Annotated in this window: 49 protein-coding genes (2 of these 49 cut by a window edge); 21 read left to right on the top strand and 28 right to left on the bottom strand. The window is 64.0% G+C overall.

Going from position 1 to position 57,671, the window contains the following annotated elements; genetic code table 11:
• Window positions 1-673, top strand: partial view of a polysaccharide deacetylase family protein gene (locus ACQY4S_RS09060; protein WP_428484876.1) — the 3' portion only. The gene continues 215 nt to the left of window position 1, outside the view; 673 of the gene's 888 nt are visible here — the last part of the coding sequence; its start codon lies off the left edge, out of view; its stop codon occupies window positions 671-673.
• Between the two features lie 78 nt (window positions 674-751).
• Here ACQY4S_RS09060 and ACQY4S_RS09055 read toward each other — a convergent pair whose 3' ends face one another.
• From ACQY4S_RS09055 to ACQY4S_RS09045, 3 genes are read right to left on the bottom strand one after another with little or no spacing between them, the layout of a single operon-like run.
• Window positions 752-2,332: a SpoVR family protein gene (locus ACQY4S_RS09055; RefSeq protein WP_428484875.1), complete on the bottom strand. Its 1,581-nt coding sequence runs from the start codon at window positions 2,330-2,332 to the stop codon at window positions 752-754.
• Window positions 2,329-3,633 (bottom strand): YeaH/YhbH family protein, encoded by a 1,305-nt coding sequence (locus ACQY4S_RS09050; RefSeq protein WP_428484874.1) that lies wholly within the window; start codon window positions 3,631-3,633, stop codon window positions 2,329-2,331. The genes ACQY4S_RS09055 and ACQY4S_RS09050 overlap by 4 nt, the downstream gene beginning before the upstream one ends.
• Before the next feature lie 39 nt (window positions 3,634-3,672).
• Window positions 3,673-5,619: a PrkA family serine protein kinase gene (locus tag ACQY4S_RS09045; RefSeq protein ID WP_428484873.1), complete on the bottom strand. Its 1,947-nt coding sequence runs from the start codon at window positions 5,617-5,619 to the stop codon at window positions 3,673-3,675.
• Between the two features lie 1,041 nt (window positions 5,620-6,660).
• Between ACQY4S_RS09045 and ACQY4S_RS09040 the strand changes: the two genes are divergently transcribed.
• The 5 genes from ACQY4S_RS09040 (at window position 6,661) to thiD (ending at window position 10,463) form a co-directional block, all read left to right on the top strand.
• Entirely contained in the window at window positions 6,661-7,194 is a 534-nt protein-coding gene (locus ACQY4S_RS09040) for an RNA polymerase sigma factor (RefSeq protein ID WP_428484872.1), read from the top strand.
• Window positions 7,188-7,340: a hypothetical protein gene (locus tag ACQY4S_RS09035; protein WP_428484871.1), complete on the top strand. Its 153-nt coding sequence runs from the start codon at window positions 7,188-7,190 to the stop codon at window positions 7,338-7,340. The genes ACQY4S_RS09040 and ACQY4S_RS09035 overlap by 7 nt, the downstream gene beginning before the upstream one ends.
• On the top strand, window positions 7,340-8,173 hold the full coding sequence (folP, locus tag ACQY4S_RS09030) for a dihydropteroate synthase (protein ID WP_428484870.1): 834 nt from the start codon (window positions 7,340-7,342) through the stop codon (window positions 8,171-8,173). The genes ACQY4S_RS09035 and folP overlap by 1 nt, the downstream gene beginning before the upstream one ends.
• A gap of 80 nt (window positions 8,174-8,253) precedes the next feature.
• Window positions 8,254-9,654, top strand: coding sequence for a phosphoglucosamine mutase (gene glmM / locus ACQY4S_RS09025; RefSeq protein ID WP_428484869.1), 1,401 nt, complete (start codon window positions 8,254-8,256; stop codon window positions 9,652-9,654).
• Entirely contained in the window at window positions 9,654-10,463 is an 810-nt protein-coding gene (gene thiD, locus ACQY4S_RS09020) for a bifunctional hydroxymethylpyrimidine kinase/phosphomethylpyrimidine kinase (protein WP_428486247.1), read from the top strand. The genes glmM and thiD overlap by 1 nt, the downstream gene beginning before the upstream one ends.
• Before the next feature lie 147 nt (window positions 10,464-10,610).
• Here thiD and ACQY4S_RS09015 read toward each other — a convergent pair whose 3' ends face one another.
• The 10 genes from ACQY4S_RS09015 to ACQY4S_RS08970 form a co-directional block, all read right to left on the bottom strand.
• Window positions 10,611-11,186, bottom strand: coding sequence for a PqiC family protein (locus tag ACQY4S_RS09015; protein ID WP_428484868.1), 576 nt, complete (start codon window positions 11,184-11,186; stop codon window positions 10,611-10,613).
• On the bottom strand, window positions 11,186-12,925 hold the full coding sequence (locus ACQY4S_RS09010) for an intermembrane transport protein PqiB (protein ID WP_428484867.1): 1,740 nt from the start codon (window positions 12,923-12,925) through the stop codon (window positions 11,186-11,188). Before ACQY4S_RS09010 ends, ACQY4S_RS09015 begins: the two co-directional genes overlap by 1 nt.
• Window positions 12,922-14,226, bottom strand: coding sequence for a paraquat-inducible protein A (locus ACQY4S_RS09005; protein WP_428484866.1), 1,305 nt, complete (start codon window positions 14,224-14,226; stop codon window positions 12,922-12,924). Before ACQY4S_RS09005 ends, ACQY4S_RS09010 begins: the two co-directional genes overlap by 4 nt.
• Before the next feature lie 150 nt (window positions 14,227-14,376).
• Complete coding sequence (gene glnT / locus ACQY4S_RS09000) at window positions 14,377-15,672, bottom strand: type III glutamate--ammonia ligase (protein ID WP_428484865.1); 1,296 nt, start codon at window positions 15,670-15,672, stop codon at window positions 14,377-14,379.
• A 117-nt stretch (window positions 15,673-15,789) separates the two neighbouring features.
• The gene (locus ACQY4S_RS08995; protein ID WP_428484864.1) at window positions 15,790-16,311 is read right to left on the bottom strand and encodes a 2'-5' RNA ligase family protein; all 522 of its coding nucleotides are present in this window, start codon (window positions 16,309-16,311) and stop codon (window positions 15,790-15,792) included.
• A 4-nt stretch (window positions 16,312-16,315) separates the two neighbouring features.
• Window positions 16,316-17,248: a branched-chain amino acid ABC transporter permease gene (locus tag ACQY4S_RS08990; protein ID WP_428484863.1), complete on the bottom strand. Its 933-nt coding sequence runs from the start codon at window positions 17,246-17,248 to the stop codon at window positions 16,316-16,318.
• A 1-nt stretch (window position 17,249) separates the two neighbouring features.
• The gene (locus ACQY4S_RS08985) at window positions 17,250-18,164 is read right to left on the bottom strand and encodes a branched-chain amino acid ABC transporter permease (RefSeq protein ID WP_428484862.1); all 915 of its coding nucleotides are present in this window, start codon (window positions 18,162-18,164) and stop codon (window positions 17,250-17,252) included.
• Window positions 18,165-18,324: 160 nt separating this feature from the next.
• Window positions 18,325-19,554, bottom strand: coding sequence for an ABC transporter substrate-binding protein (locus ACQY4S_RS08980; RefSeq protein WP_428484861.1), 1,230 nt, complete (start codon window positions 19,552-19,554; stop codon window positions 18,325-18,327).
• A 211-nt stretch (window positions 19,555-19,765) separates the two neighbouring features.
• Complete coding sequence (locus ACQY4S_RS08975; protein WP_428484860.1) at window positions 19,766-20,461, bottom strand: ABC transporter ATP-binding protein; 696 nt, start codon at window positions 20,459-20,461, stop codon at window positions 19,766-19,768.
• On the bottom strand, window positions 20,454-21,206 hold the full coding sequence (locus tag ACQY4S_RS08970; protein WP_428484859.1) for an ABC transporter ATP-binding protein: 753 nt from the start codon (window positions 21,204-21,206) through the stop codon (window positions 20,454-20,456). Before ACQY4S_RS08970 ends, ACQY4S_RS08975 begins: the two co-directional genes overlap by 8 nt.
• Window positions 21,207-21,748: 542 nt before the next feature.
• Here ACQY4S_RS08970 and ACQY4S_RS08965 point away from each other — a divergent pair.
• Window positions 21,749-22,051 (top strand): hypothetical protein, encoded by a 303-nt coding sequence (locus ACQY4S_RS08965; RefSeq protein WP_428484858.1) that lies wholly within the window; start codon window positions 21,749-21,751, stop codon window positions 22,049-22,051.
• A 42-nt stretch (window positions 22,052-22,093) separates the two neighbouring features.
• On the opposite strand, the gene ACQY4S_RS08960 is transcribed toward ACQY4S_RS08965, so the two are convergent.
• On the bottom strand, window positions 22,094-24,010 hold the full coding sequence (locus tag ACQY4S_RS08960) for a glycoside hydrolase family 15 protein (protein ID WP_428484857.1): 1,917 nt from the start codon (window positions 24,008-24,010) through the stop codon (window positions 22,094-22,096).
• Window positions 24,010-24,390: a hypothetical protein gene (locus ACQY4S_RS08955; RefSeq protein WP_428484856.1), complete on the bottom strand. Its 381-nt coding sequence runs from the start codon at window positions 24,388-24,390 to the stop codon at window positions 24,010-24,012. Before ACQY4S_RS08955 ends, ACQY4S_RS08960 begins: the two co-directional genes overlap by 1 nt.
• A gap of 453 nt (window positions 24,391-24,843) precedes the next feature.
• On the opposite strand from ACQY4S_RS08955, the gene recQ reads away from it, so the two are divergent.
• The 4 genes from recQ to ACQY4S_RS08935 all read left to right on the top strand — a co-directional run bounded on the left by recQ (window position 24,844) and on the right by ACQY4S_RS08935 (window position 28,343).
• Window positions 24,844-26,700: a DNA helicase RecQ gene (recQ, locus tag ACQY4S_RS08950; protein WP_428484855.1), complete on the top strand. Its 1,857-nt coding sequence runs from the start codon at window positions 24,844-24,846 to the stop codon at window positions 26,698-26,700.
• Window positions 26,701-26,850: 150 nt separating this feature from the next.
• A complete protein-coding gene (locus tag ACQY4S_RS08945; RefSeq protein WP_428484854.1) occupies window positions 26,851-27,168 on the top strand; it encodes a BolA family protein in 318 nt (105 codons plus the stop codon).
• Between the two features lie 132 nt (window positions 27,169-27,300).
• Window positions 27,301-27,765 (top strand): Lrp/AsnC family transcriptional regulator, encoded by a 465-nt coding sequence (locus ACQY4S_RS08940; protein ID WP_428484853.1) that lies wholly within the window; start codon window positions 27,301-27,303, stop codon window positions 27,763-27,765.
• A gap of 278 nt (window positions 27,766-28,043) precedes the next feature.
• A complete protein-coding gene (locus tag ACQY4S_RS08935; RefSeq protein ID WP_428484852.1) occupies window positions 28,044-28,343 on the top strand; it encodes a ribbon-helix-helix domain-containing protein in 300 nt (99 codons plus the stop codon).
• A 97-nt stretch (window positions 28,344-28,440) separates the two neighbouring features.
• Here ACQY4S_RS08935 and ccmI read toward each other — a convergent pair whose 3' ends face one another.
• From ccmI to ACQY4S_RS08890, 9 genes are all read right to left on the bottom strand, one after another.
• Entirely contained in the window at window positions 28,441-29,841 is a 1,401-nt protein-coding gene (gene ccmI, locus ACQY4S_RS08930; protein ID WP_428484851.1) for a c-type cytochrome biogenesis protein CcmI, read from the bottom strand.
• Window positions 29,838-30,302: a cytochrome c-type biogenesis protein gene (locus ACQY4S_RS08925; protein ID WP_428484850.1), complete on the bottom strand. Its 465-nt coding sequence runs from the start codon at window positions 30,300-30,302 to the stop codon at window positions 29,838-29,840. Before ACQY4S_RS08925 ends, ccmI begins: the two co-directional genes overlap by 4 nt.
• Window positions 30,299-30,835, bottom strand: coding sequence for a DsbE family thiol:disulfide interchange protein (locus tag ACQY4S_RS08920; RefSeq protein ID WP_428484849.1), 537 nt, complete (start codon window positions 30,833-30,835; stop codon window positions 30,299-30,301). Before ACQY4S_RS08920 ends, ACQY4S_RS08925 begins: the two co-directional genes overlap by 4 nt.
• An 18-nt stretch (window positions 30,836-30,853) precedes the next feature.
• Complete coding sequence (locus tag ACQY4S_RS08915; RefSeq protein WP_428484848.1) at window positions 30,854-32,848, bottom strand: heme lyase CcmF/NrfE family subunit; 1,995 nt, start codon at window positions 32,846-32,848, stop codon at window positions 30,854-30,856.
• 141 nt (window positions 32,849-32,989) lie between these two features.
• The gene (hemA, locus tag ACQY4S_RS08910; protein WP_428484847.1) at window positions 32,990-34,207 is read right to left on the bottom strand and encodes a 5-aminolevulinate synthase; all 1,218 of its coding nucleotides are present in this window, start codon (window positions 34,205-34,207) and stop codon (window positions 32,990-32,992) included.
• A gap of 598 nt (window positions 34,208-34,805) precedes the next feature.
• Window positions 34,806-35,879 carry an IS4 family transposase gene (locus tag ACQY4S_RS08905; protein ID WP_428483734.1) on the bottom strand — a complete coding sequence of 358 codons (1,074 nt, stop codon included), beginning with the start codon at window positions 35,877-35,879 and terminating at the stop codon, window positions 34,806-34,808.
• Window positions 35,880-35,957: 78 nt separating this feature from the next.
• Complete coding sequence (dnaE, locus tag ACQY4S_RS08900; RefSeq protein ID WP_428484846.1) at window positions 35,958-39,380, bottom strand: DNA polymerase III subunit alpha; 3,423 nt, start codon at window positions 39,378-39,380, stop codon at window positions 35,958-35,960.
• 83 nt (window positions 39,381-39,463) lie between these two features.
• Window positions 39,464-40,450 (bottom strand): 4-hydroxy-tetrahydrodipicolinate synthase, encoded by a 987-nt coding sequence (gene dapA, locus ACQY4S_RS08895; protein WP_428484845.1) that lies wholly within the window; start codon window positions 40,448-40,450, stop codon window positions 39,464-39,466.
• Between the two features lie 5 nt (window positions 40,451-40,455).
• Complete coding sequence (locus ACQY4S_RS08890; protein WP_428484844.1) at window positions 40,456-40,980, bottom strand: hypothetical protein; 525 nt, start codon at window positions 40,978-40,980, stop codon at window positions 40,456-40,458.
• Between the two features lie 285 nt (window positions 40,981-41,265).
• On the opposite strand from ACQY4S_RS08890, the gene ACQY4S_RS08885 reads away from it, so the two are divergent.
• The 6 genes from ACQY4S_RS08885 to ACQY4S_RS08860 all read left to right on the top strand — a co-directional run bounded on the left by ACQY4S_RS08885 (window position 41,266) and on the right by ACQY4S_RS08860 (window position 48,065).
• Entirely contained in the window at window positions 41,266-42,909 is a 1,644-nt protein-coding gene (locus tag ACQY4S_RS08885; protein WP_428484843.1) for a thiamine pyrophosphate-dependent enzyme, read from the top strand.
• A 29-nt stretch (window positions 42,910-42,938) separates the two neighbouring features.
• Window positions 42,939-43,919 (top strand): alpha/beta fold hydrolase, encoded by a 981-nt coding sequence (locus ACQY4S_RS08880; protein ID WP_428484842.1) that lies wholly within the window; start codon window positions 42,939-42,941, stop codon window positions 43,917-43,919.
• Window positions 43,920-43,998: 79 nt separating this feature from the next.
• Entirely contained in the window at window positions 43,999-45,033 is a 1,035-nt protein-coding gene (dctP, locus tag ACQY4S_RS08875; RefSeq protein ID WP_428484841.1) for a TRAP transporter substrate-binding protein DctP, read from the top strand.
• Window positions 45,034-45,035: 2 nt separating this feature from the next.
• Entirely contained in the window at window positions 45,036-45,590 is a 555-nt protein-coding gene (locus ACQY4S_RS08870; RefSeq protein WP_428484840.1) for a TRAP transporter small permease, read from the top strand.
• Between the two features lie 3 nt (window positions 45,591-45,593).
• A complete protein-coding gene (locus ACQY4S_RS08865; RefSeq protein WP_428484839.1) occupies window positions 45,594-46,874 on the top strand; it encodes a TRAP transporter large permease in 1,281 nt (426 codons plus the stop codon).
• A 747-nt stretch (window positions 46,875-47,621) separates the two neighbouring features.
• A complete protein-coding gene (locus ACQY4S_RS08860) occupies window positions 47,622-48,065 on the top strand; it encodes a GFA family protein (protein WP_428484838.1) in 444 nt (147 codons plus the stop codon).
• A gap of 443 nt (window positions 48,066-48,508) precedes the next feature.
• Here the strand turns inward: ACQY4S_RS08860 and hrpB are convergent, their stop codons facing one another.
• Together hrpB and ACQY4S_RS08850 are read right to left on the bottom strand one after the other, a co-directional pair.
• Window positions 48,509-50,941 carry an ATP-dependent helicase HrpB gene (gene hrpB / locus ACQY4S_RS08855; RefSeq protein ID WP_428484837.1) on the bottom strand — a complete coding sequence of 811 codons (2,433 nt, stop codon included), beginning with the start codon at window positions 50,939-50,941 and terminating at the stop codon, window positions 48,509-48,511.
• A gap of 52 nt (window positions 50,942-50,993) precedes the next feature.
• On the bottom strand, window positions 50,994-51,320 hold the full coding sequence (locus ACQY4S_RS08850; protein WP_428484836.1) for a hypothetical protein: 327 nt from the start codon (window positions 51,318-51,320) through the stop codon (window positions 50,994-50,996).
• A 14-nt stretch (window positions 51,321-51,334) separates the two neighbouring features.
• Between ACQY4S_RS08850 and ACQY4S_RS08845 the strand changes: the two genes are divergently transcribed.
• Together ACQY4S_RS08845 and ACQY4S_RS08840 are read left to right on the top strand one after the other, a co-directional pair.
• Window positions 51,335-53,371, top strand: coding sequence for an NAD(+) synthase (locus tag ACQY4S_RS08845; RefSeq protein WP_428484835.1), 2,037 nt, complete (start codon window positions 51,335-51,337; stop codon window positions 53,369-53,371).
• A 7-nt stretch (window positions 53,372-53,378) separates the two neighbouring features.
• Complete coding sequence (locus ACQY4S_RS08840; RefSeq protein ID WP_428484834.1) at window positions 53,379-54,125, top strand: sulfite exporter TauE/SafE family protein; 747 nt, start codon at window positions 53,379-53,381, stop codon at window positions 54,123-54,125.
• A gap of 86 nt (window positions 54,126-54,211) precedes the next feature.
• On the opposite strand, the gene ACQY4S_RS08835 is transcribed toward ACQY4S_RS08840, so the two are convergent.
• A complete protein-coding gene (locus tag ACQY4S_RS08835; RefSeq protein WP_428484833.1) occupies window positions 54,212-55,300 on the bottom strand; it encodes a hypothetical protein in 1,089 nt (362 codons plus the stop codon).
• Between the two features lie 30 nt (window positions 55,301-55,330).
• Window positions 55,331-55,813: a peroxiredoxin gene (locus ACQY4S_RS08830; protein ID WP_428484832.1), complete on the bottom strand. Its 483-nt coding sequence runs from the start codon at window positions 55,811-55,813 to the stop codon at window positions 55,331-55,333.
• Window positions 55,814-56,212: 399 nt separating this feature from the next.
• On the opposite strand from ACQY4S_RS08830, the gene ACQY4S_RS08825 reads away from it, so the two are divergent.
• The gene (locus ACQY4S_RS08825; protein ID WP_428484831.1) at window positions 56,213-56,998 is read left to right on the top strand and encodes a 3-hydroxybutyrate dehydrogenase; all 786 of its coding nucleotides are present in this window, start codon (window positions 56,213-56,215) and stop codon (window positions 56,996-56,998) included.
• Window positions 56,999-57,083: 85 nt separating this feature from the next.
• Window positions 57,084-57,671, top strand: partial view of a D-sedoheptulose-7-phosphate isomerase gene (locus ACQY4S_RS08820; RefSeq protein WP_428484830.1) — the 5' portion only. It continues 6 nt past the right edge of the window; 588 of the gene's 594 nt are visible here — the first part of the coding sequence; its start codon is at window positions 57,084-57,086; its stop codon lies off the right edge, out of view.

The raw sequence follows: 57,671 nt of genomic DNA, 5'->3' as shown, positions 1-57,671 counted from the left end.
TCGCCAGGCGATGCCGCGGATCCGCCGGCTGCTGGAGCGTGAGTCGGTGCCGGCGTCGTTCTTCTATCCCGCGGTTTCAGCCCTGCTGCATCCCGAGGAGGTTCGCGCGGTCGCCGCCGATGGCCATGAGATCGGCATTCACTCGTGGATTCACGAGGTGAACACCGCCCTGCCGCGCGAGGCGGAACGCGAGCTGACGCTGCGGTCCCGCGATACGCTGGCGAAGATCAGCGGCAAGGAGCCGGTGGGGATGCGCACGGCAAGCTGGGACTTCTCCGTCAACACGCTGGATATCATCCGCGAGATGAAGTTGCTGTACGACAGCAGCCTGATGGCGGATGACGATCCCTATGAGCTGGAAGACCAGGGTGAGCCGACGGGCATTGTCGAGCTTCCGCCGGAATGGATCCGCGACGACGCCGTCTACTTCAACATGCTGCGGTTTTCCGGGCTTCGGCCTTACACGCCACCCTCGGCCGTCGAGGAGATCTTCACCGCGGAATTTGATGGCGCGTGGGAGGAGCGTGGCCTGTTCCTGCTGACGATGCACCCGCACATCACCGGCCATCGGTCCCGGTTGCCGCTGCTGGAGCGCCTGATACACCACATGAAGGCGAAGGGCGGCTGCTGGTTCGCCACCCACGCCCAGGTGGCGGCGTGGTGCCGAGGGTAGCATCGCAGCCTCGGTATCGCGAGCTGAACGTCGGTCTCGGGACGATGTCCGAGACCGACAACCGATGGTCCCGCCAGCCTACGAGGTTTCGATCGGCACGATGCCCGGCCGCGGTGAAGCGGCATGTTCCTTCATGACCGTCTCATTCGACGGGTCGACTTCCTTCATCAACACATCGTAGCCCCACAAGTCGGCCAGGTGCTGCAACACCATGCGGGTATCCTTCTCATCCAGCAGGACCCGGTTCAGCGCCCGGTGATGCAGGATGAGTCGCCGGTCGCCGGCCAGGTTGACATCCACCACCTGGATGTCGGCGGCAGTCCACGATATATCGTAATGCTTCGCCAGCGCCTGCTTGATCTTGCGATAGCCTCGCTCGTCGTGGATCGCCTCGACACGGAGGTTGGGTTCGCTGGCGTCGTCCATCACGTGGAACAGCCCGAAGTGCCGTGTCAGCCGTGGGCTGAGGAATTGCAGGATGAAGCTTTCGTCGCGATAGTTTGCCCAGACATCGCGCAGCACCGCCATATGGTCGCCGTTGCCGGCGATATGCGGGAACCATTGCCGGTCCTCATCCGTCGGCGTCGTGCAGATGCGCTCGATGTCCTGCATCATGGCAAAGCCAAGCGCATAGGGATTGATACCGGAATATCGGGGATCATCGAATTCTGGCTGGAACACCACGTTGGTGTGGGATTTCAGGAACTCGACCATCGCGCCGTCGGTCAGCAGGCCCTTTTCATGCAGCCGGTTCATGATCGTGTAGTGCACGTAAGTCGCGCAGCCCTCGTTCATCACCTTGGTCTGCGACTGAGGGTAGAAATACTGCGCGATGATGCGAACAATGCGGAGGATTTCGCGCTGCCAGGGCGCCAGCCGCGGCGCGGTCTTTTCCAGGAAATACAGGACATTTTCCTGTGGAAGCTGCAACAGCGCCTTGCGGCGTTCCTCGGCGGTGGGATCTTGGCGAACATTTTCCTTGCCGGGAACCGTGCGCCACAGGTCGTTGAAGACCTTCTCGTCATGCTCCCGCCGTTCGCGCTCCCGCTTTTCTTCCGAGCGGAGATCGGTGGTGCGCGGGCGAGGATATTTATGGACGCCGTGGCTCATCAGGGCGTGCGCGGCATCCAGCAAGCGCTCGACGGCCACTTCGCCGTAGCGTTGCTCGCAGGACATGATGTAATCGCGGGCAAATTCCAGGTAATCCAGGATGCCATTGGCATCGGTCCACTGCTGGAACAGGTAGTTGTTCTTGAAAAAATGGTTGTGCCCGAACGCCGCGTGCGCGATCACCAGCGTCTGCATCGTGGCGGTATTTTCCTCCATGATGTAGCTGATGCACGGGTTGGAATTGATAACGATCTCGTAAGCCAGCCCTTGCATACCGGCCTGATAAAGCGCCTGGTTCCGGGCAAAATGCTTGCCAAACGACCAGTGCTTGTAGAACAGCGGCATGCCGATCGACGAGTATGCATCCAGCATCTGCTCGGTGCCGATCACCTCGATCTGGTTCGGATAGACATCCAGCCCCATTTCCTCGCGGGCGATCTTGGCAATTTCGTCGTGGCAGCGCTGAATGATTTCAAAGCCCCAGTCGGCGCTTTCAAACAGCGGACGCTCCGCCCGCAGTCCAGGCTTTGTATCAAGTGTCGTGCTCATTCGGCCGCGGCCTCCGCCCCGTGCTTTTTGGCGAACAACTCCCGGAATACCGGATAGATGTCTCGCCGGTGCCCAACCTTGCGCATGGCCATTGGCGCGCCGTTGCGAATGATCGAGGAGTAGGTCTGCCACAGATCACTGTCGCGCCGGATGAAGCCAGGCGGAAAATGCTCCGAGTCGCGGCCCACTTCCAGGTAGGCATAGTACTGGCACGCCGGCAGGATCGTCCGGGTCAGCAGGGCCGCCGTCTTGTCGTTGTCGCTGGCGGTGTTATCGCCATCCGATGCCTGAGCCGCGTAGATATTCCAGTTGTCCGGGCTGTAGCGTTCGTCGATGACCTTCTGCATTTCCTCCAACGCCGTTGACACCACGGTGCCGCCGGTTTCCGGGCTGTTGAAGAAGGTTTCCTCATCGACTTCCGATGCCTGATGGGTGTGGCGGATAAACACCACCTCGACGTTCTTGTAGCGGCGCTTCAGAAAGATATACAGCAGCACGTAGAAGCGCTTGGCCAGATCCTTCATGTGTTCGGTCATCGAGCCGGACACGTCCATCAGGCAGAACATCACGGCCTGCGCAACCGGCTTGGGCATCGGGTCGAACCGCTTGTAGCGGACATCCAGCGGATCGATGAAAGGGATCAGGCCGGTCCGACGCTGCTTGCGTTGCAGTTCCTCCTCAAGTGCCAGGCGCCGGGGCTCGTCCTGGCCTTCATCGAGCGCCTCGATCTCGTCACGCAGCGCCTGCAGTTCCTCCGGCTTCGGCCGGCGCAGCGCGATGCGTCGCGACAGACTGTTCCGCACGGTTCGGTTCAGCGCAAGATTGGCCGGCGAGCCGGTCACGGAATAGCCGGCCCGGTGGAACACGACGGCCTCGGCGTTCACCACGCGACGCTTGGCAAGATCGGGAAGCTCCAGATCCTCGAGAAACAGATCGACAAACTCCTCGCGCGACAGCGCAAAGCGAAAATCGTCCTCACCCTCGCCATCCGGGCTGCCTTCGGAGCCGCCACCGCCGCCGCCATTCGGCGGCCGCTGAATGGTATCGCCGGCGATGTATTCCTTGTTTCCCGGCAGCAGGTGGTCGCGGATGCCGCCGGAGGAGCCGCGGCGGAAGGACGGTTCGTGCACGCCTTGCGCCGGCAGGACAACCTCTCCCCCTTCGTCGGCATCCTTGATGCTGCGACTGCCCGAACTCTCGTGCACAGCCTTGCGGATCTGCGATTTGGCCCGTCGCATGAAACGCTGACGGTTGGCGAGATTTTTCCCGCTCGGGTTCAGGCGACGGTCAACGATATGCATTGGGTGCCTGTACGACCTTGGTTGGTTGGGCTGAGCGCATCAGCCAGCCTGCTTGACCCGCATATACCACTCCACGAGGCGACGCACCTGCCGTTCCGTGTAACCGCGGGCTGTCATCCGTTCAACAAAGTCCGTGTGTTTCTTTTCGGTGTCACTGTCCTTTTTCGAACCGAAGCTGATCACCGGGAGCAACTCCTCGACTTGGCTGAACATGCGCCGCTCGATCACGTCGCGGATCTTCTCATAGCTTGTCCAGGACGGATTCTTGCCGTTGTTGTTCGCTCTCGCCCGCAGGCAGAACTTCACCACCTCGTTCCGGAAGTCCTTGGGATTGGCGATGCCGGCGGGCTTTTCGACCTTGGTCAGCTCCTGGTTAAGAAGTTCGCGATTCAGCAACTGTCCTGTGTCGGCGTCCTTGAAGTCAATATCCTCGATCCACGCGTCGGCATAGGAGACGTAGCGATCGAACAGGTTCTGGCCGTAGTCGTGATAGGACTCGAGATATGCCTTCTGAATTTCATTGCCGATGAACTCGGCGTAGCGGGGTGCAAGCTCGCCCTTGATGAACTCCAGATAGCGCTTCTCGGCTTCCTGCGGCATCTGCTCCCGCCGGATCGACTGTTCCAGCACATACATCAGATGCACCGGATCGGCCGCGATCTCGGTCGTGTCGTGGTTGAAGGTAGCGGCCAGAACCTTGAAGGCGAAGCGGGTAGAGGCGCCGTCCATGCCTTCCTCGACGCCGGCTGTATCCTTGTATTCCTGCAGGCTGCGCGCGCGCGGGTCGGTTTCCTTCAGGCTTTCGCCGTCGTAGACCCGCATCTTGGCGAACAGCGTGGAGTTCTCGTGCCGCTTGAGCCGGCTGAGGACCGAAAAACGGGCCAGCATTTCCAATGTCGCCGGGGCACACGGCGCCGCTCCCAGCTCCGACCGCGACACCAGCTTGTCGTAGATCTTCTGCTCCTCCGCGACGCGCAGGCAGTACGGCACCTTGATGACGTAGATGCGATCGATAAAGGCTTCGTTGTTCTTGTTGTTCTTGAAACTCTGCCACTCCGACTCGTTGGAGTGCGCCATGATGATCCCCTGGAACGGGATGGCGCCAATGTTCTCCGTGCCGATGTAGTTGCCTTCCTGGGTCGCCGTCAGCAGCGGGTGCAGCATCTTGATCGGCGCCTTGAACATCTCGACGAACTCGAGCATGCCCTGGTTGGCCCGGTTCAGGCCGCCCGAGTAGCTGTAGGCATCGGGATCGTTCTGGGAATGCAACTCCAGCTTGCGGATGTCGACCTTGCCGACGAGCGAAGAGATGTCCTGATTGTTCTCATCACCCGGTTCAGTCTTGGCGATGCCGATCTGACGCAGGCGGGACGGGGTGATCTTCTGCACCCGGAACTTGGAGATGTCGCCGCCGAATTCATCCAGGCGCTTGATGCACCAGGGGCTCATCAGCCCGGTCAGCCGCCGCCGCGGGATACCGTAGCGGTCTTCCAGCAGCACGCCCATGCGCTCGGGATCAAACAGACCAAGCGGATTTTCGAACACCGGGCTGAGGTCGTCACCGGCCTTCAGCACGTAGATGGGCGCGTTCTCCATCAACGCCTTCAGCCGTTCGGCCAGGGACGATTTTCCGCCGCCGACCGGACCAAGCAGGTACATGATCTGCTTGCGCTCTTCCAGACCTTGTGCCGCATGGCGCAAGAAGCCGACGATGCGCTCGATCGTCTCTTCCATACCATAGAATTCACTGAATGCCGGATAGACCCGGATGGTCCGGTTCATGAAGATGCGGCCCAGGCGCGCGTCTTTTGACGTGTCGACCATTTCGGCATCGCCGATCGCCGCCAGCAACCGTTCCTGCGCGGTTGCGTAGATCAACGGATCCTCGCGGCAAGTCTCCAGGTACTCCGCGAGTGACATCTCTGCTTCGCGGAAAGCCACAAAACCGCGCGTGTAAGCGGAAAAAATATCATCGACCGGCTGCATCGGCAGCTCCATCGTTAAGGGTGGTGCCACGGCCACTTACCGTCACCAGCATTTCACAATGCAAGATGGGTGCAACCGAGGCGAATTGCGGGGGTGTCGCGGGAATGTTTTTCGCAGGTGCGTTCATCTGGGCATCAGCGGATCAAACTCCACTTCCATCGCATTTACGTAATCAAGTCACTTGTGTCGCTGTTCTTTGCCGGCTCGGCGCCGGAACCAATTCGGATAAGCCGCCGTGAACCGCTTCGCCGTCTCGGGCTCGCCTGGTCGGTCGCCTCGGGGTTCACCAACCAGCACCGAAGGATCAGCCCATGGAAGTGCGGCAGGCAGGTGGCGATCAAGGCAACCTGCGCTTCCAATCACGGGAGTGTGAAAGGCTGGCATCTGCATTTCAAGAAAAATCGCCGGCTGACCAACAAAATTACTAGCGACAGTCTTGCTCGAAGCAAACCGTTCAGTCTGATTGGGTAAAGTCGAAAGTGGCCTTGCTGGCGCTCTGGTCTTGGTTGGCTCAAAAGCTTTCAGATGCATTGAGGCCACTCCTCAAGCCGAAAGTCATGGCCCGCTGCGACTAGGTCCATCGCAGTTGAATACACATATATGGTTAAAAAAAGGTTAATTTCGCGCAACGCGACTCCGAGCCTGCCAACCATGTCTGAACGCTACACCAGCCGTGATCCGGTGCGATGAAAATCTTCGTATGATCCATCTATGGGCAGCCGTTGCCATGTCGCAAGGCACGTGCCTCGGCAATCATCCACTCGGCGTCAATGAGGCGACAAGGATGGATCAACCAGTTGTATCAGCTAATCTTCCTGCTGTCTGGAAAGCACCGGGGCCGGCGCTTCCTGAAGCAACGTCAGAGCCGCCACATCTGATCAAGATATCGGCTGCAGGCCTGGCACAGAGAAAGATGCAATCGCGCCTTCAGACGCCGGCGAAATGGCAGCTTCCCTCAAGCCAGTCGGTTACCAGCTCCGTCATGTCGCGACAACCAGGCATCGCCATACCCTCGCTCACTGCCGTCATTTGGATGGATCGGTGACGCAGCGACGGATCAGCGCCGCGCTGTCCTTGATCGGGAGCCAGACGCAGGCCGAGGAAGCGGTGCAGGATGCCTGGCTGGCCGTGTTCGGCGGCATCGGCCGCTTCAAGAACCGATCCAGCGTCGTCACCTGGATCTTCTCGATTGTCCGCAATGCGCCCGCCGCCGCGCGAGGCATAAGCGGCGTCTTGTTGGCCTGCCTGCCGAGCGTTACAGCGGCGAAGCGGGGAAGACGTGCGGGAGAGGGGCATAGCGCTTTCGGCGTTCAAGCCGGACGGCCATTGGAGGCGGAACCTTGCGTGTGGGACAGCATCAGCGCCGAACGGATTGTCGCTGGCCGTCAGCTCTGGGACCACGTGCACGAGATCATCGAGCGGCTGCCGCACGCTCGACGGGCCGTACTGGTGCTCGGCGACATGGAAGGACAGACTGCCGAAGAAGCGTGCAAGTTGCTTAAAATCTTGTCGGAAAATCAGCGTGTGCTGCTGCACCGGGCGCGGTCACGGTGCGCCAGGCGATGGACGTGTTGACCGGTAGCCCGGTGCCGGTGCTTGCGGCGACACCGTCTCGCCAGCCAACCCAGGCGCAGCGTCCTGGCCTCATCGAGCGGATGATGGTGTCCGCCAGGCGGCCCGCGACGGTCGTACTGGCGAATATCGGTGCCGGCTGGCTGTAATGATGTTGTCACCCGGAACCCATTGGGCGGAACTCGCACTGGATCAGCCGCGTGTCATGGGCGTGCTGAATGTGACGCCTGACAGCTTCAGCGATGGCGGTCGCCGCATGAATCCGGACACGGCGATCGCCGCCGGCCTGGCCATGGCGGCGGATGGCGCGGACATCGTCGACGTGGGTGGCGAGAGCGCCAGGCCAGGAGCATCGGCGATCGCGCCCGATCAGGAACAGGACCGGATCATCCCGGTGATCCGCGCGCTGGCGGCGGCATCGGTGCGGGTCTCGGTGGACACCCGCAATGCCGCGACCATGGCGGCGGCGCTCGCGGCCGGTGCCGCCATCGTCAACGACGTGTCCGGCCTGACTTACGACAAGCAGGCTGCCGCCGTTGTGGCGGAGCATGGCTGCCCGGTGGTGCTGATGCACATGCGCGGCACGCCGGCGAGCATGAATGCGCTGGCGCACTATGGCGACGTGGTCGCCGAGGTGCGGGACGAACTACTGGAGCGTGTCGCCGCGGCGCGGCAGGCGGGTATCCGGGCCGAACAGATCGCCATCGACCCAGGGATCGGCTTCGCCAAGCTGGGCGACCAATCGCCCGCCCTGCTGCGTGGCCTGCCCGTCCTGGCCAATCTAGGTTACCCGGTAGTGGTCGGCGTATCCCGCAAGATCTTCATTGGCAGACTGTCGCACGAAAGCCGGCCGGACCATCGTCTGGGGGGTTCGCTGGCCGCCGGCCTGTTCGCGCTGGCACGCGGCGCTTCAATCCTGCGCGTGCACGACGTGCGGGAGACGGCCCAAGCCGTTCGTGTTTGGCATTCATTGTCGGGATGAACTATACTTGTGCTTCCTTGAACCGGGACATTCAATTAGACGCGCCGGACGCGTTGATGCGTTCGGCCGGTGGGAGCGTTATGAGCAAGGCAAGACGGCTGTTCGGCACCGACGGCATTCGGGGCAAGGCTAACTCGGATCCGATGACCGCCGGGATCGCCTTGCGGCTGGGTCAGGCGGCGGGCCTGATGTTCACCCGCGGCGCGCATCGCCATCGTGTCGTGATCGGCAAGGATACCAGGCTGTCCGGCTATATGATCGAACCAGCCTTGACTGCCGGCTTCATCGGTGCCGGCATGGACGTGACGCTGCTTGGCCCTTTGCCGACGCCCGCCGTCGCCATGCTGACCCGCTCCCTGCGCGCCGACCTGGGCGTCATGATATCGGCCTCGCACAATCCCTATGAGGATAATGGGATTAAGCTGTTCGGGCCGGACGGCACCAAGCTGTCCGACGCGAACGAACTGGAAATTGAGACGTTGATGGACAGCGGCTTTGCCGGCCGGCTGGCGGACTCAGCCGACCTGGGCCGCGCGGCTCGGCTGGAGGATGCGGCGGGTCGCTATATCGAGGCGGCGAAGGCGAGCTTCCCAAGGGGGCTGCGGCTGGACGGGCTGCGCATCGTCATCGATTGCGCCAATGGTGCCGCCTACAAGGTTGCACCCACCGTGTTGTGGGAACTCGGCGCGACGGTCATCCCGGTTGGCGTTGCCCCGGATGGGTTCAACATCAACAAGGCTTGCGGCTCGACCGTTCCCGAATTCATCTGCGCGAAGGTGATTGAGCATGGCGCCCATCTGGGCATTGCGTTGGACGGCGATGCCGATCGGGTACTGATCGCCGATGAGGCGGGTGAGCTGGTCGATGGCGACCAGATACTGGCGCTGATTGCACAGTCATGGCACCAGGCCGGGCTGCTGCTTGGCGGCGGGATCGTGGCGACGGTCATGTCCAACCTCGGCCTTGAGCGGTACTTGGCCGCGCGCGGTCTGGCGCTGCACCGGACAAAGGTTGGCGATCGGTATGTTGCCGAACATATGCGCGCGACCGGTATGAATATCGGCGGCGAACAGTCTGGTCACCTGATCCTGTCCGATTTCGCCACGACTGGCGATGGGTTGCTGGCGGCGCTGCAAGTCCTGGCGGTGCTGGTGCAGCAGGACTGCGCCGCGTCGGAAGCCTGTCGGGTGTTCGAGCGTCTGCCGCAGCGCCTGAAGAATGTCCGGTTCATCGGCATGTCGCCGCTGCGCGATGGTGCTGTCCAGGCGGCGATCCGGGATGCCGAGCAACGACTGAACGGCACCGGCCGGCTGTTGATCCGGGAAAGCGGAACCGAACCGCTGGTGCGGGTCATGGCCGAAGGTGAGGACGGCGCAATGGTTGCCGAGGTGGTCGATTCCTTGTGTGAAGTCATCGCCGAGGTGACGCGGACCGGGGGAGCGGCCGGGATCGACGTGACACAGCGGGAAGTCGCCGGATGATGCATGGCCGCGTCCTGATCATCGCGGGTTCGGATTCGGGCGGCGGCGCGGGTATTCAGGCTGACATCAAGACCGTCACGGCATTGGGCGCCTTCGCCGCCACGGCCATTACGGCACTGACCGCTCAGAACACCCTCGGTGTGCATGGCGTTCTGCCGGTCCTGCCGGATTTCATCCGCCAGCAGATCGCCGTGGTGATGGATGACATTGGCGCCGACGTGATCAAGATCGGCATGCTGGGCGATATTGCGACGATCGAGACGGTGTGTGACGCGCTGGCGGTTCACGCGCCGGGCGTGCCCGTGGTCCTCGATCCGGTGATGGTGGCAAAGGGTGGGCATCATCTTCTCGCCCCGGATGCTGTCGACAGCCTGCGACGACGCCTGCTGCCGATGGCCGTTGTGATCACGCCCAACCTGCCGGAGGCCGAGGCGCTGACCGGCCTGTCGATCAAGACCGAAGCGGATATGTCGGTTGCCGCCACGGCCCTGCTTGCGCTGGGGGTCCCATCGGTTCTGCTGAAAGGCGGCCACCTGCCATCCGACAGGCTGGTGGATCTGCTGGCGACCGCCGATGGCATTGAGGCTTTCGTCGCGCCGCGCATCAAGACCAGGCACATCCACGGCACCGGATGCACGACCGCATCGGCCGTGGCTGCTGGGCTGGCCCAGGGCATGAGCCTGCTCGATGCGGTCAGGCGCGCGCGCGCCTATGTCAGGGCGGCGATCACCGCCGCGCCTGGCCTGGGCCAGGGTCATGGGCCGCTGGATCATGCTGTCACGGTTGATCTGAACCGACTTGACGCGTGACCGCCTGGGGCTGACCCGTCAGAAGGCGTCATGCACGCGATCAAACACAGCATCATGCAAGATTGGACACCGGCGAAGACGCACCCTCACGCGGTCATAGTCCAAGTCGGATGAAGCCGCGGTCGGCGCGGGCGCTGGCTGAAACGCCTACTGTCCCACCAGCAGTGCCGCGATCGCATCGGCAAGCCGGCCGACCGCGGTACTCATGGCCGCAACCAGGGCGGAGGTTGTCTGATCCGACGGCCTCACCGTCAGCGATATGCCGCGTTCGGCTGTCGGGTGGCCGCGCACGGCAACCTGCGCCAGCAGCAGCACGGCGCCGGTGTGGTCGAGATCGAAGCGCTGGAGGTTGATTTCCACCGTCGCGTCCGGTGGCATGGAGATGGCGCCATTGTCGGCATACACCGTGCTGCCGGGCAGCCGTTGCGCCAGTTCCTGCACCAGGATGCGGTTCATCAAGGCATCAAGCGGCTCACCCCACCACTCATTCGACAGCACATCCAGGCGATAGCCTTCGGATGAACGGACGATCTGCGAGCGTTCGAGGTAGCGTGCCAGGCTGATCGCGCGCAGTGCGACATTCCGCGGCGCACCTGTCAGGATCGTTCCGGGCACCGGTGCGAGGACATACAGGATCGGGTTGGGCGAGGTGCAAGCAGCAGGCGCCGCCGCCAGCAGCAGCAAGGCGGCCCGCCGCGGCATTTCCGAAGACATCAAAGGCATTACTGCGTCCCTTGATCCGTGCGGCCGCGGATCAGCGCCTCCGGGTGACGGGACAGCAGGTCCGCCAGCACCCGGATCGACCTTGCCGCATCGGACAACTGCATCAGCATCTGGCCGATGTCGCGGCTGAAGCGTGAATCGCCGCCGTAGCCGGTTTCCACCGATCCGATCAGCTTGTCGGTCCGCTTCACCGAGTCCTCCAGACTGGTGGATATCGCCGGCAGCCGCTGGAGCATCGGCGTCATCCCCTTGTTCAGGCTGTTCACCAGCGTTTGGGTGCTGGCCAGGGTTGATTGCAGGGTCGAGACGGTCTCGGCAAGCTGCTTGTCGTTCACCAGCGCACTCGTCCCGGCCAGGGTCTGGCTCAGGTTCTGGCCGATCGCCTCGAACGGGATGCCGTTGACGCGGTTCATCAGGTTGGTCGCCGCCGTCATGACGTCGTCACTGCCGCCGCCGAGGACCGGGATGACATAGGACCCGTCCTGCTTTTCCAGGTTCGCCGGACCAGCATGGGGGAAGAGGTCGATGGCCAGTTCCTTCTGCCCAGTCAGGAAGCTCGATGTCTGTAACTCCACGCGCAGCCCCCGCTGCACAAGTTCCCGCATCTTGGCATCGAGACTGCCGCCAGTCGGAAGTTCCAGACTCTCGACACGCTCGGGTTCCATGGTGAAATGCACCGGCGAGATGACGGTGTCGGTGCTGCGGTCGTAGACCAGGGAGACGCTGGTGACCTCGCCGATCTTGATGCCATGCAAGGTCACCGGCGAACCTTCCCCCAGGCCGGCCACGGATGTCGTCAGATTGGCGACGGCCGTCACGCTGCGCTTGAAGGTTGAATCCTCGGCCGCTTCCTTTGTCTGAAACAGGGTGAAGGCGTAATCCGGCTGGCTCTCCGCGGTTGGCGTCTGCTCATCCGGCGTCTGGAAGGCAATGCCGCCCAGGACGATGGCGCGCAGGGACTCGACCTGGAGCTGCAAGCCATTGGCGCCGAGGTGGATGTTGGCGCCGGAGGCGTTCCAGAACAACGAGCCATCGTGGACATACTTGTCAAACGGCTCCCGCACGAAGACATGGATGACGATACTGCGGGCCATCTCGCCAATGTCCCACCCCAGCACTTCGCCGACGTCGAGGTCGCGATACATCACCGGCGACCCCAGGCTGATCGAGCCGATGCGGTTCGCCTGCAGCAGGAAAGTACGGCCCGGCACGTCAGATTGCAGCACCGGCGGATTTTCCAGACCGACAAAGTCGCGTTTCGGCTCGCCGCCCGGCGCGGCGGGAAGCATATCGATATACGAGCCGGATATCAGCGTTTGCAGGCCGCTGATAGAGCCCGCGAAGAACCGTGGCCGCACGACCCAGAAATCCGTCTTGTCGGTCAGCAGCGGATTGGCCTCCTTGTTCATCCGCACCGTGACCTGCACGCGCTTGCCATCCGGGGTCAGCGCGACCTTGCGCACTACCCCCATGTCGACGTCCTTGTGCCTGACATGGGACTGATCCGCGGCCAATCCCTCCGCGGTCTCGAAGGTGATGGTGATCAGCGGCCCGCGTTCGGAAATCGTCTGCCACGCCAGCCAGACGCCGATGCACAGCGTCACCACGGGGATCGCCCAGATCAGCGAGATGCGACGCTTGCGATCGATGCGGGTGCGCAGGACGGCGGTCGGGTGATGTGGCGCCGCGGGTGACGAAGCGGGCGCCAATGAGGGCGTTGGGGGGAGGGGATCGTTCATGCCGCCTCGGTTCTGGTCCGAGCATTATCCCACATCAGGCGCGGATCGAAGCTGCGCGCCGCCAGCATGGTCAGGATCACCACCGCTGCGAAGGCAAGCGCGCCTGGACCAGGATACACGCTGGCAAGGGTGCCGAACTGGACCAGCGCGACCAGGATCGATTCCATGAAGATGTCGATCATCGACCACCGGCCGATCGCCTCGACGATCCGATACAGCACGGTCCGATCATGCAGGCAGCGTGTATTGCCAAGCTGGGTCAAGGTTAGCAGCGTGCACAGCCCAACAAGCTTGAGCATCGGCACCGCGACGCTGGCGAAGAAGACCAGCGCCGCGAGCGGCCACATGCCGTAATCCACCAGTTCCTGCACGCCGCCCAGGATCGTGCTGGGTTGTCCGGCGCCGAGCCGCACCACGGTCAGCACTGGAAAGAAATTGGCGGGAACATAGAGCGTCATCGCGGCAAGAACATAGGCCCAGGTTCGCTCGATCGACCGGGGTTTTCGATCATGCAGCCGAAATCCGCAGCGGGGACAGTGCATACCCGGTGCGGCTCTGCTGACCAGGCGGCAGGTGTCGCAGCCGATGCGCCAGCGGCGGGCGGTGTCGGGAATAGTGTTCACCGGCGTCGGCCGTTCCCGCGTCCGCCGGCGCCGATTTGGCGGTTCCATTGCCTCCCAGACCGCCTGTTCATCGAGCGTCACGTCGGCCCCGACCATCATCGCCATCAGGCCGCCCAGGGCGTAGACCGCCGGCCCAAGGTCGACTTGCGCCATGCCGCTGAGGCGGACATAGGCGACGAACAAACCCAACAGGTAGATCTCCACCATCGACCAGGGCTTGAGATGCCCGACCCAGGCGAAAATTGCCCGAAGCTCGGCAGGCGGCCGGGGCAGGTGAAGGCCGGCGAGAACCGTCAGCATGCAAAGCACCCGGGCAAGCGGGGCGGCGAGCGTGGTGACGAGAACCACGAGCGAGAGTTCCCACAGCCCGTACTGCTCCAGGATCGTCGGGCCGCTGACCAGGGCCGCGGAGCGCTCCTGTCCACCCTCGGTCACCGACATGATGGTCAGCGTGGCGCCGACGGCCAACAGGATCAGCGCGGAGACGTTCAGCATCGCCGGGAGCAGCAGCGGATGATACTTGGTGCGCCGCAAGACCGAGTCGCAGCGCAGGCAGACCACGCGACTGGCCGGCGGCATGGCCGGCAGCACCTGCATCAGGCCGCAATCACGGCATTCCTGCAGGCGTGGGCTGGTGACCGAAACCGCTTCCGCCACGGAAGCCGTTGTGGAGCTCATGGAATGCCGGGTGGCTGACAGGTTGCTATGCGCACGAACGTCAACTACCACGCCAGATTGGAAAACATGTGTATCATAATTTTAAGCTGACCAATCGGGTTCGAATGGGTGGACCGCAACCGAGCGCGATATCCGGCCAGCAACGCCCGGTCAGCAGTCCAGCGTCGTATCCAGCTCCCACTGGGTCAGGTGGCGCATATACGACTCCCACGCCTGCCGCTTCAAACCGATATAGGCGGCAGCGAAGGATGGCCCCAGAGCGTCACGGAGCAGCGCGCTTGCCTCGAAGGCGCGAAGGGCATCGAGCAGATTGAGCGGCAGCGGCCGCGATCCGGCTGCGTGCGGTTTGGCCGCAGACATATTCAGGTCGAGCGGCGGACCCGGGTCGCGTGCCTTGGCCAGCCCGTCCAGTCCCGCGGCCAGCAGCGCCGCCTGCAACAGATACGGGTTCGCTGCCCCGTCCGCGAGGCGGTACTCGAGCCGGCCCGGCGCGGGCACCCGGATCATATGGGTCCGATTGTTGCCGCCCCAGCTTACCGCGTTCGGCGACCAGGTGGCCCCGGACACCGTCAGCGGCGCGTTGAGTCGCTTGTAGCTGTTCACCGTCGGATTGGTCAGCGCGCACAGCGCCTCGGCGTGAGACATGACACCGCCCAGGAACTGATGCGCCGCCGCCGACAGGCCCAACTCGCTGTCACCCAGGAAGATGTTTTCCCCATTCTTCCAGAGCGAGACATGAACGTGGCAACCGGAGCCGGTCAGGTCCGCGAACGGCTTTGGCATGAACGTCGCACGCAACCCGTGCCGCTCCGCGATCGTGCGGACCATGTATTTGAAGAAGACATGCCGATCGGCGGTTACCAGTGCGGAGGCATAGGCCCAGTTCATCTCATACTGGCCGTTCGCGTCCTCGTGGTCGTTCTGGTACGGTTCCCAGCCCAGCGCCTCCATCGCGTCGCAGATTTCGGTGATCACGTCGTAGCGGCGCATGAGCGTAAGCTGGTCATAGCAAGGCTTCGGCTGCCGGTCGGCGGCATCGGCGATGGCCTGGCCGCTGGGCTGGATCAGGAAAAATTCCGGCTCGACGCCGGTGCGCATCTCCAACCCTTGTTCGGCGGCCTTGACGATCAGCCGGCGCAGCACGTTACGGGGTGCCTGCTCGACAGGTGCCCCGGACATCCAAAGGTCGGCGGCCATCCAGCCGACCTCGGGTTTCCAGGGCAACTGGATCAGGGTCGTGGGGTCCGGCAGCGCCAGCATGTCGGGATCGGCTGGGGTCATGTCGAGCCAGGTTGCGAAGCCGGCGAAGCCCGCGCCGTCCCGCGCCATGCCGTCGATGGCGCGGGCCGGCACCAGCTTGGCCCGCAGGACGCCGAACAGGTCGGTGTAGGCGATCAGGAAGTTGCGGATGCCACGCTCGCGGGCGATGCCTGAAAGCTCGGTCATCTTGCGGGGGCGGTCATGACGGCACGGGCTCCGGCGTAGCGTTCATTGCCGGAGCGTGAGGGCGATTGGTTTCCGGCGTCAAGGCGCCTGTCCACACCACCAGGCTGAAATCGTGGGTCAGTCGTCGAACCTATCCGATTTGAAGGGAAATGCTCCCGCCGCCTGCCATGGCCCGTTTCGGTAGATCCACAGGTGCAGCCCGATTGCGATCACCTCATATGGCATGAAACCGGCCGACATTTGCATGTGCAGCGCCTTCGCCACCGCCGGTTCAACCTTGTTCTGTATAGTTACGTGTGGACGCCACGCCTGGCGATCCTGCGGTGTCAGGCGCGCCGCCCAGCGAGCGCGAAAACCCTCCCGCAGCCGCTGCAACCGCGCAGAATTTAGCACGAAAGCAACCCCGTGCCCCAGAAAACGGAGGCCGGTTACCTGAACCGGGAAAGGGGCTTCCGCCGCCGCCTGGCGGGCCGCGTCCGAGATGTCCAGATCACTCGGCAGCGCATGAAACAGCGTGACATGTGCCCCGACCACCAGCCGATCAGCCGGGAAGTGAGCGGTCCGCAAAGTGTCGAACCGGGCCTGGGACGTGTCGTCCAGGATCAAGGTCAGGATGAATGGCGCTGGATCGGCTGCCATTCGCCTACAAGGCCAGCTTCAAATAGGCCCCCAGTTCGCCGATGATCCCACGGCGGAACGCCAGCACGCAGATCATGAAGATCACGCCCTGCGTCACCGTCACCCAGGCACCGAACTGCGCCAGGTAGTTCTCCATCGAGGTCACTACCAGCGCGCCCAACGCTGGGCCGAACACCGTGCCCAGGCCGCCCAGCAGGGTGGTCAGCACGACATCGCCTGACGTGGCGGAATTCACGTCGGTCAGGGTGGCGATGCCGAACACCAGGGCCTTGGTGCCGCCGGCGATCCCAGCGATCATGCAGGACAGCACGAAGGCGATCAGCTTGTAGTCGTCGGTGCGGTAGCCAAGCGATGTCGTACGCGGCTCATTCTCCCGGATGCCCTTCAGGACCTGCCCGAATGGCGAGTGAATGATGCGATAGACCAGCAGGAAGCCGCCGATGAATATGGCCGAGACAACCCAGTACATCGTCATGTCGCCGGACAGGTCGATGAAGCCGAACAGGTGACCGCGGGGGACCTGCTGGATGCCGTCCTCACCCCCGGTGAACGGCGCTTCCAGACAGAAGAAGTACACCATCTGCGCCAGCGCCAGGGTAATCATGGCGAAATAGATTCCGGAGCGGCGGATCGCCAGGAAGCCTAGCACAAGCCCCATTATGGCACCCGTGGCGCCGCCCAGGATGATGGCGATGGAGGCGTCCACGTGCCAGGTCTTGATCGCCCAGGCGGCAACGTAGCTGCCCATCCCGAAGAAAGCCGCCTGACCGAACGACAGCAGGCCGACATAGCCGATCATCAGGTTGAACGAACAAGCGAACAGCGCGGCGCACAGCACCTGCATCAGGAACACTGGGTACAGCACGAAGGGGCAGACCGCGATCAGCACGACCATCACCACGAAGGCGATGAACTGCGCCCGCGAAAATCCGAACATCTCAGGCGGCCTTTCCAAACAGGCCGCGCGGCCTGACCAGTAAAACGATGACCATTACCAGGAACACCACGGTGGCCGAAGCCTGCGGATAGAACACCTTGGTCAGGCCCTCGATCACGCCCAGCCCAAAGCCGGTGATGATCGAGCCCAGGATGGACCCCATGCCGCCAATCACCACGACGGCGAACACGATGTTGATGAAGTTGCTGCCCATGTTCGGATTCACCGAGTAGATTGGCGCCGCCAGCACGCCGGCGAAGGCGGCCAGGGCAACGCCGCCGCCGTAGGTCAGGGTGATCAGCCGCGGCACATCGACGCCGAAGGCCTGCACCATCGGCGCGTTTTCCGTCGCCGCCCGCAGCCTGGCACCGAGCGACGTCTTTTCGATGATAGCCCACGTGCTGAAGCAGACCACCGCCGCCGCCAGTACGACCCAGCCACGATACTTCGGCATATACATGTAGCCGAGGTTGACCGCGCCCTGCAGGACGTCCGGAATGCGGTACGGCATGCCTGAACTGCCATAAGCGTTGCGGAACAGGCCCTCTATCACTAGCGCCAGGCCAAAGGTCAGCAGCAGGCCATACAGGTGATCCAGTTTATACAAACGGCTGATAATGGTCTTCTCAAGAACGATTCCAAATAAGCCGACCAGCAACGGAGACAGTATAAGCGCCGGGAAGTAGCCGATGCCCACGTAGTTCAGCAACATCCAGGAGGCGAACGCTCCCATCATGAACAGCGCCCCGTGGGCGAAGTTGATGATGTTGAGCATGCCGAAGATAACCGCCAAGCCAAGTGACAGGCAGGCGTAGAACGCGCCGTTTATAAGGCCGAGCGTTGCCTGGCCAAGCATGGCCGACACAGATACGGTGGTGCCGAAGACGGTGAAACTATAACTCAGCAAACCACTCATACCAACGGCCCTTGATGTTGACCGATAGCCGGTCAACGGCCGTCGGTATCTGATTGATTTCGCGCGCGACCGCCCCACCAACCCACCGCGCATACCAGCCAGCGCTTTGGGCCGCTGGTATCATACCCGTGTTAACCTCATGTTGCTCGCCGGCTTTTCGTCAGGCCTTGATGAAGGAGCAGTGGCCGTCAGCCAGCGGGCGGAAGGCCTGGTCCCCAGGAGTGGTCGCCACGAGGTTGTAATAATCCCACGGAGTTTTGCTTTCGCTAGGCTTTTTCACCTCGAACAGATACGACGTGACCAGGTTACGGCCATCTTGGCGGATTTTGGACTTGCCGAAGCAGTCGTCCTCGACCGGCATCGCCTTCATCCGGTTCACGGTCGCCACACCATCCTTCTTGGCCTCGGCCGCACCCATGTCGGCGACCGTCTTCAGGTAGTGCAGGGTGGCGGAATAGCAGCCCGCGTGAACCATGTTGGGCCAGTTGTTCGGTGTCTTCGGCTTGACCCGATTGGTAAAGGCGCGGGTGCGATCATTCAGGTTCCAGTAGAAACTCTCCGTCAGGTTCAATCCCCCGGCGACATCCAGCCCCAGCGCATGCACGTCGGTGATGAACATCAGCAAAGCGGCAATCTTCATTGATGCGTTAAGGCCGAACTCATGCGCCTGCTTGATGGCGTTCTCCGTGTCGCCGCCGGCATTTGCCAAGCCGAGCACTTTCGCGCCGCTGGACTGCGCCTGCACCAGGAACGAGGAGAAGTCGGTCGTACCCGGAAATGGATACTGCGCCGCCCCCAGCACCTTGCCGCCGCTGCTTTGGATGAATGCCGTCGTATCCGATTGCAACTGCTTGCCGAACGCGTAATCGGCGGTCAGGAAGTACCAGGCATTGCCGCCCGCTTTCACCACGGCGCCGCCCGTCGATTTCGCCAGCATGTAGGTGTCGTAGGTCCAGTGGATGAAGTTGGGCGAGCATTGCTCGCCGGTCAGTGCCGACGAGGCCGCGCCGGAGTTGAGATAGACCTTGTTCTTCTCCCGCACCACCGACTGCACCGCCAGCGCCACCGAGGAGGTCGGCACATCCAGCAGCATGTCCACGCCCTCCCGGTCGAACCATTGCCGAACAATGGAAACCGCCAGGTCCGGCTTGTTCTGATGATCAGCGGCGATCACCTCGACATTCAGGCCTTTGGCGGACACGCCGAAATCCTCCAGCGCCTGCTTGGCGCAGATGACCGAGGTGGCGCCGCCGGTATTGGCATAGGGGCCGGACTGGTCGTTCAGCACGCCGATCTTGATGACCGGATTCTGGGCACGCGCGGGCTGAGTTAACGGCAGCGTGGCGGCCGCGATGGCCGTCTTGAGCATGCGACGACGTGAGGTTTGCATGAGATTGCCTTGATGCCTTGAAATGAAAAGACGGTCGTTCTAGCGCGGACGGAAAGCCGCATCAGCGACCTGCGGACATGGCCAAAGCGCCCGCCGCTTAGCTTGCCTGGGTCACCGGCTCTAGCACCTGCCGTGCCAGGCAACCCCGACGAGCCGGACCATGACCGCGCGGAAAGTCTTGCCGATGTATCATGTTTGCCGCCGGCCAACATCACACGCCCAGATAATCGTGCAGCTTGTCCATGCTGGCTTCGAGTTCGTGGTTCGGGATCATGTCGACGATCTTGCCGTGCTCCATGACGTAGTGGCGGTCGGCCACGGTCGCGGCGAAACGGAAATTCTGTTCAACCAGCAGCACGGTGAAACCACGGTTCTTGATCTCCCGGATGGTGCGGCCGATCTGCTGCACGATCACCGGTGCAAGGCCTTCGGTCGGTTCGTCCAGCAGCAGCATCCTTGCCCCGGTCCGCAGGATGCGGGCGATCGCCAGCATTTGCTGCTCGCCGCCGGACAGGCGGGTGCCATGCGCGGTCTTGGCACGCTCCTTCAGGTTGGGGAACAGCGCATAGATCGTTGGAATGTCGAGGCCGCCGGGTGCGACGACCGGCGGCAGCATCAAGTTTTCCGTCACCGACAGCGAGCCGAAGATGCCGCGCTCCTCGGGACAGAGGGCAATGCCGGCGCGAGCGATATGATCGGGGCTCAATCCGATCATTTCCGCGCCGCGAAATGTTACGTGCCCCTCCCGTCGCGGCACCAGGCCCATGATGGATTTCATCGTCGTGGTCTTGCCGGCGCCGTTGCGGCCCAGCAACGTGACGACCTCGCCCTCGCGCACCGTGAAATCGACGCCGTGCAGAATGTGGCTTTCACCATACCAGGCGTTTAGAGCGCTGATCTCAAGCATCCGCGGTTCCCAGATAGGCGGCGATCACCTCGGGGTTCCTCGACACCGTGTCATAGTCGCCCTCGGCCAGGATCCTGCCGCGGGTCAGCACGGTGATCTTGTCGCAAAGGCCTTCGACAACCGACAGGTTATGCTCGACCATCAGGATGGTGCGACCTTCGCGAATGCGGGCGATCAACTGCACGATCCGGTCCACCTCGCCATGCGCCATGCCGGCGGTGGGCTCGTCCAGCAGCATCATTTCCGGTTCCAGCGCCAGGGTCGTGGCGATTTCCAGCGCCCGCTTCTGGCCGTATGCCATGCCGGCGACAATGGTGTCGGCGAAGCCGGCCAGGCCGACATCGGACAGCAGCGCCCGCGCCCGGTCCTGGTAGATCCTGAGGCTGCTCTCCGAGCGCCAGAAGTCAAAGCTGGCGCCGCGGGCACGCTGCAGCGCCAATCGCACATTCTCCAGCGCCGTCAGGTGCGGAAACACCGCGGAAATCTGGAAGCTGCGCACCAGGCCGAGCCGTGCCACCATGGCCGGCTTCATCCCCGTAATGTCGTGGCCCTTGAAGATGATCTTGCCGCGGGTGGGCGGCAAGAACGACGTGAGCAGGTTGAAGCAGGTTGTCTTGCCGGCGCCGTTCGGGCCGATGAGCGCATGGATCGTGCCGCGGCTCACGCGCAGCGCCACGTCGTCCACAGCGCGGAAGCCGCCGAACTCACGGGTCAGGCCTTCGGTTTCCAGGATGATGTCTGTCACCCCCGGACGTCTCCTCGTTAGATTTGCTTAATGTATAGGGCGTTATGCATAGACTTTGCCCAGGCGCAAGGCCGTCACCGCGCCAAAACCATGAACAGTGCGACTTTGGCGCGCAGAAGACCGAGATTGCTGTCGTTGGGTGGAACGCCGATTGCTATGCCTCAAGTTGGTTCCGGCTCATAGCCACCGCCTTCCGAACGCGCGGGGCGCTTTGCCAACGAAACGATCGATATACGAAAATGAGTTCACATTGGTGTCCAGCTCAGTCGCCAGACCGCAATTTATTAAATATGTGCAACGACATTGCACGTTCGATTCATTAAAGTAAAAGATACGATATCGCACTAGAAAGCCAACGTAAAGGCGGTTTATCAATAACTTGTCGTCAGCATATTGTTTGGCCTTCGAACTAGCGGCGACGACTCGTTCTGCAACTAACTTTTTCGAAACATTCTTCTTGCCGCTGCCGACACCGGTCGGGCAAACATCACATATGCGTGATTTCGGTTGATCACGCATTGAGCCGTCAGAAGGAGGTTTCAGTGCAGCTACATCGCGCGTCAGCAGGAATGCCGACAGGACTTTCGTTTGATGTGCCCGATCTGATGCTGATGCAAGCGTGGTCGGAATTTCATGAGCTTCGCATGGAGGTGGAACTGGACTGCTGCATTGAAGGTGACGAGTACGAGGAGATGGTGGCGCTGTTCACGCTCGCCAGCGGGTTTCGCCGCTGGATGATCTGGCGCTCCTGCGACGGGATCATCGTGCAGCCAATGGTCGGCCGCCCAATGTTGTTCGACAAATTGACGGAAGCACTGGATCTGCTGATCCCCGCACGGGATTGAGGCGTGAAACAAATCATGCAGGAGTCCACCAATCAGTAACCCCTAATACTCTTCATCGACTTCCCCCGCGGGATCACCGGGGTCGCGGCGTTGATCGGCCGGGGGATCGCGGCTGTCCAGGTTCAGCGCGGTGTTGATGAGTGCAAGATGGGAAAACGCCTGTGGAAAGTTGCCAAGCTGGCGGCGGGCAATGGGATCATACTCCTCCGCCAGCAGGCCGACGTCGTTGCACAAATCCAACAGCCGAGCGAACATCGCTCGCGCTTCCGCGGTGCGTCCTTGTAGCACCAAGTTGTCGACGTACCAGAAACTGCACGCCAGGAAGACGCCTTCCTCGCCTTTCAGCCCGTCGTCGGTTTCGTCCGTGCGGTATCGGCGGATCAACCCATCGACCATCAGGTCGCGGCCGATTGCCGCCACCGTGGCGTCAATCCGCGGATCCTCAGGCGGCAGAAAGCCCACCAGCGGCAGCAGCAGCAGGCTGGCATCCAGCGCTTCGCTGCCAAACGATTGAACAAAGGCATTGCGCTGCGCGTTGAAGCCATGTTCACACACGGCTTCATGCATGCGGGTGCGCAACGCGCGCCAGCGATCCACAGGTGCTGGCAGCTTGAAGGTTTCGGCCGAGCGAATCGCCCGATCCACGGCAACCCAGGCCATCACCTTGGAAAAGGTGAAATGCTGCGCTTCGCCCCGCACTTCCCAGATGCTCTCGTCCGGCTGGTGCCAGATCGTCTCCAGATGGGTCACCAATGACCGTTGCAGATTCCAGCTTGCCGTCGGTTTGACCAAGCCAAGCGCGGCCTCCTGATACAGCGCGTCCACCAGTTCACCGTAGATGTCCAGTTGAAGCTGGGAACTGGCGGCGTTGCCGATGCGCACCGGACTGGCGCCTTGATAGCCGGACAGCCATGGCACCTCACACTCCCATACCAATCGCTCACCGCTCAACCCGTAGAGCGTCTGCAATTGGGAAGGTGAGCCGGCGACGCTGCGGCGCAGCCAGGCGCCCCAGGCCTCCGCCTCCTCGCGATAGCCAGCATGCATCAGCGCGATCAGGGTGAACGTCGCATCGCGCAGCCAGCAGTAGCGGTAGTCCCAGTTGCGCGTTCCGCCCGCCTGCTCCGGCAGCGATGTGGTAGGGGCAGCGACGATGCCGCCGGTTGGGGCGTAGCTCAGCGCCTTCAAGGTCAGCAGCGACCGGTTCACCTGGGCGCGATAGGTGCCGCGGTAGGTGCAGCGCGCGGACCAGGCGGTCCAGACGGCGTCGGTCTCATCCAACGCGCGGTCGGCATCGGGCGGTACCGGCGGATCGAGGTGGGACGCCGCATGCGTCATCACGAAGCGGATGCGCTGGCCGGCCTCGGCGGTGAAGCCGGCGACTGTGGTCATTGCCTTACCGTGCAGCTTGACATCGCTGTGCAGCACGACCTGATCAGGACCAGCGACAGCCAGAATACCGCTGCCGTGCTTAAGGCGCGTGACCCATGGGACGGCGGAGCCGTATTCAAAGCGTAGCGCGAGATCGAACTGCATCTCGACCGTGCCGGTGCGGCCTTCGACGATGCGAACAACCGAATTGCTTTCGACCGGCATGAAGTCGATCAGCGCGACCGAACCAGATTCGGTCTCGAACAGCGTCTCAAGGATCATCGTGCCGGGAAGATAGCGACGGGTGACCGCCAGCGGGGCAGCATTCGGCGCGATCCGCCAGCGCCCGTTCGCGGGTGAGCCAAGCAGGGCCGCGAGGCAGGCAGGACTGTCGAAGCGCGGCCAGCACAGCCAGTCGATGGATCCCATCTTGCTGACCAGCGCCGTGGTATGACAGTCGCCGATCAGGGCGTAATCCTCGATGGCGGCGGGGTGTGGATGCTCCGCCACGGGATTGGGTTGTTTCGGATCAGGGTGACCGGCGGCGGCGTGACCAGAATTGGCAGATGCTCCGCGGCTAGCGGACATCAGTTGGCGCGACCCGTCACCCGTTGACCACCATTACCCAGGCAGTAACACGCCGCTCCGCTCGGCACCGGGCGTTCCATTGGACAGACATAAGCGCCGGCGTAGCATGTTTGGCCACCGCCGCCGGGCGAAACAGCCGGGCCGGGCGTATAGACCTGCGGCGGCGTATAGACAACTGGCGGGGCGGCGTAATACGGCGGCGGATAGTAGATCGGCGGTGGAAGATAGGCCGGACCATAAAAGCCTGGGAATCCAAACCCGAAACCGACGAACACACGTGCCTGTGCCGGGGATGGAACGGTGGCAAATGCTCCGATCACGGCGCAGGCCGCGAGGGCTATGGTTGCGCTACGGAGAGACGGGATGCGGAAACGGCTCATTACCTCTTCCTAGTGTCGTCGTGTAACCGGAGTATGTCAAAGTCAAGCAGGGTCCGCTACTGTCGATACGTCCGTGCGGGCGCGGTGGTTCAAGTTCTCACAGCTTGGTGCGACGCCGGCCAGCCAGGGTAAAATGGTTGTCGTCCGATTTCGGCTTGCCGCCGTCCATGTCACGAGCCAGGCCATTGCGTTGCCAAACGAGGAAGCTCCAGACGCGGACGACCCGCGGCTTGAAGCGCATCCGGTTGAACAGGCCAAGCTGCCTGCGGTGCCAGGCCGACCATTTGGCGAACAGCAGGATGTTTCGTGTTGCTCGCGCAGACCGGTTTATCGATGGCCATGTTCAGGGCGTTGATGACCGCGTTGGCGACAAGCGTGGCGTCTGCACTATAATTGCAATGCCACGCGTGCCACCGACTCGGCCGCCTGACAGGTGTGTGAAAGATCCTCTAGATGTCTGCCGACGCCCTTCTCGACGATCCCGCGCAGATCCTGCGTCGGGTGTTTGGCTTTGCTGGATTTCGCGGTCAACAGGAAGCAGCGGTCGACCATGTCGTGCGCGGCGGGGATGCGTTGGTGCTGATGCCGACCGGCGGCGGCAAGAGCATCTGTTATCAGGTTCCCGCGCTGGTTCGTCCCGGCACGGCGGTGATCGTCTCGCCGTTGATCGCGCTGATGGACGACCAGGTCGCCGCGCTGCGCCAGGTTGGCGTGAACGCCGGCGCATTGCATTCGGAACTTGATCCAGCCGAGGCCCGAGCGGTCACCCGCGACCTGATCGAGGCGCGGCTGGACCTGCTCTATGTCTCGCCAGAGCGACTGCTTGCCAGCGGCACGGCCGACCGGCTGTCGCGGCTGCGGCTGGCGCTGGTTGCGATCGACGAAGCCCATTGCGTCTCCCAGTGGGGACACGAGTTCCGGCCGGAGTTCCGCGCGCTGACCCGCCTGCCCGACATGTTTCCCGGCGTGCCGCGGATCGCCCTGACCGCAACCGCCGATCCGCGCACCCGCACCGACATCCTGGCGGCGCTACGGATGCCGGATGCGGCGGTGTTCGCGTCCAGCTTCCATCGGTCGAATCTTCGGCTGTCGGCGGCGCCGAAGGTGGGGGAGACGGCGCAGCTTCTGGATTTCCTGAAAGCGCACAAGGGCGAGTGCGGGATTGTCTATTGCGGCAGCCGAACCAAGACCGAGCGGGTGGCGGCTAAGCTGACGGAGAAGGGCTTTCCGGCGCTGGCGTTCCATGCCGGCCTCGACCCGGTGCACAAGCGGGAATCGCTGACCCGGTTCCGCTCGGGAGAGGCTTTGGTGGTGGTGGCGACGATTGCCTTCGGCATGGGCATCGATCGGCCCGACGTGCGGTTCGTCGCGCATCTGGACATGCCGGACAGCCCGGAAGCCTATTACCAGCAGATCGGCCGAGCCGGGCGGGACGGTGATCCATCGGATACGCTGCTGCTGTTTGGGGGTCAGGATGTCGCTCAGGCGCGCCATTGGCTGGCGCAGTCCGCGGCGCCCGAAGCACGCAAGCGGGTGATGCGCACCAAGCTGGAGGAGATGGTGGCGCTGACCGAAGCGGTGACCTGCCGCACACGGTCCTTGCTGACCTGCTTCGGAGAGACGCTGGAGGGACAATGCGGTCACTGCGACAACTGTGAGGCCCCCCCGGTCACCGCGGATGCGACCACCGAAGCTCAGATGGTGCTCTCCGCGGTCTACCGCACGAACCAGATGTTCGGCGCGGTGCATATCGTCTCCGTGCTGCGCGGGGAGCGGACCGAAATGGTGCTGCGCCACAACCACGACAAGTTGCGCACCTTCGGTGTCGGCGCGGCGCATGGCGCTGGGTACTGGCGTGGGCTGATCCGCCAGTTGATCGCATTGCGCGCACTGGACGTGGATACCGTCGGCCACGGCGGACTGTTCCTGGTGCAGGAGGAGGCCCGCCCGATCCTGCGCGGCGAAACCAAGGTGATCCTGCGACAGGGTGGCGCGCGTCCGGCGCGCGTCGAACGGCCGGAACGTGGCCGGACCGCTGCCATGGCGGCACCGGCGGCCGCGCCGGTCTCCAATGCGGCGTATGAGGCGCTGCGCCTGTGGCGGCTGGCCGAAGCAAGGGGACAGTCGATCCCACCCTACGTCATCTTCCATGATTCGGTACTGCGGGAGATCGCCACGATCCGTCCCACCAGCCTTGATGAGCTTGCCCAGATCAAGGGTGTCGGCGCCTCGAAGCTGGACCGGTATGGCAGCCGGGTGCTTGGCGTGTTGAGCGGACAGATCCCGAACGGACTGACATCCGGTGGATAGGCACCGTGCGCCCACCACGGCGTATCCGTGATGGCTTGAGCCGGCGAACCCACGGCCGGCCGTTGCCGCCGATCCAGGGGGCGGATGGTTCGCTGCCAGTAATCGATTGGCGCCTTGGCGGGTTGAGCAAAAGGACCGATAAGCATCCGCATGACAACGTCCCAGGTTTCTACCCGCGCTGAGCGTATTCGGGTCGCGCTGACGCAGGCTTTCGCGCCTGCGCTGCTCGACGTGCAGGACGATAGCGCCCGTCATGCGGGCCATGCCGGCGCCCGTGCAGGCGGACAAACCCACTATACCGTTCTGGTCGTCGCCGCATCGTTCCAGGGGCTCAGCCGTGTTGCCCGGTCGCGCGCGGTGCACGCCACGTTGGCGGCCGAGTTCGGTGACGCCGATGCGGGTGGCATGCACGCCCTGGGGCTGACCCTTCGCACGCCGCAGGAACATGCCGCCCTGTCACGTCCGTAGCTGGGTCACGCCCGTAGCCGCATGTCGGTCTCTGCCCGATAACTTGAGGATTTTCTTCTCCCGCGGATCGCTTCATGCCCTACAACCGGAGAATTCCGTTCATTCCCTGGCTTGAGAGAAAGGATCTCCCACATGGCTGCCGACAAGGAGATCGATCGCCTGGACCGGGAGATCCTGCGTCTGCTGTCATTGGACGCATCCTTGTCACTTGCCGACATCGCGGCCAAGGTGGGGCTGACGCCGACGCCCTGCTGGAAGCGCATCCGGCGGATGGAGCAGGACGGCATCATCCAGCGGCGTGTCGCCATCCTGAACGCGGAGAAGGTCGGTCTTCCGGTTTCTGTCTTCGTCGCTGTCGAAACCGCCGACCATTCCTCCGACTGGCTCAGCCGTTTCGCGAAGGTGGTCCAGGACATTCCGGAGATCGTCGATGCCTGGCGCATGAGCGGGGATGTCGACTACTTGCTGCATGTCGTCGTGGCCGACATCGCCGCCTATGACCATTTCTACCGCAAACTGATTGCCGCCGTGCCGTTGCGCAACGTCAGCAGCCGGTTCAGCATGGAGCGCATGAAAGCGGCGCCGTTGCCTGTGTAGTGTCCTGGGTCCGAAGTTCGCCATAGTGGGCGAACCCCTGGCCTGGCCGCCAGGTCTTGGTCATCAGCGCCTGCTTATCCACTATGTCCGTTACAAAGTACGACGAGCTTCGGGGGCAGGACAGCAGCGCATCTTGATCAGGCGGATCAGCGTGAACGAGAGACGCCCCGATCCTCGGACATACCGGCGCGTGCCAAAAAAGTTGTGCTTTTTCCGTGCCGTGAACCTTCTGTTAACTCCCGGCGTGGTTTCCTCCGGATCGCCAACAGGAGGTGGCTATGCCAGTAAGTCGTCTTGTTAATCGAAACGTCGTCGCCGGACGGGGCCGGACCAGCATGAGGCTGGAGCCGGAGCTATGGGACGCGTTGAGTGAAATCTGTGAACGGGAAGAGCAGGACATGAGCACCCTGGTGCGTCAGGTCGAATCGGCCGGTCACATCGGCGGTCGCACCAGTGCGATTCGCGTCTTCATCTTGAACTACTACCGCATGGCGGCGACAGAAGTCGGTCATGCAGCGTTCGGCCACGGCCCCATGCCGCGGTCCCGGCTGCCGGAGCTGACACGCTCCGCCGCCTGACTGAGGCCGACCGGTTCGGCTCACACGATAGGGTCGGCCACGGGCTCACCGAGACGGCTATACCGCAAGTGCCAACAGAATGATGGGCTTGCGGCTGCTAGCCTCCCGGTTCTTTCGCCGCCTGCGACAATGTGTCCAGGGCGGCTTGAACCATGCGTGCGTCCTCGCTAGCGGGTGGCAGTTTCGCCAGCAGCGTGCCCCAATAACGGCGCGCCTCCTGCGGTTGCCTGTCTTGCACGGCGGCCATGCCAAGGAACCAAAGCACCATCGGCTCCTGCGGATCGGTCGCCTCGACCCGCTTCAGCAGATCGACGACCCGCGGCGGCAGCCGGGCCGTCGGCTTTTGGTCGGCCAGCAGCGCTCGCACCGCCTGCAGCGGAATGGACACGTCGCCGGGCTTGAGACTGGCGGCCTTGTCAAACGCATCAGCGGCCTTGTCCGGCTCGTGCAACACCGTATAGGCACGCCCCAACTGCAACCAGCCATCCAGGTTGTTCGGGTCCGCCGCCTGCTTCGCGGCGAGGCGAGCTACCATTCCGGTAACCATGGCCTGTCGCTGCGCGTCTGTCATGTTGGCCGCCGAAGCGACCGTGTTCGCATCCGGACCGGGCGATGAAGCGGCTGCCGGAGCGGTGCCGTTTGCCAGTTCCGGAACGGGGATGTGCGCCGCCTGCGCGGCGTCGGCGATACGCTGCCCGATCTGTCCCCGCAACGGCGAATCCGACGGCATGCCGGCCAGCAGCGCCTGCAGCATGTCGATCGCCTTGCGCGGCTCACCAGCCTGGCTGGCAGCGATGGCGAGGTAGTAGCGGGCGACTCCGCTATTCTGATCGGCTGCCAGAACCTGCCGGAACGCCGCTTCCGCCGCCGGCGTGACCGTGCCACCGGCGGTCAACACCAGCATCTCGGCGTAGGCGGCGGTGACCTCCGGGCCGGTCTGTCCCAGCGTCATCGCGTGACGATAGGCGTCCGCGGCCTGGTCCCAACGGTTCAGCATCGACTCGGCCCGGGCGAACAGCAGCCAGCCTTGCGGGTCCGACGGATTGGCCTGGAGTTTCGCCGCAAGCCGGTCCGCCGCCTGTTGCATGCTCAGGCGGTCCTTGGCGTCAGCCGAGGCCATCGCCGCCTGACGCGAGGCGAACGGCTCGTCTGGCAAGCCGGGTGCGCCAATCCAGAGATAGACGCCAAGCGAACCCGCGGTGATCACGACGAAAACCGCGCCGGCGAGCACCGGGCTGCGGGACAGACGGGCAGGGGCGGACGCAAGCCGGTCAGTCGCCAGCAGGCGCCGCTGGATCTCCAACCGCGCGGCCGAAGCTTCGTCCGGCGTCAACAGGCCGCGGGCGATGTCGCGATCCAGCTCGTGAAGCTGATCGCGATACACCGCCTGATCGAAGTTGGCGCGTTCCGGAACCGGCCGATTGCCCCGCAGCAGCGGGGCCACGATCGCCAGCAGGGTGACGAAAGCCAGCGCGGCGAGCAGGAAGGGCAGAATCAACCGTCGCGTTCCCCGAGCAATCCATCCAGGCGCCGCCGCTCCTCGGTGCTGAGGGGAGCGGGCGTGACCGTGGTGGGCGAACGCCGTCGCATCCAGAACAGGCTGCCGGCCACACCCAGCAGCACCAAGGCGGGAGGTCCGAACCAGAGTATATAGGTCGCCGGCTCCACCGGCGGGCGCAGCAGGACGAAAGCGCCGTAGCGATCGACGATCGCCTGGACCGCCTGGACGTTGGTGTCGCCTTCTGTCAGTTTTTCCCGCACCAGGACGCGGATGTCGTGCGCCAGGGCCGCATTGGAGTCATCGATCGACTCGTTCTGGCACACCAGGCAGCGCAACCCGGCGCTGATGGAGCGGGCCCGGGCTTCCAACGTGGCGTCCGACAGCCGTTCTCCCGGTTCCACCGCATGGGCGGTCACACCGATAAGCACCAGCAACAGCAGGGCGAGATACCACTTCATGATTGGTCCAGCTTCTTCAGCAGCGGCAGCAGTTCCTTGTCCACCGTGTCGGCGGTCAGCGGACCAACGAAGCGCTTGCGAATACGACCGGTGCTGTCCAGCAGATAGGTCTCCGGCACGCCATAGACGCCGAAGTCGAGGCCGACGCGGCCATTTTGGTCCATCCCGACCTGACGGTACGGGTCGCCATAGGTCGACAGCAGGTTAGCCGAGGCATCCGGCTTATCCTTGTAGGCAATGCCGTAAAGCGGAAGATGATCCTGCTGCGCCAGGCGCATCAGCAATGGATGCTCAATCCGGCAGGGCACGCACCAGGAGGCGAAGAAATTGATAATGACCGGATGCCCCTTCAGCGCGTCCAGCGCCAACGGCTTGTCGGTTCCCAGGCCGGCGAGGTCGAAATCAGGCGCGGGCTTATCGATCATCGCCGACGGCAATATCTGGGTGTCGCGGCCGGGCTGCAGTTCAATGAAGAAGTACTCCGCCAAGGCCAGGAAGATCAGCAGCGGCAGCAGATACAGGACGCGGGTCATCGCGGGTTTCCCGAGCGTCTATTCACCAGGAACCGGGGCTGGGGCTGGCAAGGGACTGCGGCGACGCGCCTGTGCGGCGACCCCGACACGCCACCGGCGATCGCTCAGACTGACCATGCCGCCCAACGCCATGATCACCGCGCCAATCCAGATCCACGGCACCAGCGGCTTCCAATAGGCACGAACCGTCCAGGACCCCGCCTGATCGGCGTCACCAAGGGCCAGATAGAGGTCAGCGAGCAGATTTGTCCGGATCGCGGTTTCTCCCGTCGTCTGGTTCTGCAGTGGGAAGAAGCGGCGTTCCGGATGCATGACCTTCACCAGCGTCCCGTCTTGCGTGACGCGAATGCTGGCGTCATCGGCCGTATAATTCGGCCCTGGAACACGATCGACATGCTCCAGGGTCAGAACATAGCCGGCAATGGTCATGCTGGCGCCCGGTTTTAGAATCTCGATCGCTTCCTGCGCGAAGGCGGAGGCGGCGAAGCCGGCGACGGATACGGCGAGGCCCAGATGCGCGATCGACATGCCGTAGGTGGAGCGGGGCAGATTGAGGGTTCGGCGGACACTGTCACCAAACGGCACCCGGAACAGCCGCACCCGGTTCGCCAGTTCGGTCAGCACCGCGGTGAACAGCCAGGCAGAGAGGCCAAGGCCAAATACCGCCAGCACCGGTCCGCCATGGGTGACGTAAAAGCCGATCAATATGACCAGGCCGGTGGCGATGTAGGCAACCCACAACCGCTGCAGCGCGCCCAGCAGGTCGCCACGCTTCCAGGCGAGCATCGGACCAATGCCGACCGCGATCACCATCGGCACCATCATCGGCGCGAACGTGCGATTGAAGAACGGGAAGCCGACCGACAGTTTCGGACCTCCCGTCGCGTCCAGGAACAGCGGATACAGCGTGCCAAGGAAGATCGTGGCACAGCCGCAGGACAGCAGCAGGTTGTTCAGCACCAGCGCCCCTTCCCGCGAGATCGGCGCGAACAGGCCGCCGCCTTTCAGCGCCGGCGCGCGGATGGCATACAGCGTCAGTGATCCGCCGATCGCCACCAGCAGCAGCAACAGGATGAAGGTGCCGCGCCGCGGGTCGGTGGCGAAGGCATGCACCGAAGTCAGCACGCCCGAGCGCACCAGGAACGTCCCCACCAGCGACAAGGAAAAGGTGATGATCGCCAGCAGGATGGTCCAGGACTTCAGCGTGTCCCGCTTTTCAACCACGATGGACGAATGGATCAGCGCGGTGCCCACCAGCCAGGGCATGAAGGATGCGTTCTCCACCGGGTCCCAGAACCACCAGCCGCCCCAGCCCAGCGTGTAGTACGCCCACCAGGACCCCATCGCGATGCCGATGGTCAGCGCACACCACGATGCCAACGTCCAGGGCCGCACCCAGCGCGCCCATGCGGCATCGACCCGGCCCTCGATCAGGGCCGCGACGGCGAAGGCAAAGGCCACCGAAAAGCCGACATAACCCAGATAAAGGAACGGGGGATGGAAGGCGAGGCCGGGATCCTGCAGCACCGGATTGAGGCCCTGCCCGTTGGGCGGCGGCGGGAACGTGCGCAGGAATGGGTTGGAGGTGAACAGGATGAACAGCAGGAAGCCCACGCCGATCATGCCCTGCACCGCCAGCACCCGCGCCCGCAAGGCCGGCGGCAGGTTGTTGGAGAACAGCGCCACCGCGGCGGCGCACAGCGACAGCATGAACACCCACAGCAGCATCGAGCCTTCGTGGTTCCCCCACACGCCGGTGATCTGATACAGCAGCGGCTTGTCGGTATGGCTGTTCTCGGCGACGTTGATCACCGAGAAGTCGGACGTCACATAGGCGTGCATCAAGGACAGCATCGCCAGCGCGATCAGCGCGAACTCCATCAGCGCGCAGGACCGTCCGACCGCCATCCAGCCAAGATGCCGCCGTTGCGCACCCACCAATGGCACGACTGACTGGATGATGGCGACGAACAGCGCCAGGATCAGTGCGAAATGGCCAAGTTCAATAATCATGGATCGAAACGCCCCTGGTCGTTATCGTCGGGCTTGATCTCGCACTTGCCCGGCTGAACCTTACAATGGCGGCGTACGCCGGTTTGTCAGGATTGGGCCAACACGGCTTGCAGTGTCGGCACCGGACCGCTGATGTGCTGCTCACGCCGCCTGCCGCCGCTCCAACGGGATGATGGCGAGGAGCGCGTCGACCAGATCGTTCATCATCGCATCGGTGTGCAATGGGCCTGGTGTGAAGCGCAACCGCTCATCACCGCGCGGCACGGTTGGATAGTTGATGGGCGTCGCATACATCCCGAACTCGTTTAGCAGGCGCTGGCTGACATTCGTGCACAGGCCGGCATCCCCTATATGCAGCGGCACGATGTGGCTAACCGACGCGATCCGCGGCAAGCCGGCGGCGTCGAACCGCGCTTTTAGTGCTGCCGCGCGTTCGAACAAGGCCGCTCTGCGGACATGGTCCTGCCGGACATGGCGCACGCTGGCAAGTGCCGCGGCTGCGGTCATCGGCGGCAATGACGTGGTAAAGATAAAGCCAGGCGCCGTGGAACGAATGAAATCCACCACTTCGGCGTCGCCGGTGATGTAGCCGCCGTGGCAGCCGAACGCTTTGGCTAAAGTGCCTTCAATGATGTCGATCCGGTGCGCCACACCGTCACGCTCCGACACGCCGCCGCCGTTTGGGCCATACATGCCAACAGCATGGACCTCGTCCAGATGGGTCATCGCGCCATAGCTGTCCGCCAGATCACAGATCGCGCCGATCGGACTGATGTCGGCATCCATCGAATAGACCGATTCGAAGGCGATCAGCTTCGGCGCCGTGGCGGGTGCGGCACGCAGCAGGGCATCCAGATGAGTCAGGTCATTGTGGCGAAATACATTAACGACGGCTCGGGATCCCTTGATCCCGGCAATCATCGAGGCATGATTCTTCGCATCCGAGAACACCTGCCACGGCTGATCCGCGCCATTAGGATCACTGTTCAGGATGGTCGACAGCGCCGCCTGGTTCGACACGAAGCCGGATGTGAACAAAAGCGCCGCCTGCTTGCCGTGCAGAGCGGCCAACTCCGTCTCCAGATCATCGTGCACCGGGCTGGTGCCGCTGATGTTGCGCGTGCCGCCGGCACCGGCGCCCATCGTCTGCACCGCCTCGCACGCCGCGGCCACCAGAACGGGATGGCCGCCCATCGCCAGGTAATCGTTGGAGGACCATACCAGAACCCGCGTGCCGTCCGGTCGTAGATAGTACGGGAAGTCATCGGCTCGCTTTTGCAGCGGGGTAAACGTCCGGTAGCGACCCTGAGCCCGGATTGCTTCGAGGGATCGGCGACAGTGATCGTGGAAGGCGTTCATGCTCAGCAGTCCTTACCTCGCCAACCTGAACAGTTGACCCAACCGTCATGCGGCATCACAGGACGCGACCCAACGAAGGGATCAACCGTCCGTGATCTTAAGTCGATATACGACTATCGCCGGGCTGACAAATGCTCCGATTGATCGCTGCGTCAATGGATAGCCAGCCCGAATTCGCCGGGCGCCGACCGTGAGCGGATTGAGGAAGCCAGGCCAAGGCGCTGCCCTGGACCCGCAAAGGGGCTGATGCCCCTTTGATCCCCGTCCAGGGGTTTGGGGAAGAGGGGGCTACTCGTGCGTTGCAACCGCCTCCGTCGCCCCCTATTTCCCAAGCCCCTAAATGGGTTCCAAGGGCGTCAGCCTTTGGCGGGATCGAGGGGCGGAGCCCCATAAGCGCTAGGATAAGGCATTTTTAGCGTCTTTGTCTTGGCAGCGGCGCTTTCTGGGCGGCTCGGCCAGCCGCCTGCGTGCCGTTCTGCGGGTCGCCAGGCTGCGGCGTCTTCGGGGTTGTGCGAACAGAGCCACTTGCAGACGGCGGTGGTTGGATTGCCAAACCCGCCAAAGGCTGGCGTGACGGGTTGCACGGCCAGATGTTGGCTCAGGGGGGAAAGCCGAGATCCTCGCCCAGCGAAGTCTCGATCAGCACGGCGGCGATGAGATGAGCGAGCAGCCAACTGCGCGCGAGCTTGGGATCGCTTGCTTGCAACGCCGCAAAGCCGCCCAGGCTTTTCAGTCGTTTGAACGCGAGTTCCACCTGCCAGCGCATGCGGTAGAGCCGCACGACCTCCGCCGCTGTCGCCTGTTCTGGCGACAGCGAGGTCAGCAGCATCATGTATCCAGCCGCCCTCAGGGTGCGCGGATCGGTCTTGTGGCCCTTGCGACTGGCCTTGCGGTGCAGCCTCTTGTGCTGGCGCTCGGTCGCCTCGGGCGGCTTGCGCGCGATGATCAGGCGCGCGCGCACCGGGGCGCGGCCGGCGCCGATTGACACGGCGTGTTCCACCACCGACGGGCCGTTGTCGGACAGCGCCGCGACCAGATCAAAGGCCTGCCGCGACGCATCGAACACGTTCACCGAGCGCCAGCCGATCCGGGTGATGAAGTCCGCCTGGTTGGCGTGGGCATGGGCAAAGTTGCGCACCCGCGCATAGCCACGATCCTGCACCAGAACATCACCGGGCCGCACCGCCACGCAACTGAGCGCTTCGGCCGTGGCGGCCTTGGTCATCGCAAGATCGGTAAAACAGCCGCGCGCCGGTTCATAGCGCGCGTGAAGCCGCCAGTCACTGCCTTTACTGCCCGGGATCGAGACCGTGGAGCCATCCACCAGGTTGAGTTGCAGGCGCCCCTCCATTGGCGTGTCGCCGCGACGATCCGCCAGCAGCCGGTCCAGCACATCAGCCAGGAAATCACCCGAATTGCGCAATCGATCCAGCAGCGAGACGTCACAGAGATCGGCAATCCCGGCTTCGGTGGCATGGCTGGCGACCGCACGCAGCGATAGCCTGCCGGGGCCGTAGAGGAGAGCCAGATGCAGCAGGTCGGCCGCGCTGCGCACGCCACGTTTGCGCACCAGGGCTTTGTGCGTCCGGGCGCTGACCTCCAGATCAATCAGCGAAGAGACGTGGCCGACGACGCTTGGCCAATGATCCAGATGAAACAATGCGGTTTGCATCTGCCCCGGAATCACGCCAAAACGTGCCGTGTCAATCCTATCCTAGCGCTTATGGGGCTCCGCCCCCGCCTTCCTTCTTTAAATCTCCTCCACCTGATCCACTCCCGCCAACGACTTCAACGCCTGCGCCAGCCGCGGTGTCACATTGTAGCCGCCGGGCAGCGCGATCTCCACATCCTGCTCCGCGCCGATTCGCGGCACCAGCGTGACGCGGCCCCGCCCACCGCTTTCTCGCGCCAGCACATCCCGGATATGCGGCACGGCCGCGGTTTCGCCCAGCCAGACCCGGATCGACGCGCCGGCCGAGGCGGCGGCCTGGTCCAGCGGAACCACATCCATCGCGGTAACGCGCATGGCTTCGCCGTCAGTCTTCAACTCCGCCGTTACCAGCAGGTTGGACCCGGAGGTCAGCATATCCCGCGCGCGGTTCAGCACCTCGCTGAAGCAGGTGACTTCCACCGAGCCGGCGGCATCCGAGATGCGCACCCAGGCCATTCGGCTGCCGGTTCGGGTTATCCGCTCTTTTGTCGCAACCACGGTGCCGGCGATCTTGATTCGAGTCACGCCGGCGGCGGCGCGTCCCTCGACATGGATGGACTGGGTGACACCAAGCTGCCGCAGTGCGTGAGCATACGTGTCCAGCGGGTGCGCGGTCAGATGGAACCCGATGGCTTCGGCCTCGAACGCCAGACGCTCCAGTGGCGGCCAGTCCGCCAGGTCGGGCAGGCGCACCGGCTCGGGCTTGCTGGCGGCGCCGCCGAACAGACCGATCTGGCCGCTTTGCTTCTCCTCCTGGTCCGCCTGCGCTCGCCGCAGGATCGTCTCGGCACCGGCGAAGACTCGGGCACGATTGCCGTCAAGTCGATCGAAGGCGCCGGCGCGCACCAGGTTCTCGATCTGCATCCGGTTAAGCTGTCGAGGGTCGACCCGGGTGGCGAAATCCGTCAGATCCGCGAACGGCATTTTTCCCCGCGCGGCCGCCACGCCTTCCATGGCCGCGAAGCCGACTTTCTTGACGCCGGCCAGGGCGTAGCGGATGGCCAGACGGTCCCCCTCGATCCGCTCGACGACAAAGTCCGCGCTGGACCGATTGATATCCGGCGGCAATATCTTGATCGACCCACGCTCCGCCTCCTGCTTCAAGGCCGACAGACGATCGGTGTTGTTCATCGCCAGACTCATGCAGGCGGCCAGGAAGACTTCCGGGTGGTTCGCCTTGAGCCACGCGGTCTGATAGGCGACCAGCGCATAGGCGGCGGCGTGCGACTTGTTGAAGCCGTAATCGGCGAACCGCGCCATCAGGTCGAAAACCTCGGTCGCCTTCGCCGGATCGATGCCGCGGGCGATCGCGCCCTCGGTAAAGATGTTGCGCTGCGCTTCCATCTCGGCGGCGATCTTCTTGCCCATCGCCCGCCGCAACAGATCGGCGCTGCCCAGGGAGTACCCCGCCATTGTCTGGGCGATCTGCATCACCTGTTCCTGATAGACCATGATGCCGTAGGTCTCGGCCAGGATCTCGTGAATGACGGGATGCGGCGCGTCCCACTTCTCACCGTGCTTGCGCCGGCAATAGTCCGGGATGTTGGCCATCGGGCCGGGACGATACAGCGCCACGGCGGCGATCAGGTCCTCGAACCGGTCGGGCCGCATCTGCCGCAAGGTGTCGCGCATCCCTTGACCTTCCAACTGGAACACCCCGCCGGCGTCGCCCCTCTGCAGCATTTCATAGGTTTTCGCATCGTCCAGCGACAGCCGGTCGAGATCGACCTCGATCCCGAGGTCGCGCAGGAAATCCTCCGCGCGGCGCAGGATGGTCAGCGTGGTCAGGCCAAGGAAGTCGAACTTGACCAGCCCGGCCTGCTCGACATGCTTCATCGAGTACTGCGTGACCAGAAAGTCCGTCTTCGGATCGCGATACAGCGGCACCAGTTCGATCAGCGGCCGGTCGCCGATCACCACGCCGGCGGCATGGGTGGAGGCGTGGCGGTACAGTCCCTCCACCCGCAGCGCGATCTCCAGCAGCCGGCCGATGCCCTCGTCCTCATCGCGCAGCGTTTGCAGGCGGAGTTCGCCGTCCACCGCCTGCCGCAACGTCACCGGCTTGGCCGGATTGTTCGGGATGAGCTCGACGACCTTGTTGACCTGGCCATACGGCAGCCCGAGGACGCGCCCGACATCGCGCACCGCAGCGCGGGCTTGCAGCTTGCCGAACGTGATGATCTGCGCGACCCGGTCGCCGCCATACTCGTTGCGCACATAGTCAATGACCCGATCGCGGCCCTCCTGGCAAAAATCAATGTCGAAGTCCGGCATCGACACGCGTTCCGGGTTGAGGAACCGCTCGAACAGCAGGTTGAACCGCAGCGGATCAAGGTCGGTGATGGTCAAGGCCCAGGCGGCGACTGAACCGGCACCTGATCCGCGGCCTGGCCCGACCGGGATGCCCTGCGCCTTGGACCACTGGATGAAGTCGGCGACGATCAGGAAATAGCCGGCGAAGCCCATGTTGGCGATGACCGAGAGTTCGTACTGCAGGCGTTGACGATAAATCTCTCGGGTGGCGCCGTCGGCGCCGGCGGCGTCCATGCGGCGTTCGAGCCCCTCCATTGCCATGGCACGAACGGTTTCCTCCTCGGTCGCGCCTTGCCGCACCTTGGGACAAAGCGGCAGCATTGGCGGACGGGTCTCGGCCATCACCGCGCAGCGGCGGGCGATGGCCAAGGTGTTGTCGCAGGCCTCCGGCAGGTCGGCGAACAAGGCGCGCATATCGGCGGCGGGCTTGAACCAGTGTTCAGGCGTGACGCGGCGGCGGTCCTGCTCCGACAGGGTGCGGCCCTCGGCGATGCACAGCAACGCATCATGCGCCTCATGCATGTCCGGCGTGGCGAAGTAGCAGTCGTTGGTGGCAACCAGCGGCATGTTGCGGGCATCGGCTAGGGCGATCAGGCCGGGTTCGATGGCGGCTTCCAGGGGCAGGCTATGGCGGTGCAGTTCCTGGATGGTGCGGCCGGCGAAGGCCTCGCCGAGCGCATCCAGCAGGCGTTCGGCTTCTGGCTTCTGGCCTTCGGCGAGCAGCCGGCCGATCGGGCCGGTCGTGCCGCCGGTCAGCAGCAGCAGGCCGGCGGCGTGTTCGGCGATCCGCTCGAACGGCAGTTGCGGCTTCAGCGTCGGGTCGGTGTCGAGGAAGCCGATCGAGGAGAGCCGTTGCAGATTTGCCAGCCCGGTCCCGTCCTGCGCCAGAAGCACCAGGGGGTCGGGAGCCAAACGCGGATTGTCGGTCCGCGCCAGCGCAACCTGGCAGCCGATGATCGGCTGGATGCCCTTGCCGACGCAGTACTGGGAAAACTCCAACGCGCCGAACAGGTTGCCGGTGTCGGTGATCGCCGCTGCCGGCATGTTCTCCGACCTGGCCAGGGCGGCGATCCGGTCGGGCCGGATCGCACCTTCGCTGAGCGAGTAGGCGGAATGGGTGTGCAGGTGGACGAACGCGGCATGCGGCATTGTCGCAGCGTATCAGAAGCCGCCGAGTCGGGGTATCACCGGACGTGGAGCCATTAGCCGGCAGCGGATACCGCGACGCTCTGTCAGACGGTCGTGAAGCTCGAACCGCGCGGTATCCGGAAGGACCGCGTCCGGTGGCTTTCACGCCGCCAGTTGTACGGCAGCATCGTCGCCAGACCATCCTCCGCGTCCATCACCGCGGGCAGCACCCCGGCGAGCCGATCGCGGGTCGGCTGGCTGGCCCGCGTTAACGGCAGCCGCAGCTCGTTCGGCGCCAGATCGAGCATACCGAGCGCGGCCTTCAGCGGGATCGGGTTGCTCTCGAGGAACAGCGCCTCATGCAGCGGTGCCAGCAGATCGCAGGTGTTGGCGAAGGCGCGCAGGTCGACGGCATCCCAAGACCGATGCAGCAGCGAGCACAGCGCCGGGGTAAGGTTCGCGGTGACCGAGATGCAACCGCCGCCGCCCGCCGCGCGATAGGCCGCGGCTGTCGCATCGTCGCCGCTGAACTGCGCCAGCTCAGCCCCGCACAGCGCGCGCAGCCGCGCCACTCGGGAGACGTCCGCGGTGGCGTCCTTGATGGCGTGGATGATGCCGCGCTTGAACAACGTAGCGACCGTTGCGTCGGCGATGCCAACACCGACCCGCGACGGCACATCATACAGCACCAGCGGCCGGTCCGCGGCATGCGCGAGCGCCCGCATGTGGCAGATGATCCCCTGCTGGGTCGGTTTGACATAGGGTGTCGGCGCGCACAGCAACGCGTCCGCGCCGGCCCGCATGAGCAGGTTCGCCAAAGCGACGGCGGCCTCGGTCGCCGGCGCCTGACATCCAGCGACCACCGGTACGCGGCGCGTCGCCGTCGCCACCGCCAGAGCGACCAGCGCGGCCTGTTCCTCCGGCTGCATCGCCGCGGCTTCCCCGGTGCTGCCGCAGATGATCAGCGCCGTGGTGCCCCGCGCGATCTGCCGCTCGCACAGCCGGATGAACGCCGCTTCGTCCGCCGCGCCATTCCGAAACGGGGTGATGAGGGCGGTCATGGAGCCGCCAAGGCTAAGGCGAGCCGTCATGCGGGTCATGTGATCCTACCATGCGAGAGGTTTGCGGGAAGCGAGGCCGCGCCCATGATGGGACGCTCCGCCCAGACCAATGTCCAGCAGGGCACTGCCCGGGTCCGGACGCCGGTGAAGCCGTGCAGTTTCAGGCGGCGTACCAGGCCACGCGTGGTGCGGCCGGTCGAGTCACCGCTGATGCGGGCAACCAGCCGGCCGCTGGGGACGATGGCGCGCCTGGCTTGCCGGATGACCTGCTCCAGTGCCGTATCCGGTGTTATGTCCGGAAAAAACGCGAGGTCGTAGGCCGCTACTTCGGACCGGGCTGACGGCCGCAGGCAGGTTGCCGCCAGACAGCCGTGACGGATCAGGGCGCCGAACAGGCCCAAGCCATGTTCACTGACGATCAGGGCATGTGATCCCTGGAGCGATTCGGGCTGAAGCGGATGAAGGTCCATGGTGTCGGCATCGCCGCCTTTGCTGGCAGGCGGCGATGCCCCCATACCGGCGGGCGACGAAAGCGTTAATCTGGAAGCAAGCTGGATCATGCAAGAAAGCCTCCTGCCTCGCGCACCCGACGAGCGGGCGGCATGGCTGATTGAAACTGTCAGGCGTCGGCCGCCTCCGATGGTGTGGCCCTGTTGGTCCAGCACCACGGCATTCGCAGCGAAGCGACGTGACGCTCTTGAGACTGAGACTTGGCGCATAGCAATTCGAGGGGGTATGGCCGGCGGCCGAATATCCGTTCCCTATATCCCGGTCGCGAATCAGCGGTTGGACCTGCCTGTCCGGCCGGCCATTATCGGAAGGCCGCAACCGGAGCAGAAACCATCATGCCGCGCATGACCACCGCTGAAGCCGTCATCGAGTCCCTGCTGGCGCACGGCATCGACACGCTCTACGCGCTGCCCGGCGTGCATAACGACCACCTGTTCGACGCCGCGCACAAGGCGTCCGACCGCATCCGTGTCATCCACCCCCGGCACGAGCAGACCGCGGCGTACATGGCGTTGGGCGCCGCGCTGGTCACCGGCAAGCCGCAAGCCTTCGCCGTCGTGCCGGGTCCCGGTGTGCTGAATGCGTCCGCCGCTTTGCTGCTGGCCAATGCGATGGGGGCGCCGGTCGTGGCACTGGCGGGACAGATACCGTCCTTCGCTATCGACCAGGGTCATGGCCACCTGCATGAAATCCACGACCAGATCGGCCTGCTGCGTCACATCACCAAGAAGGCCGAGCGCATCCGTGCGCCGGGAGAAGCGTCGGAGGTCATGGCCTGGGCGATCGCGACGGCGACCTCCGGCCGGCCGGGCGCCGTCGCGCTGGAATGCGCCATCGATGTCTGGGGTCAGGCCGCCGAAGTCACGCTGAAACCCCCTATCGCGCATTCGCCACCCTGTGCCGGTCAGCCGGCGATTGGTTCGGCCGCCGACATCCTGGCGAAGGCCCGCCGCCCGCTGATCGTGGTTGGCGCGGGCGCCCTTGGTGCTGGTCCGGAGGTGCGGGCCGTCGCCGAACTGTTGCACGCGCCGGTGTGCTCGTTTCGGCGGGGCAGGGGGGTCATTCCGACGAGCCATCCGCTTGCCGTGTCGTTCGCCGAAGGGCATGCGCTTTGGAAGTCCGCCGATGCGGTGCTGGCCATCGGCACGCGGCTTTATTGGCAACAGGGCAACTGGGGGCTGGACGACAACCTGCCGGTCATCCGCCTGGACATCGATCCCGAGGAAATCAACCGGTTCCACCATCCTGCCTGCGCGCTTTTGGGAGATGCCGCCGTCACCCTGCGCGCGCTTGCGGTGGAACTGGCGGGTCGGGCGGTAACGTGGCAGGACAACCCCGACCTAGCCGAGGTCCGGGCTGCCTTCGTCGAACGGCTGTCGCGGCACGAGCCGCCCATGGCGTTTTTGCGCGCCATCCGCGCGGCGCTGCCAGACGACGGGATTTTCGTCGAGGAGGTCACCCAGATGGGCTTCGCCAGCCGTCTGGCCTTTCCGGTCCACGCGCCGCGCACGTATCTGTCGCCTGGTTACCAGGACTCCCTCGGCTGGGGCTATGGCGCCGCTTTAGGTGCTCAGGCCGCCGCGCCGGGACGCAAGGTGGTGCTGGCGACCGGCGACGGCGGCTTCATGTTTCAGGCGGCCGAACTCGCCACCGCGATGCACCACAAGCTGCCGCTGGTGGTGGTGGTCTTCGACGACGGCGCCTTCGGCAATGTGCGCCGCATCCAGGCGCAGCAATACGGCAACCGGCTGATTGCCAGCGACCTGACCAACCCCGACTTCGTCAAGTACGCCGAAAGCTTCGGCATGGCCGCATTTCGCGCGACGACGTCCGATGGTCTGGAGGACGCGCTGCGAAAAGCCTTCGCCCTGAACGCGCCGGCGCTGGTGCACGTGCCGGTCGGCGAAATGCCAAGCCCATGGGACATGATCCTGCTGCCACGGGTTCGCGGACCGGTCGGGCGCCCGCCCTTGCCGTAGATCATCAAGTAACGAACGGAGAGGCTGCAATGACCGAGACAAGCCATCGCTTTATAGAAACCAACGGCATCCGGATGCACATCGCGGAGAAAGGCAACGGCCCGCTGATCCTGCTGTGTCATGGCTTCCCAGAATCCTGGTATTCCTGGCGCCACCAGATCGATGATCTGGCGGAGGCGGGGTTTCATGTCGTCGCGCCCGACATGCGCGGCTACGGCCAGACCGACCGTCCCGAGGCCATCGACCAGTACACGTTGCTGCATCTGGTCGGCGACATGGTCGGCCTGCTGGACGCGCTGGGCGCCGAAACCGCGGTGATCGCGGGCCATGATTGGGGCGCTCCGGTCGCCTGGCATGCCGCGCTGCTGCGGCCGGACCGCTTCCCGGCGGTGATCGGACTGAGCGTCCCGTACCGTCCACGTGGCGTTGCCCGCCCCACCACCGTGATGCCGCGGACCGACGATGCGGTGTTCTATCAATTGCATTTCCAGACGCCTGGCGTGGCGGAGGCGGAGCTGGAGCACGATGTCGGCGCCTCGATCCGAAGCGTGTTGCTGTCGTTGAGCGGCGATGCACCGCCAAGATCGGCGGCAGAGGGCTTCAGCATGGTGCCTCGGGTAGGCGGACTGCGGGCGCGACAGTCCGCAACCGGTGACCAGGCGACAGCGCTGCCAGCGTGGCTGACCGAGGCGGACATCGCCTTCTACACCGGCGAATTCTCCCGCACCGGGTTCCGCGGCGGGCTGAACTGGTATCGCAACATCGATCGGAACTGGGAACTGCTGGCGGCCTATCATGGTGCGCGCGTGATGGTGCCGGCGCTGTATGTAGCGGGCGACCGCGACCTGGTGATGGCTTTTCGCGGCATGGACGAACTGGTCGCCAATCTCTCGGCTATTATCCCCAACCTGCGGCAGACGTTGATTCTGACGGGCTGCGGGCACTGGACCCAGCAGGAGAGGCCGCGCGACGTCAGCAAGGCCATGATCGATTTCCTTCGCCAGATCTGACCGCGTTCTTGACGGAATCAAATCGTACCGCCATCACTTGGTCCGCTCCATTAACGGGGCGTCCAGGAAAGGCACCATAATGCAGCACGGCATCTCCCGCCGGACGCTCGGCCGTTCGGCCATCGGCATGATTGGAACCTTCGCGGTGCTGAGGCATCCGCGGGGCGAGGAGGCGCTGAAGTTGCGCTGTTCCCTCGACACCGCACCATCGCATGTCCGCAATGTCTCCATCGTGGATTACCTGAAGAAGGTCGAGGACGCCACGGGCGGCAAGGTCGTGGGCGAGGTCTTCCATTCAGGCCAGCTTTTCGCCGACCTGAACGTCGGCAAGGCGCTGCTGCAGGGTCAGGTGGAAATGGCCGCGCCGGGCGCCTGGACGCAGACCGGCATCGTGCCGGACTGCGACTTCTGTCAGCTTCCGGTCTTCTACGGTCAGAAGATCGAGACAACCGAGCGCGCCGCCGACGGCAAGCCGGGCGCTTATGTAGCCGGCCAGATCGAGACCAAGCTGCGGGTCAAGGTAATCGGCCCGTGGATCGACCTGGGCTTCCAGAACTATTACTCCACCCGAAAGCCATTGACATCGACGGACGATCTGAAGGGCCTGAAGATCCGCAGTCCGGGCGGTGCCGGGATTAGTTGGCGGATCAGCTTCTTCGGCGGCATTCCAAACACTACGGCTTGGCCGAACGTGCCGTTGGCGTTGTCGCAGGGCACCTTCGATGGCTTTGTTTCGACCAACGAAAGCTGTGCGACGGCGAAGCTTTGGGAAGCCGGCGTCAAGCATTCGTATCAGGATCACCAGTATGTCGGTCAGTACATGCCAATGATCAGCAAGGCGTTCTGGTCAAAGCTGACCGCCGACCAGCAGACGATCATGACCGACATCTGGGCCCGCAACATTGGCGCCTACCGCGCCAACGCGCTGGCGGCGCAGACGCGTGCGCGGCAGATGATGGAGCAGAACGGCGTCAGCTTCAGCGATCCGTCCCCGGAGCAACTGGCCGCCAATCGCAAGCTGCTGCAGGCCGACGTTGCCTCCTTGATCCGTGCCACGAAACTGTCGCCCGAGTTGGTGCGCCTGTCGGAAGACTCGGTGAACGGAACCGCCTGAACGTGGCGGAGCGGGCGGATACCATCTGGGACCGGATCGAGCGCGGGCTGGTCGGCATTCTTGGCGCGCTGGCCATGATTGTCGGCCTGGTGCAGGTTCTCGGGCGGTATTTCTTCCCGGCGCTGGCGATCTCCTGGGCCGAGGAGGTGATCGTCTACCTGATCGTCTGGGCGGTGATGATCGTCTCCAGCCAACTGGTCCGCACCGACGGCCATGTGCGGCCCGACCTGGTTCTGCGGCTGGTACCGTCTTCCGGCCAACGCTGGCTGGAGGCCTTCAACTGCGTCGTGGCGCTGGCGTTCTCCGCCGGCATGGTCTGGTACGGTTGGGAGATCGTCGACACCTCGCTGCTGCTAGACGAGCGCAGTTCCAGCGGATTGCAATTCCCGATGTGGATCTACTACAGCGCGCTGCCGGCCGGCGGGGCGCTGATGACGATGCGCTACCTGATCCGGCTGTTTCGCTACCTGTTCCGCTTCAACCCGGCCACCATGACGGTCGGCCATGTCCCCTCGCACGAGTTGCCCACGAACCTCGGCGACCTGGCGAACCGCTGAGTCATGGGAACGCTGCTGTTCCTGGTGCTGTTCTTTGGTTTGTTGTCGGCCGGCATGCCGATTTTCCTGGTTCTTGGGGCCTGCGCCGGCGTGCTGTACGTCGTGTCGGATCAGCCGCTGATCGGCGTGGCGCAGGTGATCATCGATCATCTGAACTCCTCCACGCTGATGTCGCTGCCGCTGTTCGTCATGGCGGCGGCATTCATGCGCCAGGGCGGGGTGGCGAAGGCGCTGGTGGATGTTTCGGCGGCATGGCTGGGCGGCATCCGAGGGTCATTGGGGCTGGTGACGGTGGTCGCCTGCACGCTGTTCGCGGCGATCTGCGGGTCATCCGTGGCGACGGCGCTGGCGATGGGGACAATCCTGCTGCCGGCGATGATCGAGAAGGGCTATCCGCGGTCGTTCGCGCTGGGCGTGATCGGCGCGTCCGGCACCATCGGAATCGTCGTTCCCCCTAGCCTGGCGCTGATCCTGTACGGCATCGTGGCGGAGCAGTCGGTGCCGCGGCTGTTCCTGGCCGGCATCCTGCCCGGCCTGCTGCAGGCGGCGGCCTTCTTCGCCTGGGTCTGGTACGACGCAAGGCGGCGCAACTTCCCGAAGGAGCCGGCGCTGCCCCTGGCCGAGCGCCTGCGCGTCAGCGTGCGCGCGCTGCCGGCGCTGCTGGTGCCGGTGGTGGTGCTGGTCGGCATCTATGGCGGCTTTGTTACCGTCACCGAGGCCGCTGCCATCGCCGCGGCCGTGGCGCTTCTGGTCAGCCTGGTCTTCTACCGCGGCTTCCGCTTCAGCCAGACCCTGTCGGTGATCGCCGACGCCCTGCGCAGCGCCGGCACGATCATGCTGATCGTCGCCACCGCGCTGGCGTTCGGCCACTGGATGACGGAATCCGGCGTGCCGGCGCAGCTTGTCACCTGGACCTTGGCGCATCACCTGGCGACCTGGCAATTCCTGCTTGCCGTCAATATTCTTCTGTTGCTTCTGGGCTGTTTCCTGGAGGTTGTGGCGGCGCTGCTGCTGATCATCCCGATCCTCGCCCCGGCGCTGCAGCCGCTCGGCGTCGATCCGATCCATTTCTCCATCATCTTCACGCACAACATGGAGATCGCGCTGATCCACCCGCCTGTCGGGCTGAACCTGTATGTGCTGTCCACCATCTCCGACGCGCCGATCGGCGAAGTGATCCGGGGCATCCTGCCGTTCCTGGTGCTGCTGCTGATCGTACTGGGGATCATTACATACGTGCCGGCGCTGACGATGTGGCTGCCGCAGTATGTTTACGGCGGGTGACGCCGAGCACTTCTGATAAGCACCGTAGTCACGCATCCATTCCAGGAACAACGGCAGGGCTTCCGTTGCATAATCCTTGCCCCAGCCACTCCGGCCCAGGATATAGACAAGCAGCGGGTCGGCTGCATCGGCGGGGTCGAAAACGCCCATCCGTCCGACAAAGCCGCCCGCGTCCTCCGTAGCTACGTCGCTCCCACTGCCTAACCGCTCCCGCTACGCGATCATGTACATCTGCAGCGGAAGGCACCGGCCCTTCGTGAAGAAAACGCGTCACTTCCGTATCTTGTGCCAGGGCGAGAAGCGCGTGTGATCGGTAGCACATAGAGAGCACAACGTGAGCCGTGATGACCGAAGCACGACAACGGGTGCAGTTCCACCTTACGAGCATACTCGTGTCACACTCTGTCCACAAACTTTGCACCGAGCACGGCCATAACTCCGGACGGAGTTCAGGCGGTTTCCTTGGTGCCCGAGGTCGCACAGGGTGGCTGTCCACCAAACCAACGGTTGGCGGACACCCGGCAGGTCCGCTCTCGACCCAGAACAGACATGCAGCGCACCAAATCGTGGTGGTCGATCTCTCCGCTGGTCGAGGGCTGCAGCGAGGTGTATTGTGGCTTTCGTCGCGCCCCCTTGATCCTTTGATCGGGTCGCGCGCCTGATGCCGCCAGTCGCTTCCGATGCGTTCCGGCCACGTCTCAGCCTGCCAATTCAATATAACCTGACCGGCTCGACGGAGGATCTATCATGGCCGACGCCCAATGCCTTTGCGGTGCCCTTAAGCTTAAGTCGCAAGAACCGTCAAAACTGACTGTCGCATGCCATTGCTTCGCCTGCCAGAGACGGACCGGTAGTCTATTCAGCGTCGGGGCATTCTATGCGATCGACACTGTCGAGATTTCTGGTGCCGCCACAGAATTTGTCCACGTTGGCGATAGCGGTCGTAGGGTGCGTATTTATTTTTGCCCAACGTGCGGTTCGACAACCTATTGGAAGCCCGACGCGCTGCCATCAATGATCGGCGTAGCCGTTGGTGCGTTGGCCGCTCCTGACTTTCCAGCCCCAGTGTTATCGATATTCGAGCGGTCGAAACATCATTGGGTGCAATTTGACGGAGAGGTCGAACATTTTCACGAAGGCGCAATGCGAAAATATTCGCCTGACCTAACGAGAGGGTCCGATTCTCGTTGATCGCAGCGTCTGCTCACCATCAGATTCGGCCCCTGCTGCTGACCGGTGCAGCACAAAATGCCAGTCCGTCAAACGACCGGATACCGTTGGCGAATTCGGTGTTGGCTGTTTGTTCACAGCGCCACTGGTTCCGCGAACCCCGCTTTGCCGGCATTGAGGACGGGTCTCCCCAGCTTTCTGACGCACGTCGTGCCGGGTCCAGCGAATTCGCCAACGGTATCCTGTCCGAAAACTGGGGACTGCGCTTGCCAATGCGGACATGATGATTGACGGACGGGAAAACGGATAGGCTGGTCACGATGCACGCCTCTCGCCAGCGAGCCTTCCGCAGGATCGGGAGTCCGCTTGGGCTCGGAACCATCCATGCCGCGTCGGGATTTACCGATTAGCAGCCAGTCCAAAACAAGGCCACCTCGCAACGCGGCAAATTCTTGTGCCGTGGGCTAGCGACGATCAGGCGCCAAGGCGGCGCCATCTTCCGGCCACAGGTGCTTTGGATACCGCCCGCGCATGTCCCGCCGCGCGTCCGTCCAGGCGCCTTTCCAGAACCCCACCAGATCCGCGGTCACCGCGATCGGCCGGCCGGCTGGGGACAGCAGCGCCAGTCGCAGCGGAACAAGGCCGCCGGCCAATCTCGGCGTCGTCGCCATGCCGTAGAAGGCCTGCGCCTTCGCCGAGGCCAAAGGCGGCGCTGCGGTGTAGTCGATCGCGGCGCGTCCGTCTGGCAGGGTCAGATGGGTCGGCAGGTCGCGGTCCAGTCGCGAGGCCAGTTCCCACGACAGGCGCCCGCGCAGGATGGCGTGCAGGTCCAGCCGTTGCAGGTCGGACAGCCGCATCAGGCCAGCGAGGTAGGGCGGAAGCCAGTCCTGAATGCACGCGATCAGCGCCGAATCGCTTAGGTCCGGCCAGTCTGCTTCGGGTTCGATCCCCCGCATCAGCGCGACCCGCGCCTGAAGCTGCCGGCACGTGTCGGTCCACGGCAGTGCCCGCAACTGGCTGGCGGCGATGGCGGTGGCGAGCGTTTCGGCGACATGGGCCGGATCGACGGCCTCGGTTCGGTCGGACAGGATCAAGCTGCCCAGCCGCCGACGACGACGGGCTAGCACGGCTCCCGAACCGGGATCAAATCCGGTTTCAACCTGCTCGGTCACCCGTGCCGCCAGGGTTGCGGGCAGCACATCGGGATCTAGCCTGGCGGCAAGCTTGATACGGGAGGATGCCTTCAGTTCGAGCGAGGCCACCACCAGCAACCCGGCCTTGGCGAGCGGGTCGGTCACCGGCAGGCGGGCGCCGCCGCCACCGGACAGGCGGAACGATCCTGGTTCACCCCGACGCTGGGCAATCCGATCCGGAAAGGCGGCGGCGAGAAGCACGGCCGGATCGCCGGCGGCGCGGGCATCCGACGAGATTCGCATCCGGCGGCGGTACTGACCGGCGGCTCTGCGGATGCGCGACAAGGCGCCTCGATCGGCATCCGGATCGCCCTGCGCGATGGCGGCGATGCGAGTGGCGATGTCGGCTACTGCCGCCGGGCTTCGCAACGGGTCGCGTTCCTCCAGCAGGGCGGCGAGGTCGGCGGCAAGCGCGGCTTCATCCGCGGTGGCGGCGGCGTGCATCATGGCAGCCAGACGAGGATGTGCGCCGATCCGTGTCATCTCACGGCCAGCCGACGTGATGCGGTCCTGGCTGTCCAGCGCGCCCAGGTCCTTCAACAGCGCCGCACCGGCGGCCAGTGCGCCGGCCGGCGGTTTGTCCAGAAAAGCCAGATCGGCCGGCGCGGTGCCCCAGGCGGCGCAGTCCAGCACCATGGCGGACAGTTCGGCTTCCAGGATTTCCGGCCGGTCATGGGCGGGCAGGCCCCGATGCAGCGCCTGTGACCAGACACGCAGGGCGACACCCGGTGCCTCCCGTCCCGCTCGACCGGCCCGCTGATCCGCCGCGGCGCGGGAAATGCGGGTCGTGGCCAGCCGGGTCAGGCCGGTGGAGGGGTCCAGCCGCGGCGTGCGGCGCCAGCCGCCATCAACCACGATGCGCACACCGGGAACAGTCAGGGATGTTTCAGCGATGGATGTGGCAAGCACGATGCGACGGCCGTCGGCCGGGCGCAGCGCGTGGTCCTGTTCGGCCGGCGGCAGGTCACCATGCAGCGGCAGCACCAGCGCGCCGCACCCGTCCAGCGCCGACTGGGTTCGACGGATCTCCGCCATGCCTGGGAGGAAGGCCAGAATGTCGCCGTCATGCCTGTCCAGCGCGCTGCGGATGGCGCGGGCAACGGCATCCGGCAGGTCGCGAGGATTGGCGACGTCGCGCGGCAGGTGTTCCACGGCGATTGGGAACATGCGGCCGGCGCTTTCGATGACCGCGGCGTTCATCAGGCCGGACAGGCGCGCACCATCGGCGGTGGCGGACATCGCCAGCAGCCGCAGGTCCGGGCGCAGGACGCGTTGCAGGTCAAGGCATAGCGCCAGTGCCAGGTCCGATTCCAGGGAACGCTCGTGGATCTCGTCCAGGATGACGGCGGCGATGCCGTCCAGGCCGGGATCCGATTGCAGGCGGCGGAGCAGCAGGCCCTCGGTGATCACCTCGACGCGGGTTTCGGCGGAGGCGGCACCATCCAGGCGAGTGCGGTAGCCGACGGTCTGGCCAACCGTCTGCTTCATCAGCGACGCCATGCGGGTCGCCGCGGCGCGGGTGGCCAGGCGGCGGGGTTCCAACATCAGGATGCGGTTGTCGCCGCGCCACGGTGCGTCGAGCAGGGCAAGCGGCACCAAGGTGGTCTTGCCGGCACCAGGTGGGGCGACAAGCACCGCATTACGGCCTGCATCGAGAGCAGCGAGCAGCGCGGGAAGAACGTCGGTAATGGGAATGTCGAGCACAGCCACGGGTTGATAGACCGTGCAGGGATCGCCGGCTATCGGACGGAGTGAGTCAGGCCGTGCTATTCGCCAAATCGAGGTGCCGTTCAATGCGCTCCATTCGCAGGTCCATCCGGTCAACACGGCGGTTGAGCGCGACCAAATGCTCCTCCACGTTGATCACGCGGACCTTCAAATCGCCCAGATCATCGATCATACGATTAAGTTTGGCGTCAACCTGACGCATGAACCGAAGAACAAGACTATCCGGGCCGTCACTCAGTCGATGTCTCCTGCCGCTAATATCGCCCGGATAAGCGGGCGTTTCAAGAATGACCTCGCTGATCCGGCGGCCTGATGGCGCAACCCGGCCGGCCACGTCATACTGAGCGCATGCCATATTCCAGGGCCGCCATGAGTTTCCACTCGCTTTATCGCCACGGCTTCGCCCGTGTCGCCGCCTGCACGACCCGCACCGCGCTGGCCGATCCGGCAACGAATGCGCAGACTATCCTGCGCATGGCACAGGACTGCGACCGGCAGGCCGTGGCGCTGGCAGTGTTTCCGGAACTCGGCCTGTCCGGCTACGCCATCAGCGACCTGCTGCAACAGACTACCTTGCTGGACGCGGTGGAGACTGCCATCGACACCCTGGTTGCCGGCTCGGTGGACCTGATGCCGCTGCTGCTGGTCGGCGCGCCGCTCAGGCACCTGGGCGCGCTCTACAATTGCGCCCTGGCCATCCATCGTGGACAGTTGCTCGGCGTGGTGCCGAAAATCCACCTGCCGAACTACCGCGAGTTCTACGAGACCCGGCACTTCGTCAGCGGCGACGGCACCGACGGCGGCGCGATCACCCTAGGCGGACACACCGTCCCGTTCGGCACCGACCTGCTGTTCGAGGCATACGACCTGCGCGGCCTGGTTGTCCATGCCGAAATCTGCGAGGACGTTTGGGTGCCGAACCCGCCGAGCGGGGAGGCTGCGGTGGCCGGGGCGACGGTGCTGGCAAACCTGTCGGCCAGCAACATCACCATCGGCAAGGCGGAGACGCGGCGGCTGCTGTGCCGGTCGCAGTCGGCGCGCTGTATCGCGGCCTATCTGTACGCGGCGGCGGGCGCCGGCGAATCGACCACGGATCTGGCCTGGGATGGTCAGGCCTCGGTGTTCGAGAACGGCAACACCTTGGCCGAGACCGAACGGTTTCCCGTGGCGGATCAGGCGGCCGTCGCCGATATCGATCTCGACATGCTGGCACAGGAACGCTTGCAGATGGGGTCGTTCGACACCAATCGCCGCCGTCATGCCCGCGCCTTCCGCCGCATCGCCTTCGCACTGCTGCCTCCGGCCGGCGATGCCGGCTTTCGCCGGCGCCTGGAACGTTTCCCGTTCGTGCCGGCCGACGTCACGCGGCTGGAGCAGGATTGTTACGAGGCATACAACATCCAGGTGTTCGGTCTGGCGCAGCGGATGCGGGCGACCGGCCTGAAGCGCGTGGTGATTGGGATATCGGGAGGACTGGACTCGACTCAGGCGCTGCTGGTCTGCGCCCAGGCGTTCGACCTGCTGGGCCTGCCGCGCGCTGACATCCTTGCCTATACGATGCCGGGGTTCGCTACCTCCGGCCATACGAAAACCAATGCCTGGCGCTTGATGAAGTCGCTGGGGGTGACCGGCCAGGAACTCGACATCAAGCCCGCGGCGAAACAGATGCTGACGGATCTGGGGCATCCTTTTGCCACCGGCAAGTCGGTCTACGACATCACCTTCGAGAACGTGCAGGCCGGGCTGCGTACTGACTACCTGTTCCGCCTGGCAAACCATCAGGGTGGCATCGTGATCGGCACCGGAGACCTGTCGGAACTGGCGCTGGGTTGGTGCACCTATGGCGTCGGCGATCAGATGGCGCACTACAACGTCAATGCCGGGGTGCCGAAAACGCTGATCCAGCATCTGATCCGCTGGATCATCGGGACGAAACGCTTCGACGATGATGTGCTGCTGACGCTCGACGCGATCGTTTCGACTGAAATCTCTCCCGAACTCGTGCCGGTGTCCGTGGGCGAAACGCCGCAGAGTACCGAGGCCAAGATCGGGCCTTATGCGCTGCAGGATTTCACCTTGTTCCACATCCTTCGCTACGGCTTTCAGCCATCGAAAATCGCCTTCATGGCGCTGCATGCCTGGCAGGATCCGGCGCGTGGCGACTGGCCGCCGCATTTCAACGCGGATCGTCGCGTTGGCTACGACCTGAAGCAGATCCGCCACTGGATGGGCGTTTTCCTGACCCGCTTCTTCGCCTTCAGCCAGTTCAAGCGCAGCGCCATGCCGAACGGGCCGAAAGTCTCGGCGGGCGGGTCGTTGTCGCCCAGGGGCGACTGGCGGGCGCCATCCGACGGCAACGCCGCCGCCTGGCTGGCGGAGCTTGAACGCAACGTTCCCGAGGAATAGCGGGTTCATGCGGCATTATGGCCTGCTGGTCCTTGCCGGGCTGCTCGCCGGGACGATGAACGCCGTTGCCGGCGGCGGGTCATTCGTTGGATTTCCGGCAATGGTGTTCGCCGGGCTGCCGCCGATCGCGGCAAATGCCACCAGCACGGTCGCGCTGTTCCCCGGGACCGTCGCCAGTACGTGGGCTTACCGCGCCGACCTGACGGGTATTGCCGGCATCAGCCTGAAGGTTCTGCTGCCGATCAGCCTCGCGGGCGGCCTGGTCGGCGCGATCCTGCTGCTTGTCACGCCGGGCGGGGCGTTCGACTTGGTGATCCCCTGGCTGCTGCTGCTCGCGACCCTGACCTTCGCCGGCGGTCGGCGGCTTGGCGAGTGGCTGCGCCGCTACGCGCGGATCGGGCGCGGGCCACTGTTGGTGATCCAGTTCATCTTGTCGATCTATGGCGGCTATTTCGGCGGCGCGATTGGGCTGATGATGATGGCCGTCTGGACCCTGCTGAATGGGGCGGAACTGAAGGCATTCGCGCCGGTGCGGACGCTGCTGGTCAGCGCGGCCAATGGGATGGCGGTGTTGTGCTTCCTGGCGGCCGGCGTGGTGCGGTTGCCGGAGATGCTGGCGATGATGTTGTCCGCCGTCGCCGGCGGCTATTATGGCGCCCGCTTCGCTCGCCATTTACCCCCGAATGTGCTGCGGGTATTTGTGGTCTTGCTAAGCGCCGTGGTGACGACAGGGTTTTTCCTGCGCAAATATTGAGCGTCCAGCCACACGGCATTTTGGGCGTGCATTTGCCCGGTCAGCGAGCTGACGGCCTGAAAGCGTGGCTGGAAGCATCGAGTTCCTTAGACGATGCCATGGTTGGCGAAGCTGGCGTTGCCAAGGCCGGTTCCAATGGTCAGAATACCCCAGCGCTGGATATCCTTCATCCAAGGGACCTCGCTCAGTCCTTGGATAACGGCATCGTTGTGGAGCATTACGCTTGTAGGCTGACCAGCGATCTGCGGCACTGCCTGGATGATGCACCGTGACAGGTTGAACTCAGGACTCTGCCAGTTGCCTGGCAGGTTCTGGGCGCCACGTTCAATCCCGCCGTCCTTCCGGACCACACCCGGACAGCCGATCCCGATAAATGGCGCCAGATGCAGCTTATCATTCTCGGCACGTCGGATTAGGGTATCAAGCATGCCGCACAAGCCAGCCACCGCGTCGTCGCGCGTTGGCGAGTCATTCTGATGCCGCCATATCCTGACGCCCATCACGCGAGCAGCGCACAGGTCGGGCGCTTCCTTCAGGTTCAGCTCGACCAGGCCGACCCGCATGTTGGTACCGCCGATATCGACAGCCAGCAAGCTGTCGTGACCCGCCAGCATCCATGATGGAACAAGATGCGCGGCGCCCATCAGACCGGCTTCGTCGGGATGGTGCTTGATCGGCCGAAGTTCGACCTTCTGCCCTCTTGATTTGAGCAGGACGGAGGCGCGGCCAATGGCTATCTCGCCGGTCCGGCTGGCACGCATGCCGCCGCCAACGGCAATGCGCTGAACGCCGCGCCAGCCGGCCGTGCGTAGCAGGCGCTGCGCGATCATCGCCAACTCGGTCGCAAAGTCCTCGACCGCTCCGAGTAGCAGGCCGGCCGCTTCCGGCTCGCCTTTGGCCAGCGCCTTGTCGAGTGCCTTCTTCCCGATAGCCTCGGTTGACACGTCCCCGAGCGGATCTTCGTGCTGCGTTCGCAGTCGGTCTCGCCACTCTTCAAGAATGGATTGGAAACCGCGCTTGCTGGCGCGGTCGCCGATGAAGCCGTCCTTGTCCCTCAGTTCCGCATTGTAGGCGCATACTTCAACGGCGGGCAGGTCGGCACGACCGTGCATCAGGCCGCCGATGTTGCGATCGTCTTGCGCGAAGCGGGTGTCACGCGTGCCGCCGCCGGTCATCTGGTGTGCCCCGTCGCCGCCCAACCGCGGTTACAGTTCGGCGAGGACGGCTTCCGCCTTGCTGACCTCGAAGCCGCCAGGCGCTTCGACGCCAAGATGCGTCACCTTGCCATTCTCCGCCACCAAGGCATAACGTTGGCTGCGCCAGCCCATGCCGCGGGCGTTCAGGTCCATCTCCAGGCCAATCGCCTTGGCGAAGGCGGCGGCGCCGTCAGCCAGCATGGTGATCTTGTCGCCTGTGCCTGAAGCCTTGCCCCAGGCGTCCATCACGAAGACGTCGTTGACGGCAATACAGGCAATGGTATCGACACCCTTGGCCTTCAGCGCATCGGCGTTCTGCACAAAGCCGGGCAGATGCTTGGCGCTGCAGGTGGGGGTGAAGGCACCCGGCACCGCGAACAGCACCACTTTCTTGCCCTTGAAGATCTCGTCCGTGGAGGTTTCCTTCGGGCCCTCCGCCGTCGCGACCATCAGCTTCATGGATGGAATCGTGTCGCCAACCTTGATTGTCATGAATATCTTGCTCCCAAAAAGGGCTTCATACAGGTCTGCCGTGGCATGACAGGCCGCGACTCCTAGCCCTCCCGCCGCCGGAAGTCACCCCCGCACCCATGGCCGCGTCGGGATCTTGCCGCCGCGCGGACTGAACCAGGGATTGAGCTTGTGCGACGTGAAGAAAGCCTGGATGGCAGATGTTGTCGCAGCCAGCCGAGCGCTGCCGGCCGTCGCTGGAGCAGGCGTGCAGGTCAAACGGCTTTTATGAAAACCAGTCACCGGGTTGTGCCGATTGTACGGCAAAGCCGCGGAGTGAGAAAATCCAGTTTGCCGTGACCTGTTGACGACGTGACGCTTTGCCATTGAAAGGTCCTGCACGATTATCTCCGGCGACATCAGTTTCAAAGGGACGTGGCCATGAGCCTTCGAGGAAAAGTCGCGTTGGTGACCGGATCGACCAGCGGGATCGGGTTGGGCATCGCGCGAAGCCTGGCCGCGGCAGGGGCGGACATCATGCTGAACGGCTTCGGCGACACCGGCCAGATCGAGGCGATGCGCGCTGGCCTGGAAAAGGATCATGGCGTGAAGGTTGGCCATGACGGCGCGGACATCGGCAAGCCCGACCAGATCGCCGCGATGGTGGCTGCCACGCACCAAGCCATGGGTTCGCTGGACATCCTGGTCAACAACGCCGGCATCCAGTTCACCGCGAACATCGAGGACTTTCCCAGCGAGCGCTGGGACCAGATCATCGCCATCAATCTGTCCGGCGTGTTCTTCGGCATGAAGGCGGCGATCCCCGGGATGCAGGCGAAAGGCTGGGGAAGGATCATCAACATCGCCTCGGCGCATGGCCTGGTCGCCAGCCCGCAGAAGGTTGCCTATGTCGCGGCCAAGCATGGCGTGGTCGGAATGACCAAGGTCGCCGCGATTGAACTCGCCAATGCCGGGGTGACCGTGAACGCGATCTGCCCTGGCTGGGTACTCACCCCGCTGGTGGAAAAGCAGTTGCACGATCGCGCTACGCGGCATGGTTCGGCGATCGATACGGAATCCCACGCGGTGCTTGCCGAAAAACAGCCGATGACGCGGTTTTCCACGCCAGAGCAAATTGGCGCGCTGGCCGTCTTTCTATGCTCCGATGCCGCAAGCACCATGACCGGCGCACCATTATCAATCGACGGCGGCTGGGTCGCGCAGTGAATCAGCGGCGACTTATTTTGCTTCCTGGGAAAGCCTGTCGCCGTGTAGAACACTGTCGTTTCGGTTCGATGGAGTTCTCATGCCGATGCTGGAAACTGCGCGCTTCGCCGCGATGATGACAAGATCGGCCGATCTGAAGCGCCGCATTGGCAACGAACTGGCCGATACGGTTGTGCAGGTTGTGGATGTCTGTGAAACCAGCCTGCGCGGTGGCGGCAAGCTGATGTTCTGCGGCAACGGGGGATCCGCCGCCGACAGCCAGCATCTGGCAACCGAGATGCTGATCCGGCTGCGCCCAAAAACCGAGCGTCAGTCGATCGCCGCCCTGGCGCTGACGCTGGATGCCGCCGCGCTAACCGGCTGCGGGAACGACTACGGCTACGACCGCGTGTTCGAGCGTCCGCTGCGCGGCCTGGGCCGGCGTGGCGACGTGCTGTTCGGGATCACCACCTCCGGCCGTTCGGTCAATGTGATCCGCGCCTTGGAAGCAGCGCGAGACATGGAAATCTCCACGATTGGCCTTCTGGGCGGAACCGGGGAGCCGGCGTCGAGCCAGTGCGACCTGGCCTTGGTGGTGCCGGACACGGAGACCGCCCGCGTTCAGGAATGTCACATCGCCCTGGGTCATGCCGTCCTCGAACTGCTTGAGGATCGTCTCATCGCTCGGCCATAT

It is taken from the genome of Rhodopila sp. (assembly GCF_965276935.1).
In the GTDB taxonomy this organism is placed as follows: domain Bacteria; phylum Pseudomonadota; class Alphaproteobacteria; order Acetobacterales; family Acetobacteraceae; genus Rhodopila.
Note: the sequence above shows the minus strand (reverse complement) of the source record. Positions and strands in the feature narration are given on the sequence as shown.

Bases quoted from the DNA above. Each gene is read 5' to 3' on its own strand.
- ACQY4S_RS09050 (WP_428484874.1), bottom strand. From the start codon at position 3,633: ATGCATATCGTTGACCGTCGCCTGAACCCGAGCGGGAAAAATCTCGCC.
- ACQY4S_RS08850 (WP_428484836.1), bottom strand. From the start codon at position 51,320: ATGGCATGCGCTCAGTATGACGTGGCCGGCCGGGTTGCGCCATCAGGC.
- ACQY4S_RS09055 (WP_428484875.1), bottom strand. From the start codon at position 2,332: ATGAGCACGACACTTGATACAAAGCCTGGACTGCGGGCGGAGCGTCCG.
- ACQY4S_RS08840 (WP_428484834.1), top strand. From the start codon at position 53,379: ATGCGGCATTATGGCCTGCTGGTCCTTGCCGGGCTGCTCGCCGGGACG.
- ACQY4S_RS08995 (WP_428484864.1), bottom strand. From the start codon at position 16,311: ATGGCAGCCGATCCAGCGCCATTCATCCTGACCTTGATCCTGGACGAC.
- ACQY4S_RS08945 (WP_428484854.1), top strand. From the start codon at position 26,851: ATGACAACGTCCCAGGTTTCTACCCGCGCTGAGCGTATTCGGGTCGCG.
- recQ (WP_428484855.1), top strand. From the start codon at position 24,844: ATGTCTGCCGACGCCCTTCTCGACGATCCCGCGCAGATCCTGCGTCGG.
- ACQY4S_RS08825 (WP_428484831.1), top strand. From the start codon at position 56,213: ATGAGCCTTCGAGGAAAAGTCGCGTTGGTGACCGGATCGACCAGCGGG.
- ACQY4S_RS08890 (WP_428484844.1), bottom strand. From the start codon at position 40,980: ATGATCCAGCTTGCTTCCAGATTAACGCTTTCGTCGCCCGCCGGTATG.
- ACQY4S_RS08885 (WP_428484843.1), top strand. From the start codon at position 41,266: ATGCCGCGCATGACCACCGCTGAAGCCGTCATCGAGTCCCTGCTGGCG.
- ACQY4S_RS08955 (WP_428484856.1), bottom strand. From the start codon at position 24,390: ATGAGCCGTTTCCGCATCCCGTCTCTCCGTAGCGCAACCATAGCCCTC.
- dapA (WP_428484845.1), bottom strand. From the start codon at position 40,450: ATGACGGCTCGCCTTAGCCTTGGCGGCTCCATGACCGCCCTCATCACC.
- ACQY4S_RS09005 (WP_428484866.1), bottom strand. From the start codon at position 14,226: ATGAGCTCCACAACGGCTTCCGTGGCGGAAGCGGTTTCGGTCACCAGC.
- dctP (WP_428484841.1), top strand. From the start codon at position 43,999: ATGCAGCACGGCATCTCCCGCCGGACGCTCGGCCGTTCGGCCATCGGC.
- ACQY4S_RS08990 (WP_428484863.1), bottom strand. From the start codon at position 17,248: ATGTTCGGATTTTCGCGGGCGCAGTTCATCGCCTTCGTGGTGATGGTC.
- glnT (WP_428484865.1), bottom strand. From the start codon at position 15,672: ATGACCGAGCTTTCAGGCATCGCCCGCGAGCGTGGCATCCGCAACTTC.
- ACQY4S_RS08835 (WP_428484833.1), bottom strand. From the start codon at position 55,300: ATGACCGGCGGCGGCACGCGTGACACCCGCTTCGCGCAAGACGATCGC.
- ACQY4S_RS08845 (WP_428484835.1), top strand. From the start codon at position 51,335: ATGAGTTTCCACTCGCTTTATCGCCACGGCTTCGCCCGTGTCGCCGCC.
- ACQY4S_RS08940 (WP_428484853.1), top strand. From the start codon at position 27,301: ATGGCTGCCGACAAGGAGATCGATCGCCTGGACCGGGAGATCCTGCGT.
- ACQY4S_RS08975 (WP_428484860.1), bottom strand. From the start codon at position 20,461: ATGCTTGAGATCAGCGCTCTAAACGCCTGGTATGGTGAAAGCCACATT.
- ACQY4S_RS08960 (WP_428484857.1), bottom strand. From the start codon at position 24,010: ATGTCCGCTAGCCGCGGAGCATCTGCCAATTCTGGTCACGCCGCCGCC.
- ACQY4S_RS08865 (WP_428484839.1), top strand. From the start codon at position 45,594: ATGGGAACGCTGCTGTTCCTGGTGCTGTTCTTTGGTTTGTTGTCGGCC.
- ACQY4S_RS08880 (WP_428484842.1), top strand. From the start codon at position 42,939: ATGACCGAGACAAGCCATCGCTTTATAGAAACCAACGGCATCCGGATG.
- ACQY4S_RS08860 (WP_428484838.1), top strand. From the start codon at position 47,622: ATGGCCGACGCCCAATGCCTTTGCGGTGCCCTTAAGCTTAAGTCGCAA.
- thiD (WP_428486247.1), top strand. From the start codon at position 9,654: ATGCATGGCCGCGTCCTGATCATCGCGGGTTCGGATTCGGGCGGCGGC.
- folP (WP_428484870.1), top strand. From the start codon at position 7,340: ATGATGTTGTCACCCGGAACCCATTGGGCGGAACTCGCACTGGATCAG.
- ACQY4S_RS09045 (WP_428484873.1), bottom strand. From the start codon at position 5,619: ATGCAGCCGGTCGATGATATTTTTTCCGCTTACACGCGCGGTTTTGTG.
- hemA (WP_428484847.1), bottom strand. From the start codon at position 34,207: ATGAACGCCTTCCACGATCACTGTCGCCGATCCCTCGAAGCAATCCGG.
- ACQY4S_RS08920 (WP_428484849.1), bottom strand. From the start codon at position 30,835: ATGACCCGCGTCCTGTATCTGCTGCCGCTGCTGATCTTCCTGGCCTTG.
- ACQY4S_RS08980 (WP_428484861.1), bottom strand. From the start codon at position 19,554: ATGCAAACCTCACGTCGTCGCATGCTCAAGACGGCCATCGCGGCCGCC.
- ACQY4S_RS08915 (WP_428484848.1), bottom strand. From the start codon at position 32,848: ATGATTATTGAACTTGGCCATTTCGCACTGATCCTGGCGCTGTTCGTC.
- glmM (WP_428484869.1), top strand. From the start codon at position 8,254: ATGAGCAAGGCAAGACGGCTGTTCGGCACCGACGGCATTCGGGGCAAG.
- ACQY4S_RS09010 (WP_428484867.1), bottom strand. From the start codon at position 12,925: ATGAACGATCCCCTCCCCCCAACGCCCTCATTGGCGCCCGCTTCGTCA.
- ACQY4S_RS08925 (WP_428484850.1), bottom strand. From the start codon at position 30,302: ATGAAGTGGTATCTCGCCCTGCTGTTGCTGGTGCTTATCGGTGTGACC.
- dnaE (WP_428484846.1), bottom strand. From the start codon at position 39,380: ATGCCGCATGCCGCGTTCGTCCACCTGCACACCCATTCCGCCTACTCG.
- ACQY4S_RS08935 (WP_428484852.1), top strand. From the start codon at position 28,044: ATGCCAGTAAGTCGTCTTGTTAATCGAAACGTCGTCGCCGGACGGGGC.
- ACQY4S_RS09015 (WP_428484868.1), bottom strand. From the start codon at position 11,186: ATGCCTTTGATGTCTTCGGAAATGCCGCGGCGGGCCGCCTTGCTGCTG.
- ACQY4S_RS08830 (WP_428484832.1), bottom strand. From the start codon at position 55,813: ATGACAATCAAGGTTGGCGACACGATTCCATCCATGAAGCTGATGGTC.
- ACQY4S_RS08905 (WP_428483734.1), bottom strand. From the start codon at position 35,879: ATGCAAACCGCATTGTTTCATCTGGATCATTGGCCAAGCGTCGTCGGC.
- ACQY4S_RS08985 (WP_428484862.1), bottom strand. From the start codon at position 18,164: ATGAGTGGTTTGCTGAGTTATAGTTTCACCGTCTTCGGCACCACCGTA.